55 protein-coding genes, 2 tRNA genes and 2 pseudogenes (2 of these 59 cut by a window edge) are annotated in these 54,123 nt (G+C 66.2%); 33 read left to right on the forward strand and 26 right to left on the reverse strand.

Features of this window, described 5'->3' with window-relative positions; all coding sequences use genetic code 11:
* From J2X65_RS08325 to J2X65_RS08370, 10 genes are all read left to right on the forward strand, one after another.
* Positions 1-90: the 3' portion of a hypothetical protein gene (locus tag J2X65_RS08325; protein ID WP_310200192.1), read on the forward strand. It extends 60 nt beyond the left edge of the window; the window shows 90 of its 150 coding nt (coding positions 61-150); its start codon lies beyond the left edge, outside the window; the stop codon is at positions 88-90.
* Positions 87-749: a hypothetical protein gene (locus tag J2X65_RS08330; protein ID WP_310200194.1), complete on the forward strand. Its 663-nt coding sequence runs from the start codon at positions 87-89 to the stop codon at positions 747-749. Before J2X65_RS08325 ends, J2X65_RS08330 begins: the two co-directional genes overlap by 4 nt.
* Positions 746-1,027 carry a DUF2312 domain-containing protein gene (locus tag J2X65_RS08335; RefSeq protein ID WP_310200196.1) on the forward strand — a complete coding sequence of 94 codons (282 nt, stop codon included), beginning with the start codon at positions 746-748 and terminating at the stop codon, positions 1,025-1,027. Before J2X65_RS08330 ends, J2X65_RS08335 begins: the two co-directional genes overlap by 4 nt.
* A 97-nt stretch (positions 1,028-1,124) precedes the next feature.
* Positions 1,125-1,457, forward strand: coding sequence for a hypothetical protein (locus tag J2X65_RS08340; protein WP_310200198.1), 333 nt, complete (start codon positions 1,125-1,127; stop codon positions 1,455-1,457).
* Positions 1,441-2,574: a DNA polymerase III subunit beta gene (dnaN, locus tag J2X65_RS08345; protein WP_310200200.1), complete on the forward strand. Its 1,134-nt coding sequence runs from the start codon at positions 1,441-1,443 to the stop codon at positions 2,572-2,574. The genes J2X65_RS08340 and dnaN overlap by 17 nt, the downstream gene beginning before the upstream one ends.
* A gap of 2 nt (positions 2,575-2,576) precedes the next feature.
* Positions 2,577-3,359, forward strand: coding sequence for a hypothetical protein (locus tag J2X65_RS08350; protein ID WP_310200201.1), 783 nt, complete (start codon positions 2,577-2,579; stop codon positions 3,357-3,359).
* Positions 3,352-3,684: a hypothetical protein gene (locus tag J2X65_RS08355; RefSeq protein ID WP_310200203.1), complete on the forward strand. Its 333-nt coding sequence runs from the start codon at positions 3,352-3,354 to the stop codon at positions 3,682-3,684. The genes J2X65_RS08350 and J2X65_RS08355 overlap by 8 nt, the downstream gene beginning before the upstream one ends.
* A gap of 292 nt (positions 3,685-3,976) precedes the next feature.
* Positions 3,977-4,480: a single-stranded DNA-binding protein gene (gene ssb, locus J2X65_RS08360; protein ID WP_310200205.1), complete on the forward strand. Its 504-nt coding sequence runs from the start codon at positions 3,977-3,979 to the stop codon at positions 4,478-4,480.
* Positions 4,481-4,489: 9 nt separating this feature from the next.
* On the forward strand, positions 4,490-4,756 hold the full coding sequence (locus J2X65_RS08365; protein WP_310200207.1) for a hypothetical protein: 267 nt from the start codon (positions 4,490-4,492) through the stop codon (positions 4,754-4,756).
* Positions 4,738-5,892 (forward strand): tyrosine-type recombinase/integrase, encoded by a 1,155-nt coding sequence (locus J2X65_RS08370; RefSeq protein ID WP_310200208.1) that lies wholly within the window; start codon positions 4,738-4,740, stop codon positions 5,890-5,892. The genes J2X65_RS08365 and J2X65_RS08370 overlap by 19 nt, the downstream gene beginning before the upstream one ends.
* Before the next feature lie 35 nt (positions 5,893-5,927).
* Here J2X65_RS08370 and J2X65_RS08375 read toward each other — a convergent pair.
* Positions 5,928-6,004: transfer RNA gene (locus J2X65_RS08375), tRNA-Arg, on the reverse strand.
* Positions 6,005-6,234: 230 nt separating this feature from the next.
* Between J2X65_RS08375 and J2X65_RS08380 the strand changes: the two genes are divergently transcribed.
* Complete coding sequence (locus J2X65_RS08380) at positions 6,235-6,564, forward strand: hypothetical protein (RefSeq protein WP_310200210.1); 330 nt, start codon at positions 6,235-6,237, stop codon at positions 6,562-6,564.
* Positions 6,565-6,876: 312 nt separating this feature from the next.
* Here the strand turns inward: J2X65_RS08380 and J2X65_RS08385 are convergent, their stop codons facing one another.
* Positions 6,877-7,428 (reverse strand): gamma-glutamylcyclotransferase, encoded by a 552-nt coding sequence (locus J2X65_RS08385; protein WP_310200212.1) that lies wholly within the window; start codon positions 7,426-7,428, stop codon positions 6,877-6,879.
* 370 nt (positions 7,429-7,798) lie between these two features.
* Between J2X65_RS08385 and J2X65_RS08390 the strand changes: the two genes are divergently transcribed.
* Complete coding sequence (locus tag J2X65_RS08390) at positions 7,799-8,860, forward strand: DUF2125 domain-containing protein (RefSeq protein ID WP_310200214.1); 1,062 nt, start codon at positions 7,799-7,801, stop codon at positions 8,858-8,860.
* A gap of 292 nt (positions 8,861-9,152) precedes the next feature.
* Here the strand turns inward: J2X65_RS08390 and edd are convergent, their stop codons facing one another.
* From edd to zwf, 3 genes are read right to left on the reverse strand one after another with little or no spacing between them, the layout of a single operon-like run.
* On the reverse strand, positions 9,153-10,997 hold the full coding sequence (gene edd / locus J2X65_RS08395) for a phosphogluconate dehydratase (RefSeq protein WP_310200216.1): 1,845 nt from the start codon (positions 10,995-10,997) through the stop codon (positions 9,153-9,155).
* 53 nt (positions 10,998-11,050) lie between these two features.
* Entirely contained in the window at positions 11,051-11,734 is a 684-nt protein-coding gene (gene pgl / locus J2X65_RS08400) for a 6-phosphogluconolactonase (protein ID WP_310200218.1), read from the reverse strand.
* Between the two features lie 14 nt (positions 11,735-11,748).
* A complete protein-coding gene (gene zwf, locus J2X65_RS08405) occupies positions 11,749-13,224 on the reverse strand; it encodes a glucose-6-phosphate dehydrogenase (RefSeq protein ID WP_310200220.1) in 1,476 nt (491 codons plus the stop codon).
* Between the two features lie 718 nt (positions 13,225-13,942).
* On the opposite strand from zwf, the gene J2X65_RS08410 reads away from it, so the two are divergent.
* The 6 genes from J2X65_RS08410 to J2X65_RS08435 all read left to right on the forward strand — a co-directional run bounded on the left by J2X65_RS08410 (position 13,943) and on the right by J2X65_RS08435 (position 20,059).
* Entirely contained in the window at positions 13,943-14,956 is a 1,014-nt protein-coding gene (locus J2X65_RS08410) for a tripartite tricarboxylate transporter substrate-binding protein (RefSeq protein WP_310200221.1), read from the forward strand.
* 285 nt (positions 14,957-15,241) lie between these two features.
* Complete coding sequence (locus tag J2X65_RS08415; RefSeq protein ID WP_310200222.1) at positions 15,242-15,742, forward strand: tripartite tricarboxylate transporter TctB family protein; 501 nt, start codon at positions 15,242-15,244, stop codon at positions 15,740-15,742.
* Between the two features lie 53 nt (positions 15,743-15,795).
* Positions 15,796-17,304: a tripartite tricarboxylate transporter permease gene (locus J2X65_RS08420; protein WP_310200224.1), complete on the forward strand. Its 1,509-nt coding sequence runs from the start codon at positions 15,796-15,798 to the stop codon at positions 17,302-17,304.
* 295 nt (positions 17,305-17,599) lie between these two features.
* Positions 17,600-18,322, forward strand: coding sequence for a GntR family transcriptional regulator (locus J2X65_RS08425; protein WP_310200226.1), 723 nt, complete (start codon positions 17,600-17,602; stop codon positions 18,320-18,322).
* Positions 18,323-18,630: 308 nt separating this feature from the next.
* The gene (locus tag J2X65_RS08430; RefSeq protein ID WP_310200228.1) at positions 18,631-19,092 is read left to right on the forward strand and encodes a TerB family tellurite resistance protein; all 462 of its coding nucleotides are present in this window, start codon (positions 18,631-18,633) and stop codon (positions 19,090-19,092) included.
* A 139-nt stretch (positions 19,093-19,231) separates the two neighbouring features.
* Positions 19,232-20,059 (forward strand): glutamine amidotransferase, encoded by an 828-nt coding sequence (locus tag J2X65_RS08435; protein WP_310200230.1) that lies wholly within the window; start codon positions 19,232-19,234, stop codon positions 20,057-20,059.
* On the opposite strand, the gene J2X65_RS08440 is transcribed toward J2X65_RS08435, so the two are convergent.
* From J2X65_RS08440 to J2X65_RS08470, 7 genes are all read right to left on the reverse strand, one after another.
* Positions 20,028-20,585: a hypothetical protein gene (locus tag J2X65_RS08440; protein WP_310200232.1), complete on the reverse strand. Its 558-nt coding sequence runs from the start codon at positions 20,583-20,585 to the stop codon at positions 20,028-20,030. The two genes, J2X65_RS08435 and J2X65_RS08440, sit on opposite strands and share 32 nt — an antisense overlap.
* Before the next feature lie 131 nt (positions 20,586-20,716).
* Positions 20,717-21,229: a MarR family transcriptional regulator gene (locus J2X65_RS08445; RefSeq protein ID WP_310200234.1), complete on the reverse strand. Its 513-nt coding sequence runs from the start codon at positions 21,227-21,229 to the stop codon at positions 20,717-20,719.
* 985 nt (positions 21,230-22,214) lie between these two features.
* Positions 22,215-23,102, reverse strand: coding sequence for an ABC transporter permease (locus J2X65_RS08450; RefSeq protein ID WP_310200237.1), 888 nt, complete (start codon positions 23,100-23,102; stop codon positions 22,215-22,217).
* A gap of 13 nt (positions 23,103-23,115) precedes the next feature.
* Positions 23,116-24,132 (reverse strand): ABC transporter permease, encoded by a 1,017-nt coding sequence (locus J2X65_RS08455; RefSeq protein WP_310200239.1) that lies wholly within the window; start codon positions 24,130-24,132, stop codon positions 23,116-23,118.
* A gap of 12 nt (positions 24,133-24,144) precedes the next feature.
* Entirely contained in the window at positions 24,145-25,233 is a 1,089-nt protein-coding gene (locus J2X65_RS08460) for an ABC transporter ATP-binding protein (RefSeq protein WP_310200241.1), read from the reverse strand.
* Positions 25,234-25,399: 166 nt separating this feature from the next.
* Positions 25,400-26,575: an extracellular solute-binding protein gene (locus J2X65_RS08465; RefSeq protein ID WP_310200243.1), complete on the reverse strand. Its 1,176-nt coding sequence runs from the start codon at positions 26,573-26,575 to the stop codon at positions 25,400-25,402.
* A gap of 262 nt (positions 26,576-26,837) precedes the next feature.
* A complete protein-coding gene (locus J2X65_RS08470; RefSeq protein WP_310200245.1) occupies positions 26,838-27,866 on the reverse strand; it encodes a serine hydrolase in 1,029 nt (342 codons plus the stop codon).
* A gap of 171 nt (positions 27,867-28,037) precedes the next feature.
* Here J2X65_RS08470 and J2X65_RS08475 point away from each other — a divergent pair, with 171 nt between their 5' ends.
* On the forward strand, positions 28,038-28,748 hold the full coding sequence (locus tag J2X65_RS08475; protein ID WP_310200246.1) for a hypothetical protein: 711 nt from the start codon (positions 28,038-28,040) through the stop codon (positions 28,746-28,748).
* Between the two features lie 23 nt (positions 28,749-28,771).
* Here J2X65_RS08475 and proB read toward each other — a convergent pair whose 3' ends face one another.
* The 5 genes from proB to rplU all read right to left on the reverse strand — a co-directional run bounded on the left by proB (position 28,772) and on the right by rplU (position 32,578).
* Positions 28,772-29,941 carry a glutamate 5-kinase gene (gene proB, locus J2X65_RS08480; RefSeq protein ID WP_310200248.1) on the reverse strand — a complete coding sequence of 390 codons (1,170 nt, stop codon included), beginning with the start codon at positions 29,939-29,941 and terminating at the stop codon, positions 28,772-28,774.
* Between the two features lie 104 nt (positions 29,942-30,045).
* Complete coding sequence (gene obgE, locus J2X65_RS08485) at positions 30,046-31,080, reverse strand: GTPase ObgE (protein WP_310200249.1); 1,035 nt, start codon at positions 31,078-31,080, stop codon at positions 30,046-30,048.
* A gap of 104 nt (positions 31,081-31,184) precedes the next feature.
* Complete coding sequence (locus J2X65_RS08490) at positions 31,185-31,832, reverse strand: GNAT family N-acetyltransferase (protein ID WP_310200251.1); 648 nt, start codon at positions 31,830-31,832, stop codon at positions 31,185-31,187.
* A 139-nt stretch (positions 31,833-31,971) separates the two neighbouring features.
* Entirely contained in the window at positions 31,972-32,241 is a 270-nt protein-coding gene (gene rpmA, locus J2X65_RS08495; RefSeq protein ID WP_310200253.1) for a 50S ribosomal protein L27, read from the reverse strand.
* A 28-nt stretch (positions 32,242-32,269) separates the two neighbouring features.
* Positions 32,270-32,578, reverse strand: a complete 309-nt coding sequence (gene rplU, locus J2X65_RS08500; protein WP_310200255.1) for a 50S ribosomal protein L21 — start codon at positions 32,576-32,578, stop codon at positions 32,270-32,272.
* Positions 32,579-32,900: 322 nt separating this feature from the next.
* Between rplU and J2X65_RS08505 the strand changes: the two genes are divergently transcribed.
* Positions 32,901-33,227 (forward strand): hypothetical protein, encoded by a 327-nt coding sequence (locus J2X65_RS08505; RefSeq protein ID WP_310200256.1) that lies wholly within the window; start codon positions 32,901-32,903, stop codon positions 33,225-33,227.
* Positions 33,228-33,341: 114 nt separating this feature from the next.
* Positions 33,342-33,431 (forward strand) — tRNA-Ser (locus tag J2X65_RS08510).
* Here the strand turns inward: J2X65_RS08510 and J2X65_RS08515 are convergent.
* Positions 33,402-35,033, reverse strand: a pseudogene (locus J2X65_RS08515) (recombinase family protein); the annotation flags it as partial. The gene J2X65_RS08510 and the pseudogene J2X65_RS08515 sit on opposite strands and share 30 nt — an antisense overlap.
* Before the next feature lie 641 nt (positions 35,034-35,674).
* On the opposite strand from J2X65_RS08515, the gene J2X65_RS08520 reads away from it, so the two are divergent.
* From J2X65_RS08520 to J2X65_RS08530, 3 genes are all read left to right on the forward strand, one after another.
* Positions 35,675-36,880: a Shedu immune nuclease family protein gene (locus J2X65_RS08520; RefSeq protein WP_310200257.1), complete on the forward strand. Its 1,206-nt coding sequence runs from the start codon at positions 35,675-35,677 to the stop codon at positions 36,878-36,880.
* Positions 36,881-37,029: 149 nt separating this feature from the next.
* The gene (locus J2X65_RS08525; protein WP_310200259.1) at positions 37,030-40,107 is read left to right on the forward strand and encodes a DEAD/DEAH box helicase family protein; all 3,078 of its coding nucleotides are present in this window, start codon (positions 37,030-37,032) and stop codon (positions 40,105-40,107) included.
* Between the two features lie 376 nt (positions 40,108-40,483).
* Complete coding sequence (locus tag J2X65_RS08530; RefSeq protein WP_310200261.1) at positions 40,484-41,743, forward strand: hypothetical protein; 1,260 nt, start codon at positions 40,484-40,486, stop codon at positions 41,741-41,743.
* On the opposite strand, the pseudogene J2X65_RS08535 reads toward J2X65_RS08530, so the two are convergent.
* Both J2X65_RS08535 and nikR read right to left on the reverse strand, forming a co-directional pair.
* Positions 41,740-41,943 (reverse strand): annotated as a pseudogene (locus J2X65_RS08535) (DUF3363 domain-containing protein); the annotation flags it as partial. The gene J2X65_RS08530 and the pseudogene J2X65_RS08535 sit on opposite strands and share 4 nt — an antisense overlap.
* Before the next feature lie 74 nt (positions 41,944-42,017).
* Positions 42,018-42,491: a nickel-responsive transcriptional regulator NikR gene (gene nikR, locus J2X65_RS08540; RefSeq protein ID WP_310200263.1), complete on the reverse strand. Its 474-nt coding sequence runs from the start codon at positions 42,489-42,491 to the stop codon at positions 42,018-42,020.
* A 181-nt stretch (positions 42,492-42,672) separates the two neighbouring features.
* Between nikR and J2X65_RS08545 the strand changes: the two genes are divergently transcribed.
* Genes J2X65_RS08545 through J2X65_RS08565 form a run of 5 tightly spaced genes read left to right on the forward strand, consistent with a single transcriptional unit; the run spans position 42,673 to position 46,008 of the window.
* A complete protein-coding gene (locus tag J2X65_RS08545; protein ID WP_310200724.1) occupies positions 42,673-43,407 on the forward strand; it encodes a DUF4198 domain-containing protein in 735 nt (244 codons plus the stop codon).
* A 9-nt stretch (positions 43,408-43,416) separates the two neighbouring features.
* Entirely contained in the window at positions 43,417-44,031 is a 615-nt protein-coding gene (gene cbiM, locus J2X65_RS08550; protein WP_213352832.1) for a cobalt transporter CbiM, read from the forward strand.
* The gene (locus J2X65_RS08555; RefSeq protein WP_310200267.1) at positions 44,028-44,588 is read left to right on the forward strand and encodes a cobalamin biosynthesis protein CbiL; all 561 of its coding nucleotides are present in this window, start codon (positions 44,028-44,030) and stop codon (positions 44,586-44,588) included. The genes cbiM and J2X65_RS08555 overlap by 4 nt, the downstream gene beginning before the upstream one ends.
* Positions 44,585-45,298 carry a cobalt ECF transporter T component CbiQ gene (cbiQ, locus tag J2X65_RS08560; protein WP_310200725.1) on the forward strand — a complete coding sequence of 238 codons (714 nt, stop codon included), beginning with the start codon at positions 44,585-44,587 and terminating at the stop codon, positions 45,296-45,298. Before J2X65_RS08555 ends, cbiQ begins: the two co-directional genes overlap by 4 nt.
* Positions 45,295-46,008, forward strand: coding sequence for an ABC transporter ATP-binding protein (locus J2X65_RS08565; RefSeq protein WP_310200269.1), 714 nt, complete (start codon positions 45,295-45,297; stop codon positions 46,006-46,008). Before cbiQ ends, J2X65_RS08565 begins: the two co-directional genes overlap by 4 nt.
* Before the next feature lie 110 nt (positions 46,009-46,118).
* Here the strand turns inward: J2X65_RS08565 and J2X65_RS08570 are convergent, their stop codons facing one another.
* The 6 genes from J2X65_RS08570 to J2X65_RS08595 form a co-directional block, all read right to left on the reverse strand.
* Positions 46,119-48,200: a TRAP transporter permease gene (locus tag J2X65_RS08570; RefSeq protein ID WP_310200270.1), complete on the reverse strand. Its 2,082-nt coding sequence runs from the start codon at positions 48,198-48,200 to the stop codon at positions 46,119-46,121.
* A gap of 19 nt (positions 48,201-48,219) precedes the next feature.
* On the reverse strand, positions 48,220-49,200 hold the full coding sequence (locus tag J2X65_RS08575) for a TAXI family TRAP transporter solute-binding subunit (protein WP_310200271.1): 981 nt from the start codon (positions 49,198-49,200) through the stop codon (positions 48,220-48,222).
* Positions 49,201-49,417: 217 nt separating this feature from the next.
* Positions 49,418-49,888, reverse strand: a complete 471-nt coding sequence (locus J2X65_RS08580) for a DoxX family protein (RefSeq protein ID WP_310200273.1) — start codon at positions 49,886-49,888, stop codon at positions 49,418-49,420.
* Positions 49,885-50,637 (reverse strand): DNA-binding domain-containing protein, encoded by a 753-nt coding sequence (locus J2X65_RS08585; RefSeq protein ID WP_310200274.1) that lies wholly within the window; start codon positions 50,635-50,637, stop codon positions 49,885-49,887. Before J2X65_RS08585 ends, J2X65_RS08580 begins: the two co-directional genes overlap by 4 nt.
* A gap of 2 nt (positions 50,638-50,639) precedes the next feature.
* Positions 50,640-51,494: a DUF692 family multinuclear iron-containing protein gene (locus tag J2X65_RS08590; protein WP_404977684.1), complete on the reverse strand. Its 855-nt coding sequence runs from the start codon at positions 51,492-51,494 to the stop codon at positions 50,640-50,642.
* A 62-nt stretch (positions 51,495-51,556) separates the two neighbouring features.
* Positions 51,557-51,841: a DUF2282 domain-containing protein gene (locus J2X65_RS08595; protein ID WP_310200276.1), complete on the reverse strand. Its 285-nt coding sequence runs from the start codon at positions 51,839-51,841 to the stop codon at positions 51,557-51,559.
* 194 nt (positions 51,842-52,035) lie between these two features.
* On the opposite strand from J2X65_RS08595, the gene J2X65_RS08600 reads away from it, so the two are divergent.
* The 4 genes from J2X65_RS08600 to J2X65_RS08615 form a co-directional block, all read left to right on the forward strand.
* Positions 52,036-52,584, forward strand: coding sequence for a sigma-70 family RNA polymerase sigma factor (locus J2X65_RS08600; RefSeq protein WP_310200277.1), 549 nt, complete (start codon positions 52,036-52,038; stop codon positions 52,582-52,584).
* 13 nt (positions 52,585-52,597) lie between these two features.
* Positions 52,598-53,233, forward strand: coding sequence for a DUF1109 domain-containing protein (locus J2X65_RS08605; RefSeq protein WP_310200278.1), 636 nt, complete (start codon positions 52,598-52,600; stop codon positions 53,231-53,233).
* A 148-nt stretch (positions 53,234-53,381) separates the two neighbouring features.
* Positions 53,382-53,882, forward strand: a complete 501-nt coding sequence (locus J2X65_RS08610; protein WP_310200726.1) for a DUF892 family protein — start codon at positions 53,382-53,384, stop codon at positions 53,880-53,882.
* A gap of 100 nt (positions 53,883-53,982) precedes the next feature.
* Positions 53,983-54,123, forward strand: partial view of a hypothetical protein gene (locus tag J2X65_RS08615; RefSeq protein WP_310200279.1) — the 5' portion only. 123 nt of this gene lie beyond the right edge of the window; 141 of the gene's 264 nt are visible here — the first part of the coding sequence; the start codon lies at positions 53,983-53,985; the stop codon falls past the right edge of the window.

Below are 54,123 nucleotides of genomic sequence, written 5' to 3' on the forward strand. Positions count from 1 at the left end.
CTCGGTCTCTTCGCTCTCGGCTCCGGCGCCGCCGTGGCCATCCTCCTGCTGCGCTTCGTCGCGTGGCTGATCATGGGAGGGACGCTTTGAACGCCCCTCTCGTCTGGCTGCAATCGCTCAACGGCCGCGCCATCGACATGGTCGAGCCCCGCGCCGATCAGGTCGACTTCGCGGAAATCGCCGACACTCTGTCGACGCTCAACCGCTATTCCGGCGCCGCCGAAAAGCCGGTGTCGGTGGCACTGCATACGCTCGTCGCGCTCGACTGCGCCATCGCCTTCGGTGCCAACCCCCGCTGGCGCGCCCTCGTCCTCCTGCATGACCTGCATGAGCAGCGCCTCGGCGATGAGACGACGCCCTGTTTCCAGGCGATGCTGGCCATCGCCCTGCAGGTGTTCGGCCTGAAGGCCGAGGATCATGTGCGGCAGGTCCGCGCCGAACTGCGACACCGGCATGACATCGCCATCCACGTTGCGGCCGGCATCGCCATGCCAACGGCGGAAGAGCGCCTGTTCATCCGCTTCTGCGACATCGCCGCGCTCAAGACCGAGCGCCGCGATTTTCTCGCCACACCCCCGATGCCGTGGGGCGAGGAGATCGAACACGCGCCGGCCCTGCCCCGCCCCATCAGGTGGCGGAAGCCGCCGGACGCCGCGGCCGACCTGAAACAGGCCTTCATCGACTACCTGCCCGGTGCCCGCGCCCAGAGCGACCGCGCCCCGGCCAACACCGCACGGGTGCCAGCATGAGCGACATTCCCAACGATCAGCCCTTGTCCGACGCCGCCGCCGGCTTCGCCAAGGAACAGCTGAAATCCTTCATCGAGCGCATCGAGAAGCTTGAGGAGGAGAAGGCGACCATCACCGAGGACATCAAGGATGTCTTCGCCGAGGCCAAGGGCACCGGCTTCGACGTCAAGGCGCTGCGCGAGATCCTGCGCATTCGCAAGCAGGATGCCGACCAGCACGCCGAGCACGAGGCGATCGTCGACCTCTATCTCCAGGCGCTGGGCATGGTCGGCGCCTGATCCGTTCCTCCCCCGGCGCCTTGGCATGGGCGCCGGCACTGCCGGGCGTGGATCGCAAGCCCGCCCGGCTTTTTCTTCAACCGCAAAGGCGGGCGCCATGGATCTGAGTTACGAGGAATACGTCGCCCACAGCCTCGTTGTGCGGCTGCGTCACGACAAGCCGGTGAGCGACGCCGATTTCATCGAAGCAATCGAGGAAATCGGTTGGCGCCGCGATGATGACCATTACACCGATCCGCTCATCGTCCAGTTGATCGATGAAGCGCGCCAGCTGTTCTGCGAGGGTCGGCGCGCCGATGCGCTCATTCGTCTCGAACGGGCCGCCTACCCCAAGTGGCGATCAATGCACCGCTGCCGTGAAGACTACGAGGCAGCGTGGCCCATGCAATTTCTCTTCAATCTGGACGCCGCCCATGAAAATCACCTTTGAGCGGGCATCGCTGCTCACCGCGCTGTCCCGCGCGGTGCGGGCCGTGCAGCGCAGGAACACCATCCCGATCCTCGCCAATGTGGTGCTGCGCGCCGAAGACGGCCGCGTGACCATCCTCGCCTCGGATCTCGATATCTGGATCACCTCCAGGGTGGCCGGCGCCGTGATCGAGGAGCCCGGCGTCATCACCCTGCCGGCGCGGACCATGGAGGAGATCGTCAAGAAACTGCCGGAAGGCGCACAGATCAAGTTCGAATATGAGCCGGGCAAGCCGAACGCCAGCCTGCGCGCCGGCCGCTCCCGCTTCTCCCTCGGCACCATGCCGGTGAGCGACTATCCCACCGTGCAAGCCTCGGAATGGCGCAGCAGCTTCAGCCTGCCGGTCAAGCCGCTCAAATCCGCCATCGACCGCATCGGCTTCGCCATATCGACGGAAGAGACGCGGTACTACCTCAACGGCATCTATCTCCACATTCACCGCGAGACGGCCGATGCCGCGCCGCAGCTGCGGATGGTGGCCACCGACGGCCACAAGCTCGCCCTCGATGCCCTCCCGGCTCCGGCCGGTATCGACGACCGGCTGGGCATCATCGTCCCGCGCAAGGCGGTGACCGAACTGAGCAGCCTGGTCGAGGAAGCCGGCGAGAGCATCAAGCTCTCCCTCTCCGATTCCAAGATCATGGCCGAGACCGATCAGACCACGCTGGTCAGCAAGCTGATCGATGGCACCTATCCCGACTATCAGCGGGCCATCCCGCGTGATGGCGGCATACGCTGCAAGGTCTCCGGCGCCGAGCTCCTGGCCGCGACGCAGCGCGTCGGCGTGGTCTCCGGCGAGAAAGGCCACCTGATGCGCTTCGACTTCACGGCCGAGGCGATCACCCTGTCGGCGCGCAACAGCGAGGCCGGCGAGGCGCGCGACGAAATCGACGCCACCCTTGAGGGCGGCCAGATCACCATCGGCTTCAACTGGCGATACCTCGTCGACCTGCTCGACCGCCTCGGCGCGACGGCCGGCGAGGTCGACATCGAGTTCCGCGACCCCGGCACCGCCGGCGTCTTCCGCATCCCGGCCGAGCCGAACCTGCTCGCCGTCATCATGCCGATGAGGGTTTGATCATGACCGAACCGATCACCGAAGCTGATTACAGGGAGGCGAAGGATATCGGATCTGCCGCCTCTGATGCCATCGCTAGGACCATTACGGACAAACTCAGCCTTGTCGAGCACCCCGGCGCGAAACTGGTGATCCTCACATTCGCGGCCGCCACGGTGGTCGGGCTGCTGGGCGGACATCTCAATAAGGCCAAGCCCGAACGTGCGCTTGCGGACGCACTGGACATGCTGAGCCATATTTTCACCGACGGCTCGGCATCGCCCGCTGAGCTCGAAAAAGCGCCGCTCACCTTTACCTATCGCAACTGGCGCGGAGAGACGGATACGCGACGTGCCCTGCCACTTGGCATCCGGTTCGGATCGACCGAATGGCACCCCGAGCCGGAATGGCTCCTGCGCGCATTCGATATAGATAGGCAAGCGGAACGCGAGTTCGCCCTGGCCGGCATAGGGACGCAACCGCACGCCCTCGCTAAAGCCCTCGAGACCATCGCGTCATGCCAGTGGCACTGGCCCGAGGATGACACCTCCGAGGATTACTGCTGCGGCAGCCCTCAAGAGGTAGTCGACGCCGTCTATGGCTGGTCCGGGAAAGCCGGCGAAGTGGTGGCCGTCGCGCGGGGCGGCATCGTCGAGGTCACCCACTGTGCCAGCCTGCCGCCGGCGCCCGACGCTGACAGCGATGATGATTTCTGGGTCGAAGAAGCCACCCGCGAGGCGGCACAGCAGAAGATCGACGAAGAGCTTCGGCGCCGCGCCGCGCTGACCGGAGGCTTTGATGTCTGAGCCGATCAACAGCACCATCTCGCCTTGGATGCCTGAGCAGGACCGGATCCGCCTCGCCGTACTCGGCAAGCTGGCGGAAGAGTGCAACGAGCTCGCAGGGCGCGCCGCGCGCTCCATCATCCAGGGCCTCGACGAGCGCGACCCGTCAACCGGGCGGACCAATCGCGAAGAGATCGCGCGAGAGATCGCCGATGTGATGGCCTGCATCCGCATCGTGGAAAGCCGCCTCGACCTGATTGCCGACATCGATCGGATCGGCAGCAAGTTCACCGGCTTTCGCCGCTGGCACCGGATGATCGAGGATCCGGCTAAGGAGGGTGAGTGATGGCGCGCCTCACATTCACTAGTGCGTACAGGCGCATCTATCCGGAAAGCTGCGATCGATCCGCCCAGCAACTGCACGCTGCGCAGCTAACCGCCGGCTTGGCGCGACTGCCGGTAAATTTCATGGCGGGCCTCTGTGATGGATGCAAGGGCACCGGGTCGCCTACATGGCAGGCCTCCCCCTATGAGCCGTGCCCGATCTGCAATGCCTCCGGCTTGCTCCAAGGCGACATCGAAGCGCCGCCCAGTGTGCTCAACCAAGTGCTCGTAGCCGCATATAGGGAGGCCTGATCATGGCCGGAAGCGTCAACAAGGTCACCCTCGTCGGCAATCTCGGCCGAGACCCGGAAATCCGCACATTCCAGAACGGCAGCCGCGTCGCGAACCTTCGCATCGCCACCTCCGAGACCTGGCGGGAGAAGGACACCGGCGAACGCCGCGAGCGCACCCAGTGGCACACAGTCGTGATCTTCAACGAGAACCTGCTGAAGGTCGCCGAGCAGTATCTGCGCAAGGGCTCCAAGGTCTACATCGAGGGTCAGTTGGAAACCCGCAAGGCGACCGGCACCGACAATATCGAGCGCTGGTTCACCGAGGTGGTGCTGCGCCAATTCCGGGGCGAGGTCACGCTGCTCGACAAGATCGACACCGGTTCACGCGGCACGCCGGACGATTACAACCGGTCGGAACCCGCCCGCCAGACCGGCGAGGGGCGCGGTTTCGGCTCGGCCGCCGCCGGCGCACAACGCGGCTCGTTCGGCGGCGGCGGCGACATCGACGACGAGATCCCGTTCTGAGGCAGACCTATGCAGCGCGAGCCCCGCTATAACCCCCTGCCGGACTCTCTGCCGCCCCGCGGTGTGCATCGCGAGGCGGCGGCTGCCTATATCGGCGTCTCCCCGCGCAAGTTCGACGAGCTTGTCGCCGATGGCCGCATGCCGCCCCCCAAGCGGATCGACGCTCGAAATGTATGGGACCGCCGCCGGCTTGACGAATTCTTCGATAAGTTGCCCGATCTGAGCGCCGGCAAGACGTCGGCGGATGCAGACGACGAGTGGAACTTCAGGGCGTGATGCTCGACCGCCTCAAATATGTCTATGAGGACACCGACCGGCACGGCAATGCCCGCTACTATTTCTGGCGCGGCAAGGGCAGTCGCAAGGTGCGCATCCGCGCGGTGTTCGGCACGCCGGCCTTCCGCAAGACCTATGACGACCTGCTCGCCGACAGCGCGCCGCCGGAGAAAGGCGCCATTCCCGGCCGGGCGATTCCCGGCACCTATAAATGGCTGTGCCAGCGCTATTTCGGCGAATGCGCGGAATTCAAGCTCTTGAGCGCCGACACCCGCAAAGAGCGCCGGAGGATCCTCGAGCGCACCTTCGACGAGCCGATCACCCCGGAATCGACCCGCACCTTTGGCGAGGCTCCGCTTGATCGCTTCAATGCCAGGGCGGTGCGAGCACTCCGCGACCGCAAGATGGACACGCCGGAGGCGGCGAACGCGCGCATCAAGGCGCTGCGCCATGTCTTCAAATGGGCCATGGCCGAGGAAGTGCCCGGCGTCACCGGCAACCCGGCCCGCGACGTGACGTTCTTCAAGGGTTCCGACGAAGGCCACCACACGTGGACGCTCGACGAGGTCGCCGCCTTTGAGGCCCGGCACCCTGTCGGCACCAAGGCCCGACTGGCATTCTCCCTGCTGCTTTACACCGGCGTGCGCCGCTCCGATGTCGTCAAGCTCGGCCGGCAGATGATCCGCAATGGATGGCTGTATTTCACCGAGACCAAGGGCCGCGCGCGCCGTGTAAAGCAGCGCGAAATCCCGCTGCTGCCCGAACTGCGGGCGGTGCTGGACGTCTCGCCGTCCGGTAACCTCACTTTCCTCATTACCGAGTATGGCGCGCCGTTTTCGGAGGCCGGTTTCGGCAACTGGTTTCGGGATCGCTGCGACGAGGCAGGGCTGAAGCATTGCAGCGCCCACGGTCTGCGCAAGGCGGGCGCGACGATCGCCGCGACCGCCGGCGCGACCGAGCACCAGCTGATGGCGATTTTCGGTTGGGAGAGCCCGAAACAGGCCGCCGTCTACACCCGCAAAGCCAACCGTCGGCGCCTCGCAGGCGACGCCATGCACCTCATGGTGCCGACCAAAACCGGAACAGATCTTTCCCACTTTTCCCCTTCCGAGCCGGAAGGTGAGAAAGAAATCTGAAATAACGCAGCAAAATCAACAACTTGCTGCGGAGGTGGCCTCCCGGAAGGGAATCGAACCCCTGACCCCAGGTTTAGGAAACCTGTGCTCTATCCTGCTGAGCTACCGGGAGGCAGCCGGCGCGGGCGTGGTGCGCCCTGCGCAAGCGTATGGTCCGAACCGCCCGAGGTTGCAAGGGGCCGGCGCCAACTTGGCCGCCCGGACCACTTTCCCTCCCCGCGCCGACTCCCTGCGCGTTGCCGGTGCCGATTCACGCACGCGTGACGGGAACCTTCAGCATTCATGCGGATTCACTTGAGGAACCGCATTGACGCCAACCGCAAATGTTCTAACTTTGTTCTCATGATGATCACGCTTCCCACCCTTAGCGGCGATTCGCTGCGCGACGACGGTCCGCTCACCGTCGCCGACGGCGTGCTCGCCCGACGCTTTCGGCTCTGGCGCGGCCCGGACGGGCGGCGGCAGGTGTTCTCCGTCTACAGCCTGGCGGATGCACCGGATTATCCCGATGCCATCGCGCTCGCCGTGCGCCGCGTCGGCGGCCGCTGCGTGGCGCTGTGGAGCGGCCCGGCCGGCACCAAGGCGCGCGTCGCCGCGCTGGCCGCCGGCGCGCAGGAGATTCACCTGCGCATCGTACCGGAAACCGAAAGCGGGCCGCTGGCGCCGGAGTGAGCCCCTCGCGGCGTTATCGCCGGCGTTGCGGTCGTGCGAGGAGTGGGTGTTCACGTCGGGGCTTGGGTCGCGACGCCGGGTGGGCCGGACCGTCCGCCGCGCCATGGCGGCGCGAAACCGGACGGCGAAGGATTTAGCTCCGGCAGCACGCCGCGTTTCCGTTCGCCGCCGCCGCGTTTCACCCTCTCGCCGCTGCCGCGATTCGCCCGTTTGCCGCTGCCGCGACTCGCCCGTTTGCCGCTGTCGCGATTCGCCCGTTTGCCGCTGCCGCGACCTGGCGTTCGATAGTGCGGCGTGGCAGGCCAGCCGCCGCTACAGCCGGGCGGCGATCCATTCCAGCTCGTCATCGACGATAGCGAGATCGGCGAGGTGCCGGGCGGTGGCGCGGACATAATCGACATTCGGCCCGCCGACGCCGTGGCCCTGCCGCACCAGATGCAGCCGCTGCTCCCTCCCCATCGCCCCGGCATATTGCGCATGGCCGCGATCCACCAGGAACGCCAGCGCTGGCACGCTGCGCTGGCTGCCGTCGCGCAGCCAGACCCGGCGGGTGGCCTCGCGATAGATCTTGGTCACCTGCTCGCGCTCGCGCAGATAGGCGATCGTCGCCTCCGCCCGCGCGGCGGCGACGCGAAAGGCAAGGCCGACGCAGCTGCCGCCGCGGTCCAGCCCCAGCACCAGGCCGGGCCTCTCCGCCGTGCCCCGCCAATGCACCGACAGAACGCAGAGCGAGCGGTGCGCGCCGATCAGCCGGGCCGGCACCGCCTCCTCATGCGCGAAGCCGGGATTCCACATCAGCGAGCCATAGCCGAACACCCAGAGATCGGTCGCCGCATCGTGGGGGGTGGACAGAGTCGAGGTCATGAACCGATCCGAACGCCGGGCGCCGCGCAGGCGCCGATTCGCCGATGCTGGCATTGGCGGCGGCGCGGAGGAAGGCCCCTGCGCGACTTGCGCCGGCGGTGGTGGGCGGTTTCCACGGTGCCGGCCAATATCGAGCCGATGCCGCGGGTGCCGCGGCCCGGCCTCCGCCCGCCCTTCCGGCCGCGGCGGAGCGAGGCGGGGCGGGGCGAGGCGGGGCGGTGAATGGTCGCCGTCTTCCCGGCCCCGGCCTTAACGTGGCGGACGGAACGCGATATGCCGTTCCGGGCGCGGCCGGCCCGGCGCCGACGCCCGCCGCCGCATCCGTGTCGCATTGGCGGGCCAATGGAAGGACCGCCTTGGAGATGACCCGATGACCGACCCCGACCGTGCCGCCGCCTCCACCGCAGCCGTCCCCGCCTCCGGCCGCCGCTCCTCGCTCTGGGTGGTGCTGCCGCTGGCGCTGTTCGTGCTCGCCGGCCTCGGCTGGACCGCCGCCTGGTTCTATGCCGCCGGCCGCGCCGAAAAGGAGATCGACGGCTGGATCGCCAACGAGGCGGCGGCCGGGCGGCAGTGGAGCTGCGCCGACCGGCGGCTGACCGGCTTTCCCTTCCGCTTCGAGCTGATCTGCGCCCAGCCCAGCGTCACCTTCACCGGCGCCGCCCCGTGGCAGTGGTCGGCCGGGCGCGTCCACGCCGTCGCGCAGGTGTGGAACCCGCAGCACATCATCGCCGAGTTCCAGGGCCCTTCGGTTCTGAAGGAACCGGCCAGCGGGCGCAGCATCGAGGCCAATTGGTCGCTGCTGCAGGTGAGCGCCGTCGGCTCGGGCGGCGTGGTCGACCGCGTCTCGACCTCGGCCAATGACTATGTGCTGAGCGAGGGGGGACGGAGGCTGTTCTTCGCCCGCCATGCCGAACTGCATGCCCGCCACCATCCCGGTGCCGACGGCAACACCCTCGACATTGCCATGGGGGTGAAGGCGGCCGGCAGCGGCGCGCTGAACGGCGGAAGCCAGGCAACGGCGGATGGCGAGCTGCAGGCCACTATCACGCAGGTGCCGCCGTTCCAGGCGATGCCGGTGGCGGAGCGGCTGCAGCTCTGGCAGCAGGCGGGCGGCACGGTGAACATCGCCGTGGGCAAGCTGGCCGCCGGCGGCGGGATGATGAACGCCACCGGCGACATCAGCCTCGACGCCCAGCGGCGCCCGAACGGCGCGCTGACCGTCGCCGTCGCCAATCCGCAGGGATTGCTGGGCGCGCTCGGCGGCTCCGGCCTGCTGCCGGAGCAGGCCAACGCGCTGCTGCCGCTGCTGATGGCCGCCGGCCAGCCGACCACCATCGACGGCACCAAGGCCAGCGGCTTTCCCTTCGTGTTCCGCGACGGACGGGTGGCGCTGGGCTTCATCCCGCTCGGCAAGGTCGGGCCGCTTTACTGAGCGGACCACGCCGCGCGAGGATGGCGGGCGCGAGGCTGGCCCCTCCCCGCACCGAACGGCCATGCCGGTTTCGACCTTGCCTGAGGTCGACATCGCACGCGTCCGATGTCGACGGCGAGGGATGGGATGAGGGACCTTCGCCTCTTCCCAAAACGCCATCGGCCCCTCACCAACCCGCTGCGCGGGCCACCTCGCCCCAACCGGGGAGGGAAACAGGGACAGGTTCCAGAGGCTCTCCCCAGCCCGGAACGGCGTTGCGCGCCGCCGGTCCGGGGAGAGCGGGAGACGGGTCCTACGCCACCGCGAAGATGGTGGCGCCGGTATCGGCGGTGCCCACCGCCGCCCGGAACGAGCCGAACAGCTCGCGGCCCACGCCCCAGTGGCTCGCCTCCAGATCGGCGGCCGCCGGGGTGCGCACCGCCCATTCCGCCGGGTCGACCTTGACGGTCAGCGTGCCGGCGACGGCATCGACGCGGACGATGTCGCCCTCGCGGATCAGCGCGATAGCGCCGCCATCGGCGGCTTCCGGCGTGACATGGATGGCGGCCGGCACCTTGCCGGAGGCGCCGGACAGCCGGCCATCGGTGACCAGGGCCACCTTCTGGCCGCGGTCCTGCAACACCCCCAGCGGCGGCATCAGCTTGTGCAGCTCCGGCATGCCGTTGGCCTTGGGGCCCTGGTAGCGCACCACCGCGACGAAATCGCCGGTGAGCGTGCCGGCCTTGAAGGCGCGCTGCAACTCCTCCTGTGAGTGGAACACCTTGGCCGGGGCCTCGATGACATGGCGCTCGCTGGCGATGGCCGAGGTCTTGATGACGGCACGGCCGATATCCCCCGCCAGCAGCTTCAGGCCGCCGGTCGCGTGGAACGGCCGCGCGACCGGACGCACCACGTTTTCGTCGGCGCTGGTCGCCGGGCCGTCCTGCCAGACGAGTTCGCCCTCGGAGGACAGCCTCGGCTCGCTTGTATAGGCGTCGAGGCCGGCGCCCCACACCGTCTCGACGTCGCGGTGCAGCAGCCCCTCGCCGATCAGCTCGCGGATGATGAAGGCCATGCCGCCGGCGGCATGGAAATGGTTCACATCCGCCTTGCCGTTCGGATAGACGCGGCAGAGCAGCGGGGTGATGTCGGCGAGGTCGGAGAAATCGTCCCAGCTGAGCTTGATGCCCGCCGCCGCCGCCATCGCCACCACATGCATGGTGTGGTTGGTCGAGCCGCCGGTGGCATGCAGGCCGACAATGCCGTTGACGAACACCCGCTCATCCAGCATCCGCCCGACCGGGCGATAATCATTGCCCAGCGCGGTCACTTCCATCGCCCGCTCGGCAGCAGCGGTGGTGAGCGCGTCGCGCAGCGGCGTGTTGGGGTTGACGAAGGAGGCGCCGGGCAGATGCAGCCCCATGATCTCCATCATCATCTGGTTGGTGTTGGCGGTGCCGTAGAAGGTGCAGGTGCCCGGCCCGTGATAGGACTGGCTCTCGGCTTCGAGCAGCGCGTCGCGGCCGACTTTTCCTTCGGCGAAGAGCTGGCGGATCTTGGCCTTCTCGTCATTGGGCAGGCCGGAGGTCATCGGCCCGGCGGGAACGAACACCGCCGGCAGGTGGCCGAACGAAAGCGCGCCGATGACGAGGCCCGGCACGATCTTGTCGCAAATGCCGAGATATACCGCGGCATCGAAGGTCTGGTGCGACAGCGCGACGGCGGTGGAGAGCGCGATGACGTCGCGCGAGAACAGCGACAATTCCATACCGGCCTCGCCCTGGGTGACGCCGTCGCACATCGCCGGCACGCCGCCGGCGACCTGGGCGACGCCGCCCGCCGCCCGCGCCGCGGCGCGGATGAGAGCCGGGTAGTGCTCATAGGGCTGGTGGGCCGAGAGCATGTCGTTATAGGCGGTGACGATGGCGAGATTGGCACCGGAGCCCTCGCGCAGCATCGCCTTGTCGCCCGGCCCGCAGGCGGCGAAGCCGTGCGCCTGGTTGGCGCAGCCGAGCTTGGCGCGGCTCGGCGCCTTCTCGGCGGCCGCGGCGATGCGGTCGAGATAGCGCGAACGGGTGTCGTGCGAGCGGCGGACGATGCGTTCGGTGATCTCGCCGAGGCGGGCCTTCACGCTGGACGTCTGGGGCGATTCGGCCATGCGGATCTCCTCGGTATCAGTGGGTTCGACAAAGGCGATCTAGGCGCCAACGATCAGGGGCACCAGAAGATATCGGGCGGACGCGGCGCGCGCAGCACCGCCCGCACCGGCATCTCCTCCACCGGGCCGTCGGCCAGCGCCGCCTGCAGCACCGGCCGCTTGCCCTCGCCCTCGATATGGAGCGCCAGGGCATCCGCCGCCAGCAGCACCGGCAAGGTGAGCGTGATGCGCGGCTCGCCGGCGCCGGGCGCGCGCATCGGCATCAGGCCCAGCGTGGCTTCCGGATCCAGCGCCTCGGCGAGGCGGTCGCCGCCGGGGAAGAACGAGGCGGTGTGCCCATCCTCGCCCATGCCGAGCACCGCGCATGCCAGCGGCCAATAAAGGTCCTCCAGCGCCTCGTTGATGGCGAACAGCCCGTCCTCGGGCGTCGCGGCGTCGTTGGCCAGCGCCACGAAGCGCGCCGCCGCCGCCGGCCCCTTCAGCAGATGCTCGCGCACCAGCCGGGCATTGGAACGGTCGGAGGTCTCCCGCACCCAGCGCTCGTCGACGAGGGTGATGCCGATCTTCGGCCAGGGAAGGTCGCGCGCCGACAGCGCCTCGAAGAAGCGCGTCGGCGTGCGCCCGCCGGAGACGGCGAGGCTGGCCCCGCCATCGCGGGCGACGCGGGCGAGAAGCTTCGACGCGACGAAATCGGCCAGCGCCGCCGCCAGCGCCGCGCCGTCGGCAAAGACATGCATGGAAAGCACCGGCCTCACGCCCCGTCCTCCAGCCAAGTGCGCCCGTCGCGCTCGATCAGCGCGATGGCGGCGGACGGCCCCCAGGTGCCGGCAGTATAGGGCCGCGGCGGCTCCTTGGCGTTGCGCCAGGCATTCAGGATCGGATCGACCCATTCCCACGCTGCCTGCACCTCGTCGCGGCGCATGAACAGCGTCTGGTTGCCGCGCACCACGTCGAGGATCAGGCGCTCATAGGCATCCGGGTTGCGCACCTTGAACGCCTTGGCGAAGCTCATGTCGAGCGGGACATGGGTGAGGCGGATGCCGCCGGGGCCGGGATCCTTGATCATCAGCCACAGCTTCACGCCCTCGTCCGGCTGCAGGCGGATCACCAGCCGGTTGGGCGAGATCGGCCCGACATTGACGTCGAATACCGAATGCGGCACCGGCTTGAACTCGACCACGATCTCCGAGACCCGCGAGGCGAGGCGCTTGCCGGTGCGCAGATAGAACGGCACCCCGGCCCAGCGCCAGTTGCCGACCTCGGCCTTCAGCGCCACGAAGGTCTCGGTCTGGCTGCGCGAGGAGCCGAGTTCCTCGAGATAGCCCGGCACCGCGCCGCCGGCCGAGGCGCCGGCACGATACTGGCCGCGCACGGTGAGCTGGCCGGCATTCTGGTCGTCGATCGGCTTCAGCGCCCGCAGCACCTTCAGCTTCTCGTCGCGCACCGCATCGGCGTCGAGCGAGGACGGCGGCTCCATGGCGACCAGGCAGAGCAGCTGCAGAATGTGGTTCTGCACCATGTCGCGCATGGCGCCGGCGGTGTCGTAATAGCCGGCGCGCTCCTCGACGCCGAGCGCCTCCGCCACCGTGATCTGCACGTGATCGATATGGGCGCTGTTCCACAAGGGCTCGAACAGCGCGTTGGCGAAGCGCAGCGCCATCAGGTTCTGCACCGTCTCCTTGCCGAGATAATGATCGATGCGGTAGACGCGGTCTTCCGGGAAGATGCGGCCGACCTCCTCGTTCAGCGCCAAAGCCGAGGCGAGGTTCTTGCCGATGGGCTTCTCGATCACCACCCGCGCCTCGTCGGCGAGGCCGTATTTGCCCAGCTTCTCGCAGATCGGCCCGAACAGCTCCGGCGCGGTGGCGAGATAATAGACCTTGATGCGCTCGCCCGCCGCCTTCATCCGGTCGGCAAGATCGCTCCAGCCTTCCTCGCGCCCGGCATCGGCGGAAATATAGGACAGCCGGTCGAGGAAGCGCTCGACATATTCCGGCACCAGCTCGGCGGCGGGAATGTGATCGTCGAGCGCCTGCCGGGCGAAACTGCGGAACTCCTCTTCGCTGAACGAACGGCGCGACACGCCGACGATCGCCGCATCATCCGGCAGCTGACCGTCAATATCGCGATGGAACAGGGCGGGCAGCAGCTTGCGGCGCGACAGGTCGCCGGTGGCGCCGAACACCACGATCACGAAAGGCGCCACGGGAATAACGCGACTGGTCATGAAATGAACTCTCCTTCAACCTTCGCCCGGGTGCTGCGCCGCGCCGCCGGATCCGTACACCACACGTAGCAAAAACGATTCCGCGCGGCGACGCCATCGCCCCGTGGCGCCACCCTGCCACGCGCCGAACGCAAGGCGGTGACACCCGCCGACGCACCAGGCCGCGGAGGGCGGCGGAAAAAAGATGCTGCAACGCAACACGAAGGGCGGAATTGCGCCGGCAATCCGGCGGAAGCAAGGCCACCACCGCCCCGACGGATATTTCCCTCCCCGGCGACCCAGCCGCCACCGGCCTTGACGAGAGTACGAAGATACTCCCCGGCGCGCCGGTGGGCGAACGAATGAAAGACGTGCCTGCGCAATGGGTTACTTAATAAGATATGCCGGGATGCAATATAAATTATTACGTATACCAAAGATGGCATGCCAGATGCCGTAATATTGAATATGTAACGCCCGCTTACCTTGCGTCGCACCATACAACTTTAGAATTATCTCTTGGCATTACAGTCATCTTGGTACAACTTATTCCAGACAAGCCGCCCCCAGAAACCGAACAAAAGCAACCGGCTGTCGCTGTGCCTCGCTTCATCGGTTTCGACTGCCCGCCAAGGTCGTCGACACCCCTGGAACGGCGCGGCTCCAAGTAAAAATTACCAAGCAAGAACGCCGGAAAACAAAACGGCAAGAGACCAAACCCCGTGGGAAGGAACGCCAAATGAAGAACTTCCATGCTCTCGGCCTCGGGACGCTCACCGCGCTCGGCCTGGCCGCGATGTCGATACTGCCGGCGGCGGCGGAGTGGAAGCCGACCAAGCCCGTCGAATTCATCGTCCCGGCCGGCACCGGCGGCGGCGCCGACCAGATGGCGCGCACGCTGCAGGGCATCATCGCCAAGCACGAGCTGATGCCGACCCAGCTGATCGTCATCAACAAGTCCGGCGGCGCCGGCGGCGAAGGTTTCCTCGACGTCAAGAACTCGAAGGCCAACCCGCACAAGATCGTCATCACCCTGTCCAACCTGTTCACCACCCCGCTGGCGACCGGCATTCCCTTCAACTGGAAGGACATGACCCCGGTGGCGATGCTGGCGCTGGACGAATTCGTGCTGTGGGTGAATGCGCAGGAGCCCTACAAGACCGCGCAGGAATATGAAGCGGCCATCAAGGCGGCGCCGGACGGCACCTTCAAGATGGGCGGCACCGGCTCCAAGCAGGAAGACCAGATCATCACCGTCGCCATCGAGAAGGCGCTCGGCAAGAAGCTGACCTACATCCCCTACAAGGGCGGCGGCGAAGTGGCGGTGCAGCTGGTCGGCGGCCACGTCAACTCGACCGTGAACAACCCGATCGAAGCCGTCTCGCAATGGCGCGGCGACAAGGTGCGCCCGCTCTGCGTGTTCGACCAGAAGACCTTGCCCTACACCGACAAGATCCTCGGCGACCAGTCCTGGTCCTCGGTCCCGACCTGCAAATCGGCGGGTCTTGACGTCGAATATCTGATGCTGCGCGGCATCTTCATGCCCCCGGGCGTGACCGACGAGCAGGTCGCCTATTTCGTCGATCTGTTCAAGAAGGTCCGCGAGACCCCGGAATGGAAGCAGCTGATGAAGGACGGCGCCTTCAACCAGACCTTCATGGCCGGCGCCGAGTTCAAGGACTGGCTGACCAAGGCCGAGGCCACCCATAAGGGCCTGATGCAGGAAGCCGGCTTCATCGCCGCCGCCAACTGACGCACTCCCGTCCCGGCCTGCGCCTCGGCGCGCGGGCCGGCTGACGGCGGGCGCCCGCCTTATCGACGGGAACCCCCTGCGCGCGGCCGGACCCGCATCCGGAGCGGCGGGGGTTCCAGAACCGATCGCCAGCACCCCGCCCGGCAGGCGCCGCCAGCCGGTGCCGCGCGCGGGATCGTCGGCGGCGCACAGAACATCGCGTCAATCGAGAATGCGCCGATCCGGCACCCGGCGGGAGACATCCCGCCGGACGGTCGGATCGTGATCAGGATCGCGGAGCAAAACATGAGCGAAACATCCCACGGCGCCGGCACGGGACCCACGCAGCGCAATGCCGAGATCGGCGTCGGCCTGCTGACCCTGCTGTTCGGCATCATCGTCGTCTATGGCAGTTACATTGTAGGCTTCGGATGGGGACCGGACGGCCCGCAAGCCGGCTTCTTTCCCTTCTATGTCGGCCTGATCATCTGCGGCTGCAGCCTGATCAACATCGTGCAGGGCACCCGCGAGGAACCCACGGCGCTGTTCACCGAATGGGGGCAGCTCGGCCAGGTGCTCAAGGTGCTGGTGCCCACCACCGTCTATGTGGCGCTGGTACCCTTCCTCGGCATCTACGTGCCCTCGGTGATCCTGATCGCCGTCTTCATGAAGTGGCTGGGCAGCTATGGCTGGCCGCTGACGATCGCCGTCGCCCTTGGCGTCCCGGCCTTCTTCTACGCCACGCTGGAACGCTGGTTCCTCATTCCCCTTCCCAAGGGGCCCATCGAAGCCATGCTCGGGCTTTGACCTCCGAAAAAAGCACGTGAGGCCGGCCGGGTCCGGCTCGAGGGAAAGCGCTCATGTTCGAGAATTTCGTCAGTCTTTGGCACGGATTCGGCATCGCCGCCGATCCGTTCAACATCCTGCTGATGGCGGTGGGCATTCTGCTCGGCGTCATCATCGGCGTGCTGCCGGGCCTCGGCGGCGCCAACGGCGTTGCCATCCTGCTGCCGCTCACCTTCTCGATGTCGCCGACATCGGCGATCATCCTGTTGACCTGCATCTACTGGGGCGCCCTGTTCGGCGGCGCCATCACCTCGGTGCTGTTCAACATTCCCGGCGAACCCTGGTCGGTGGCCACCACCTTCGACGGCCACCCGATGGCGCGCTCGGGACGCGCCGGCGAGGCGCTCACCGCCGCCTTCACCTCCTCCTTCGTCGGTGCCTTCGTCGCCATCATCATGATCACCATGATCGCGCCGCTGGTCGCGCAGTTCGCCCTGCGCTTCGGGCCGGCCGAGAAGTTCGCGGTGTATTTCCTCGCCTTCGCCTCCTTCGTCGGCATGAGCAAGGAACCGCCGGCCAAGACCGTGGTGTCGATGATGATCGGCTTCGCGCTCGCCGCCGTCGGCCTCGACATGGTCACCGGCCAGCTGCGCCTCACCTTCGGCTCCGAGGAACTGCTGAACGGCTTCGACTTCCTCATCGCGGTCATCGGCCTGTTCGGCATCGGCGAAATCCTGCTGACCATGGAAGAAGGCCTGGAGTTCCGCGGCAAGGCGGCGAAGATCGACGCCAAGGTGGTGTGGCACACCTGGAAGACCCTGCCCAAATACTGGGCCACCTCGCTGCGCTCCTGCGTCATCGGCTGCTGGATGGGCATCACCCCCGCCGGCGCCACCCCGGCCTCCTTCATGGCCTATGGCGTCGCCAAGCGGGTGTCGAAGACCGGCAAGAACTTCGGCAATGGCGAGATCGAGGGCGTCATCGCCCCCGAGACCGCCGCGCACGCCGCCGGTACCTCGGCCATGCTGCCGATGCTGGCGCTGGGCGTGCCCGGTTCGCCGACCGCCGCGGTGCTGCTCGGCGGCCTGCTGATCTGGGGTCTCCAGCCCGGCCCGATGCTGTTCGTCGAGCAGTCCGAATTCGTGTGGGGCCTCATCGCCTCCATGTATCTCGGCAACATCGTCGGCCTGATCCTCGTGCTGACCACGGTGCCGCTGTTCGCCTCGATCCTGCGCATCCCCTTCTCGATCATCGCTCCGGTGATCCTGGTGATCTGCGCGATCGGCGCCTACACGGTGAACAACAACGTGTTCGACGTGGTGATGATGCTGGTGTTCGGCGTGATCGGCTATGTGCTGAAGAAGACCAACTACCCGCTCGCCCCGCTGGTGCTGGCCATCGTGCTCGGCGACAGCGCCGAGGAGGCCTTCCGGCAGTCGCTGCTGGGATCGGGGGGCTCGCTCAGCGTGTTCTGGTCCACCCCGCTGGTGGCGACGATCATGGGTATCGGCCTTCTCGCCGGCGTGTGGCCACTGATCTCCAACCTGATCAACCGTGCGCGCGGCATCGTGCAGCCGGCCTGACCCAGGCTCTCGCAACGCCCGCCGCACCATCCGCGCGGCGGGCTTCGATCCGGCCGGCACCGGGCATCCACCCGGGCCGGCATTCCGGTGACGGATACCCCAACCGGAACCGCCTACATCCGGACCTACCGCCCAAGCCGTGACACGCCGACAAGGCGGCCGGCGCGGCATGTCGGAGCAAGCCAAGCATCGGGGACTGGGAGGCAACGCCAATGACCACCACCAACAATGCCGGGATATCCCGCTCGCGCGGCGCCGCCGTGCCGGCCTTCCGGCTGCGGACGCGAGCCGGACAATGAGCATCGAAACCAGCATCCAGCGCGTCGGCATCGGCGCCGCCAAGCTCGCCGTCGCCCCGCTCGAGGACACCTCGACCTTCAAGAACCGCGCCTATGCCGCGCTGAAGGACGTCATCGTCTCGCTCAACATCTACGACCAGCCGCACGAGGTCCGGCTCGACGAGCGCCAGCTGGCCCAGAGCCTCGGCGTCAGCCGCACCCCGGTGCGCGAGGCGATGGCGCAGCTGGAGCGCGAAGGCTTCGTCCATTCGGTGCCGCGCCGCGGCATTTATGTGGTGCGCAAGACCAAGCGCGAGGTCATCGAGATGATCCAGGTCTGGGCGGCACTGGAGAGCCTTGCCGCCCGGCTGATCACCCAGCACGCCAGCGACGAGGAGATCGCCACCCTGCGGGCCATGTTCGCCACCTTCGAGGACGGTGCCCCCCACGCCAAGCTGGACGAGTATTCCGAGGTGAACATCCAGTTCCACCAGGCGATCATCGCCATGGGCGGCAACGGCATCCTCATCAATCTCGCCGAGAACCTGTTCACCCACATGCGGATGATCCGCCGCAAGACCATTGCCGAGGAAGATCGCGCCGATCGCTCGATCCAGGATCACCTCGCCATCATCCAGTCGCTGGAGGCGCGCGATACCGACACTGCCGAGGTGCTGGTGCGCAACCATGCGCTCGGCCTTGCCGATCACGTGTCGCGCTATGCGACCTATCTCGCCTAGCGGCCTCCGGCACGCCGCGTCGGCGCCGCCGTGACCCGCGGGAGCTGCCGCTCCGGTGGCCGCAACGTCCGAACGCTTCGCCCGGCGGGTTCCTCGACCTCGCCGGGCTTTTTTCTTTTCCCACGCCGCCGGTGTGGCCCGCCTGCACGAACGCAGCAGGATCGATCCGCCGCAGCTCCGGGATCATTGCGCCGCCGCGGCAATTCCGATACGCAAAATTGCGGAGTTGGCCACCAGCCCCGCCGCACCCACATCCCTTGGTCCGACCGGGGTCCCTTGAAGCCCTGCCGCTGGAGCTTTGCGCCGGCATGTTGCGCAGTTTGACCGATTTCATCGCCGAGATCGCCGGCGGCGCCCGCGAGCCGGAATTCGCCGAGAACGATTATCGCCTCGCCGCCGCCGCGCTGCTGGTGCATGTGGTGACCATCGACGGCATCATCGGCGATGTCGAAATGGACAAGCTGAAGCGCATCCTCGGCTTCCGCTTCAGCCTGAAGGAGGAGGAGGCCGAGCACCTGCTCGAGGCCGCCATCGCCCGCGATGCCGAGGCGGTGGATCTCTATGCCTTCACCAGCGTGCTGAACCGGGCGATGGACGAGGAAGGCCGCAAGCGCGTCATCGAGATGATGTTCGAGGTCGCCTATGCCGATGGCGGCCTCACCGAGTTCGAGGACAATCTCGTCTGGCGGGCCGCCGAGCTGCTGAACATCTCCTCGCGCGACCGGGTGGAGATCCGCAAGCGCATCCGCGAGACCTTCGACGGGGCGTGATGCCGGGCGCGGCGCCCACAAACCACGGCGATTGGCTGGGTTTGTGGACCGACGCCTTGAAACCGCTCGAAAATCATGTCGTGATGGCTGACATATTCCGCAGCGCAGCGTTGCGGATTCGCGACGACGACGAACGAGAATGGGTCAACAGCCAAGCTCCGACATCCTGATCGTCCTGCACCAGGAACATTCCTCGCCCGGCCGCGTCGGTCGCTTGCTGGTCGAGCGCGGACACCGGCTGGATGTACGCCGCCCCTGTCTCGGCGACCCGCTGCCCGCCACCCTTGCCGGGCATGCCGGCGCCGTGATCTTCGGCGGGCCGCAAAGCGCCAATGACTGCCACGATTATGTGCGCGCCGAGATCGACTGGATCGGCGTGGCGCTGAAGGAGGCCAAACCCTATCTCGGCATCTGCCTGGGGGCGCAGATGCTGGCGCGCCATCTCGGTGCCCGGGTGGCCCCGCATCCCGAGGGGCTGGTGGAGATCGGCTATTATCCGCTGCGGCCCACCGCCGTCGGCCGCGCGCTGCTCGGCGAGGCGCAGGGGGAACCGGCCGGCAGGGAAACGGCTGGGAGGGAAACATCTGGCAGGGGGATGGGTGCCGCCGCCGACGACTGGCCGAACCATGTCTATCACTGGCACCGGGAAGGCTTCGAGCTCGCCCGCGGCGCCGAACTGCTCGCCTCCGGCGATGCCTTCCCCAACCAGGCCTTCCGCTATGGCCCGGCCGCCTATGGGCTGCAATTCCACCCGGAAGTCACGCATCACATGATGTGCCGCTGGACCGTGCACGGCAGCGAGCGGCTGTCGCTGCCCGGCGCGCGTCCGCGCAGCGCCCATTTCAGCGATCGGCTGCAGCATGACGGGCGGGTGCGGCTGTGGCTGGAAAGCTTTCTCGACCGCTGGCTCGGCGGCCCGGCCGACGCCGACGCCTTCACCGCGCCGCTGCGAGCGGCAGCACAGTGATGTCGAGCGTGCGCAGCTTGGCGTAGAGCGCCCGGTCGCGCGCATAGGGCCACCAGTCGAACAGCAGGATCTCGACCGGCCGCCACAGCCCGACCCAGCCGGCGATGATGGCGCCTTCGCTCAGCATCTCACCGACCAGCATGTCGGAAAGCGCCGAGCTGTTGATCAGCGCCGCGACGCCGATGCAGAAGGCGAGGAACACCATGCCGACGGCAAGCGTGCGCAGCCCCTGGCGCCGGGTCTCGCGCAGCTTGCGCTCGGCATAGTCGCGGTTGCCGTCGCAATAGCGCGCCAGCGCCTCGGCGATGCGCGGGGCCAGCGCGTCATTGTCCGGCGTCGGCGCCACATGCAGCCGCGCCCGCACCGGCCGATGGCGCCAGCCTCGTTCGGCGGTCAGCAGATCGATCAGCCGGTCGATACCGGATTCGTCGATATCCTCGCCCGCGAACGGATCAATATCCGGCGTGGCGAAGAAATTGCGCAGATCGCGCAGGCGAATGTCGATCTCGATCGGCGCGGCGTCCATCGTCTGGCTACTCGCTCGGCTGTCCTGGCGCCGGTCATAGCAGCGGAGGGTAGCGGAGTCTTCCAAGCCGCCCTCTGCGAACGGGCGCGCCTGAGCGGACCGCGCCTCGCCGTGTCTTCAGCCACGAGCGTCTAGTCAAGCCCTGCCGCCCTCAGGGTCCGGCGCAGCCGGGTCATGTCCTCGCGCAGGCGCTGCGCCGCCGGGCGGTCGAGCCCGGTGGCGGCGGCAATGGCGACCGGCACCGCGGCGGCCTTGGCCTCCAGCGCCTGCCCCTCGCCGGTGAGGAATACATGCACCTGCCGGCCATCCTCGATACTGCGGCGGCGGGACACCAGACCGATCGCTTCCAGCCGCTTGATCAACGGTGTCAACGTGCTCGATTCAAGATCGAGATGCCCGGCAAGCTCGCCGACGGTCTGCCCGTCAGCACGCCACAGGCTCCACATGACCAGATATTGCGGATAGGTGAGACCGAGCGCGTCGAGTAGCCGCTGATAGGCGCGGTTGAACGCGTGATTGGCGGAATAGACCGTAAAGCAGAGGAAGTCGTCGAGACCGGCATCGCCGGCGCGCGACGTGGCGTCGATGCGCTCGGCGGGTGTCAGGACGGGCCGGTCAGCCGTCTCATCTGCATGCCCTTTCATGGCAATGATCCTCGCTGGCGAAATGTCGCCGCCCCTTAAAATAATCGCACACGACTTAATCGCAAGAGATTGGCGTAAGATGAGAGGCGTCGCAGATGGTGCAATCGTCAGCTGTGTTTCGGCTTTCCCCGCTTCGACCACCGTCCCATCGGAGGGCTGTATCCGAGGCATTGCCAACAGGCGCACGCAGCGCCTTCGGCGGCGCGAAACCTGCATTCAATTAACAGAATTACCGCGCAACAGGTCGACATCAAATCAACCGAGCTGGGACGAGCTGTCGCGTGCGTCCGCCATCCAGGAGACCAAGAACAGCAGCGAGGTTTCGGAACCGCTCAAGGCCGTCACCCTATCCGGCAACCGGTTGTTTGACGGATACATCTTCAGGCCGAGCGCGACGTCTTCAAGTCCGGATCAACGCTGACGTTCAGCAAGAAGGCGCAGCCTCGCGCAACAATCCTTTCCTTGCCGCCAGGGAGAGCGTCTCGGAAGACCCAGCCAATGCCGGCGCCATCACCTATGAACGAGCCATCAGCCTGCCGAATCCCGGCCATGCCCGGCCAGGTGCCGGCCGGCCGGGCCGGCACGCATCGACAAGCCGGCCGACAGGGCCTTCCGCGCGAACAGGGCATAGCGGGCGGGCATAGCGGCGCCGCTGACGATCACCTTCCTGCAAATGCCGCAGCGGCCCGATCATCGATCTTCGCGGCGCAATGGCGGAGGGCCGGAAGGGCGGTCCCGGCGGTCCCGGCGGCTCCGGCGGTGCCGATGCACGGCCGCGGTGCGTCGGGAGCGGATCCCAAGGTGCGCCGGGCCCGATCGCACCCGGGGGGCAGCCGGAACGAAAGGCGCCTCCGGCATCGACGGCGATATCTTCCTCACCGCCATCTCCACCGAACAGTTCGGCAAACTCTACAAGCCCGATTGAGCGGTACCGGCCGTGGCCGGCCCCCCTCCTGCCGCGGATGGGCAAGGTGCCACCGCTACCTTAGGCGGCGGCGGGCTCGGCGGTGCCGGCGAGTTCATTCTCCTCGGCCACCTGCGCCGCGCGCAGGCGCCGGCCCGCCGCGGCATCCGCCCGCCGTTTCCACACTTCATAGGCGATGGCGCCGACGATGGTCACCGCAACGATGATCACCGCCAGCGCGCTGATCGCCGGGGTGGAGCCCTGCCGCACCCGGCCGGCGAGCACCGTGGTCAGCGTCTTGTCGGAGAGAATGGCGAAGGTGGTGGTGTTGTAGTTCTCGAACGAGGACAGGAAGGCCAGCACCGCCGCCGAGAACAGCGCCGGCTGCAGGAAGGGCAGCAATATGTGGCGAAACACCTGCGGATAGGTGGCGCCGAGATCGAGCGCCGCCTCCTGCTGCGCCTGATCGAAGCGCTGGAGGCGGGCGAGGATGATCAGCATGCAATAGGCGGAGATGAAGCTCGACTGGCCGATCACCGTGAGGACGATGCCGTCATAGAGGAACTTCGTGCCGGTCAGCGTGGTGAATTCGCGCCAGAACACCACGGTGGAAATGCCGATGATGATACCCGGCGTCAGCACCGGCGACACCACGACGAGATAATAGGCCGAGCGCACCCGCGCCTGGATCTGCGTCATGACGATGGCGCCGGCCAGCCCGATCGGCACCGAGATGCACACCACCAGCACGCCGATCCACAGGCTGGTACGCAGCCCGTACATCATGTCCTCATCGGCAAAAAGCTGGGAGAACCAGTCGAGGGTGAAGCCCTCGATCGGCCAGACCTGCGGGTATTGCGGGGTGTTGAAGGCGGAGACGCCCATCACCGCCAGGGGACCCAGCAGGTAGACGAAGAACACCGCGATATAGACGGCGAACAGGATGCGCTGGAGCGGCCCGGATGTCATCGCACCATCTCCATCATCGGGTGATCTCGCCCAGGCTCAGGCGGAACATCTTCAGCACCACCAGCACGAACACCACGCAGGTAATCAGCAGGATGAAGGCATAGGCCGCGCCCTGCGGCCAGTTGAACGCCTGGTAGAAGCGGTCATAGACGATGGGGGTGAACCACAGCGTGCGCGGCCCGGCGAGCACCAGCGGCGCGGCGAGCGCACCGGCGCACAGCATGAACACCAGCGTGCAGCCCGAGGCGATGCCCGGCTTGGCATGCGGCATCACCACGAAGAGATGGATGTGCCACCAGGGCGCGCCGAGGTCCCGCGCCGCCTCGATCTGGTTCTTGTCGAGGCTCTCGATGGCGCTGTAGAGCGGGAACACCATCATCAGCAGATAGGCGTAGCTGAGGCCCATATAGAGGCCGATATCGGCGCCGAGGAAATCGATCGGCTCGGCGATGAGGCCGGAGCCGAGCAGCAGCTTGTTGACGATGCCGCCGGAGGACAGCAGCACCCGGAAGGCGAAGGCGCGCAGGATCTCGTTCACCCAATAGGGGATGATGAGCAGCAGCAGCAGGATGCGCAGCCGCGCCGCCCCCGCCGACTGCGCCATGTGGAAGGCGATCGGGTAGCACAGGGCGAGGTTGAACAGGGTGATGGCGATGCTCACGCCGATGGTGAGCGCGAAGGCCTTGAGGTGGATCCAGTTCCAGCTCGAGGTCGAGGTGGTCGAGCCGAATAGGAAGTAGCGGTAGTTCTCCAGTGTGAACACGTCCTTCGGCCCGCCCATCTGCGCCGGCGACAGCTTCGGGCGGAACGACATGTCCACCATCGAGAACTGCGGAAGCACGATGACGAAGAACACCCAGAAGCCGACCGCCAGCACCAGATAGAGCCCGACCGCGAGGCCGTTGCGCTGGAAAAAGCCGAGACCGGTCGTCAGCCCCATGCGCCGCTCATAGGCGGAGAGCGCGAAGAAGAACAGGGCCGCCGCCAGCGGCAGCCCGAAGACGAGAGTGAGGCCGCCGGTGGCTCCCATGCCGCCCTCCGCTCAATGGCTCGCCGGACGGGCGAGCAGCAGCCCATCCTGCGGCCGGAAGCCGATGCGCAGCGTCTCCCCGCTGCTCGGCAGCATGCCGCCGCCGATGGTGGCGGTGATCTTCTGCCCGGTGCGCACCCGCAGCGTCACATGCGTCACGCTGCCCTCATAGGCGACGTCGAGCGCCTCGCCCTCGAATCCCACCTGCGCGCCGGCGCCGTTGCCGGCGCCGTTGCCGTCCAGGGCCAGCGCCTCCGGACGAATGAACAGCAGGGCCTCCTCGCCGGTCTTCAGCCCGACCGGGTTGCGGCCGGAGAGCAGGCCGAGCGGGGTATCCAGCGTCGCCAGCCCGTTCTCGACCGCCGTGATGCGCCCGCGGATCTGGTTGTTCTGGCCGACGAAGGCGGCAACGAACGGCGTGCGCGGCTCGGCATAGACGGCCCGGCCATCCCCGACCTGCTCGATCACCCCGGCATTCATCACCGCGATGCGGTCCGACATGGTCAGCGCCTCGCCCTGGTCGTGGGTGATGTAGATGAAAGTGATGCCGACCCGCTTCTGGATGGCGCGCAATTCGGCGCGCATGTGCTGGCGCAACTTGAGATCGAGCGCCGAGAGCGGCTCGTCGAGCAGCAGCACCTTCGGCTCCACCGCCAGCGCCCGGGCGATGGCGACGCGCTGCTTCTGCCCGCCCGACAGCTCCGACACCTTCTTGTGGCCGTGCTCGGAGAGCGCCACCTGGATCAGCAGGTTCTTCACCTTCTCGTCGCGCTCGTGGCGCGGCACGCCGCGCACCCTGAGGCCGTAGCCGATATTCTCGGCCACCGTCATCATCGGGAACAGCGCAAGGTTCTGGAAGATCAGGGCGGTCGGCCGCTTGTTCGGCCCGATGCCCTTCATGTCGGCCCCGCCGATGCGCACCTGCCCGCGCGTCGGCTCGATGAAGCCGGAAATGGTGCGCAGCAGCGTGGTCTTGCCGCAGCCGGACGGGCCGAGAAAGGAGAAGAACTCCCCGGCTTCGATGGTGAGGTTGGCGTCACGGACGGCGACGAAATCCCCGAACGTCACATTGACGCCGTCGAGCTCCACGGCTGCGGCCATAGGGTCTCCGGTCTGTTCTCGACGGACCGCCACACGGCGGAGCAGGTCGACGGGCGGAGCGCGGGCGGCGAAGCGCCGGCTCGCGCGGGAACCGGAGCCGAGGGATCGGCCCGGGTGAATAACGGACCGGAGCCGGCTTGCCGGCTCCGGCAGCGTGCCGGCGCGATCAGGCCGCCTTGAACTTCTCGGCGTATTGGGTGCGCAGCTCGGCGTACCACGACGGCTCCGGCGGACGGCTCCACAGCTTGGAGAGCGCGTCGCCCGGATAGGCCTCGGAGAAGTTCTTCTTGGCGACCTCGGAGAGGAAGGCGTCGGCGCCCTTGACCACCGGATTGTAGCCCGAACCGTCAGCCACCTGCGCCGAGACTTCCGGCGAGTGGATGTAGTTCAGCCACTCATAGGCCTGGTCGATATTCTTGGCGCCCTTGGTGAGCGCCCAGCCGTCGACCCAGGTGATGGCGCCTTCCTGCGGCGCCATATAGGTGACCGGCTTGCCCTGCTTCTTCAGCGACAGCGGCGGGCCGTCCCAGGTCTGGCCGATGACGCAGCCATTTTCCATGAAGCCGGACTTGGTGTTGTCCGAGGAATCCCAGAACTGCTTGACCTGCGCCTTGTTCTCGATCGCATAGGCAAGGATGACGTCGTAGATCTTCTTCATCGTCTCCTCGTCCTTGAACGCATCCAGCATGCGGTTGGACGGGAGCTTGCCGGTGTGGTCCATCCACAGGCCGATGCCGAGCAGCAGCGAGTGCGGGCGGCCCTGCATCTTGCCCTTGAACTCCGGCGCCCACAGCGTGCCGTAGCTCAGCTTGTCATAGGTGAGGCCGGGCGCGAGATCGGTGCGCCAGGAGATCGCCTCCGAGCCCCAGCAATGCGGCACGTGATAGAGCTTGCCGTCCCAGGTCCACACGCTGGTGGAGGCTTCCAGCATCGAGGGCAGCAGGTTGTCGAGATGCAGCTTGTTGGTGTCGAACGGCGCGAGGACGTCGAGCTCCTTGAACTGCGGAGCGCGGTCGCGGGTGGGCTCGCACAGGTCGAAGCCCTCGCCGGCGGTGGCCTGCAGCTTGTTGATCTGCTCCTCGTTCTGCGAGAACGGGGTGGTCTTCACCTTGATGCCGGTCTTCTTCTCGAAGTTCGGGATCACCGGGTTGGGCAGTTCGTCGTCCCAGTTCAGGAGGGAGAGCTCGCCGGAGGAGGAGAAGGCGTCCTTCACCAGCCACGGGCCGGAGGCGGCGACAGCGCCGGCGCCGAGCGCACCCTTGAGCAGGGTGCGCCGCGTGAAGCCCCGCGCGGCGAGAAGGGTCAGGTTCGTCGAGTTGCGAAGGTCAGTCTGCTTCGTCACGTCCTCGTCCTCGCTCTGGCGCCGCCTTGTGGCGGACTGGATGCGACGGGGTGAGCAGGAAGCGTGCCACGAAGGGAGCCGGCGCCGAATCGCCGCCGCCCGCCGGCACAAGCCGGGGCGACGGGCGGAGAATCAAGCCCGCCTGACGTCGATTTCAGCAGATTTGCGCCGGTGCATGCACGCGAATTAAGCGCGCATTGAACAGCGGCGAAATAATTTCGGTTTCGACCCCAGCCCAACCGCAAGCGGATTGAACGTGGATTCAACCCGTACCGGCGGCCTCGATCAGCGCCGCCGCCAGGCGATGCAGGTCGTCGCGATGGCCGGAGCGGCCGGCGGGCGCGTCGGTGGCCGAGGTCATGGCGAGGGTGAGGCCGCGCGCGGGGGCGATATAGAGCATCTGTCCGCCATAGCCCCAGGCATAGGCGACATCAGCCCCGCCCAGCCGGCGGCGGAACCAGCCATAGCCATAGCCGTCGCCGGTGAAGCGCGACTGGGTGCGCACGCGCCAGCTCTCGTCGATCCACGCCTGCGAGACGATGCGGGCGCCATCTGCCGTGGTGCCGCCGCGCCGGTAGATTTCGCCGAAGGCGAGCAGCGAGGACGGCCGCATCGCCATCTGGTTGCCGCCGAAATAGATGCCCTGCGGGTCGCGGTCCCACGAGGTGATGGCGAAGCCCTCCACCGGGCCGAGCCACTCGCGCGCCAGCGCCAGCGTCGGGCGGCCGGCCTTGCGCGTCAGTATGGCGGAGATGAGATGCGTCGAGCCGGTGGAATAGAGCATGGAGCCACCGGGGTCTTCCTCGAACGGCTCGGCAAGGGCGGCCCGCACCCAGTTGCGCGAGGCGATCCAGCGCCCGTAATTCGGCCCGGAGGTACGTGCCAGCCCGGCCTGCATGGAGAGCAAATTGCCGATGGTGACCTTGGCAAGGCGCGGATCGGGATCATCCGGCAGATCGCGCGCCAGCAGCGGCGCGATAGGCTGGTCGGGGCTTTCCAGCACCCCCTTGTCGATGGCGATGCCGACAAGGGCAGACATCACCGATTTCGAGGCGGACTTGATGTTGGCGGGGGCGTCGAGGCCGACGCCATTATAGGCGCGGGCGGCAACGAGCTGGTTGTTATGCGCGACATGGACGGTGCGCAGCGGCGCGAGCGCGGCGGCGGAGTCGAGGACGGGGGTGAAGGGGGATGATGTGGGGGGCACCGGCGCGGAGGCAGGTTGCGCCGGGGCGGGGCGTGGGGTGAGCAGCAGGGCCGGGGCGGCGAGCAGGAGGGTGCGGCGGTTCATGCCAGGGAGGATAGGGGGATCGGAAGCGTGGTGGGGTCACGATGGGGAGAGGTCATAACTCCACCAATCGGCGCTAATTCCATCTACTAATTCCGGAGCATCTGGTAAACTGACATTTAGAATCCCCACCATTGCATGTTCAAATAACTTGGATTCTAGGACGTTATGACAATGGATAAGCCCGCACCATCCAGATATCTAGTAGATGAAAATCTGATTGAGGCTGAACACGAAAAGATGATTTCCTCTGACGTTCATGCGATGGAGATCATAAAATTTATAAATTTGTCTCTCGATTTTATCGATAAATCTATAATATATGACAATAACTCTAGTAAAAATCACGTTGATTTGCTTCGATTAAGCGTTAGAATTTTCAACAGCTCAGCTGCCACTCTGCGGTTAATACGATGTGGATATTGGCAAGCTTCATTTACCCTCATCAGGGATGTTATCGAGACGAGCTCCCTCTTGCTTCTCTTGAGCGAAGATTCAGAGTCATTAAATGAATGGGTCTCTCTGGAAGAAAAAGAAAGAAAACAAAAGTATGGAGCGGTAAAGGTGCGTATGCGATTGGAACAGCTCGGAAACAAAAGTGCCAAACGGATTCGAGACGCCTACAACGCGCTGTCTTTATACGCGGCTCACCCTACTCCTGAGGGATTTCATGTAAACACAATCAACGGAATAACACAAAGAGGCCCCTTCGTCGACCAGATAAAACTAAATGCATCTATAGAGGAAATCGCCATTCGCCTTCTAGATGCGGTTTACATTGTGGACACACTTATCGAAAGTAATGATCATGAATACATGGAATACAGGAAAAAATACATCAAGTATGCTAAAAAATGGGAGGATAGATATCCATCAAACGGATAAAATTTGATCTAGTAATATCTTACTCACCCCCCGCCTAGCACCAAATCATCCCGGTGCACCATCGCCGACCGCCCCTCGAACCCCGTGATCCCGACGATCTCGTCCGACGAGCGCCCGCGAATCCGCTCGGCATGGTCGTGGTCATAGGCCACCAGCCCGCGGCCAATCTCGGCGCCGTCGGGGCCGCGCAGGATCACCGCGTCGCCGCGGGTGAACTCGCCCTCGACCTTCTTCACCCCCGCCGGCAGCAGCGACGAGCCGCGCCTGAGCGCCGCCACCGCGCCGGCGTCGAGATGCAGCACGCCGCGCGGCTCCAGCGAGCCGGCGATCCAGCGCTTGCGCGACGCCACCGGGTTGGCCGGGGCGAGGAACCAGGTGCAGCGGGCCCCCTGCTCGATGGCGCGGATCGGGTTCTTCACCTTGCCCGAGCCGATCACCATGTGGGCGCCCGCCGTGGTGGCGATCTTGCCGGCCTCGATCTTGGTCTTCATGCCGCCGCGCGACAATTCGGTGCCGGCGCCACCGGCCACCGCTTCGATCTCGGCGCTGATGCGCGGCACCACCGGGATCAGTCGCGCCTCCGGGTCGTCATTGGGCGGCGCGGTGTAGAGGCCATCGATGTCGGAGAGCAGGATCAGCAGGTCGGCGCTCGCCATGCCGGCGACGCGGGCGGCGAGCCGGTCATTGTCGCCATAGCGGATCTCCGAGGTGGCGACGGTGTCGTTCTCGTTGATCACCGGCACTGCCTTCAGCTCCAGGAGCTTGCTGATGGTGGAGCGGGCATTGAGATAGCGGCGGCGCTCCTCGGTGTCGCCCAGCGTGAGCAGGATCTGCCCGGCGGTGACGCCCTCATGCGCCAGCGCCTCCGACCAGGAGCGGGAAAGCGCGATCTGGCCGATGGCCGCCGCCGCCTGGCTCTCCTCCAGCTTCAGGGGGCGCTTGGGCATTTTCAGCAGGTTGCGGCCGAGAGCGATGGCGCCGGAGGACACCACCAGCACCTCCTTGCCGTCGCGATGCAGCGCCGCGACATCTTCCGCCAGCGCGGCCAGCCAGGCATGGCGCAGCTGGCCGCGGGCGGAATCCACCAGCAGCGCCGAGCCGACCTTCACCACGATGCGGCGGAAGGAAGCGATCTGCGGCACCGCCGTCAGGCTGGCGGCGGAAGCGGAGGCGGCGGTCGAATCAGTGGACATGATGGCTCTCGAAGGCAGGCGGCGGAGAGGACGGCGGGCTTATAGGCCAAAGGCCGCCCGCCGTCTCGACCGCAGGCAGCTTCAGGGCCGCGAAGCAGCGAGCGTCACGGTCGCCATGTTTCCTGCACCTCGCGCGCCTCGTCCTCGCGGCGGCTGCCGTCGATGACGAAGGCCAGCGCGCGCAGCGCCTGCGTGACCCCCTCGCCCGACTGGGCGGAGAGCACCAGCGGCTTCTTGCGCGCAGCGCGCTGCAGGCGGGCCACCTGCTGCTTCAGCTGCTCGGGATCGAGCGCGTCGGCCTTGGACAGCGCCACGATCTCCGGCTTGTCCTCCAGCCCGGCGCCATAGGCCTCGAGCTCGTGGCGCACCGTCTTGTAGGTCTTGCCGGCATGTTCGGAGGTGCCGTCGACGAGATGCAGCAGCACCCGGCAGCGCTCGATATGGGCGAGGAAGCGGTCGCCGATGCCCACGCCCTCATGCGCCCCCTCGATCAGGCCGGGAATGTCGGCGAGCACGAATTCGCGCCCGTCCACCCGCACCACGCCCAGGCCGGGATGCAGGGTAGTGAAGGGATAGTCGGCGATCTTCGGCTTGGCGGCGGTGGTGGCGGCGAGGAAGGTCGACTTGCCGGCATTGGGCAGGCCGACCAGGCCGGCATCGGCGATCAGCTTCAGCCGCAGCCAGATCCAGCGCTCCTCGCCCTCCTGGCCGGGATTGGCCCGGCGCGGCGCCTGGTTGGTCGAGGTCTGGAAATGCGCGTTGCCGAAACCGCCATTGCCGCCCTTGAGCAGCCGCACCTTCTGGCCGACCTCGGTGAGATCGGCGATCACGGTCTCGCCCTCCTCGTCTAGCACCTCGGTGCCGGCCGGGACCTTCAGCACCACATCGTCGCCCTTGCCGCCGGCGCGGTTCTTGCCCATGCCGTAGCCGCCCTTCTTGGCCTTGAAGTGCTGCTGGAAACGGTAGTCGATCAGCGTGTTGAGCCCGTCGACGCATTCGATCCACACGTCGCCGCCGCGCCCGCCATCGCCGCCGTCCGGGCCGCCGAATTCGATGAACTTCTCCCGCCGGAACGACAGGCAGCCCGCGCCGCCATCGCCGGAGCGGACATAGATCTTGGCCTGGTCGAGAAATTTCATGACGTTTCAGCTCGGCGGATCGGTTCGGAAAAACTCTCCCCGCGCCGGGCAGCCGGCGCGGGGAGAGATGTGATGATAACAAATCGCGGGCACGATGCCGCGCTTCAATGCTTTATTTGCAGGTGCCGCGTCGGCGACGCCGTGGCGCCCCAGGAGCGCAGCGACGCCCAGAGCCGCTTTTCGAGACGGAACCGATCGACGGGAACCGAGGCTCCGATCGCGCGCACCCGCGTGAGCCCGACACCCGTCCATTGGAAGCCGCACTTCTCCAGCACCCGCCTCGACGACGGATTGACCACCCGCGCCGCCGCGTTCAGCGCCGGCAGGTTGCGGTCCTCGAAGGCATGGTCGATCAGCGCCCGCACCGCCTCGGTGGCATAGCCGAAGCCCCAATAGGGCTCGCCCAGCCAGTAGCCGATCTCCGGCGCCACCTCGTCGCGCGGAGCGAAGCCGCACATGCCGACGGGAATCGCCGGGCCGAGCGGGCTGAAGCCGTCATTTTTCATGAACACCGCGAAGGTCGCGCAATCCGGCCCGACCGGCAGATTGGCGATGAACGCCGCGGCGTCCGCCATTCCATAGGGATGCGGAATGTTGGACGTCATCTCGGCGATCCGCCTGTTGTCGGCGAGCTCGGCGATCCAGGCCATGTCCTCGATTCGCGGGGCGCGCAGGAACAGGCGTCCGGTCTCGAGGACGGGGGTACTGCTCTCGGCAATGGCCGACCCTAAGGTCGCTTCGACGATGGTCATGGCAGGCTCCTGGTGCGTGGAACGACGAAGGGGAGGCGGTCTTCTCGCCTCCCCTTCGGGCACCCGGAGCATTGTCGGTGGCTCCAGAAATCCTACCGGTCGGGCGAGACCGGTGGGATTTCAAGAAACCTCACCGGCTTTATTCGGCGGCCTCGGCGGCCGGAATCACGGATACGTAGGTTCGGGAATTGGCTTTATTGCGGAATTCGACGCGGCCATCGGTGAGGGCGAAAAGGGTGTGATCCTTGCCCATGCCGACATTGGTGCCGGGATGCCACTTGGTGCCGCGCTGGCGCAGAATGATGTTGCCGGAAATGACGGCTTCGCCACCGAACTTCTTCACGCCGAGACGACGACCGGCCGAATCACGACCGTTGCGCGACGAACCGCCTGCCTTTTTGTGAGCCATGGTGCTCTCCTCTTCTCTCGCTGCGGTCTCAGGCGCCGATGATGGACGTGATGCGGACCACGGTGAAGTCCTGCCGGTGGCCGATCTTGCGGCGCGAATTCTGCCGGCGGCGCTTCTTGAAGGCAATGACCTTGTCGCCACGGGTGTGGCGGACCACCTCGCCGGTGACGGACGCGCCATCGACCAGCGGAGCGCCGACCTTCGGGGCGTCGCCGCCGAGCATCAGCACCGGGAAGGTGACGGTGGCGCCGGCTTCGGCTTCGATCTTGCCGAGGGTGATGACCTCGTCGGCGGCAACGCGATACTGCTTGCCACCCGTCTTGATGACCGCGAACATGTTATGTCCTTTCGTTCGAGCCCGGCCTCCGCGCATCGCGCGTGACCGGCTTCTTTCGGTCGGCTACGGATAAGGCGCGAACCCATTCCGCGCCAAGGCAGCGCCTATAGGGGCTCGGCCGCGCGGAGTCAAGGTTTTCCGGCCCGGTCAGACCGCCACGAAGCGTGCCGGCGCCTCATGCTTGCCCTCATGCTTGCCCTCATGCTTGCCCTCATGCTTGCCCTCATGCCTGCCCTCGTCACTGAACCTTCGCCGCGCTGCGGCGTTATCCGGCCGAACGAAGCGCCGGCGAAGGTCGGCCTTTTCAACCAGCGAGGATGAGATGAACAGGAATCGGATCACCGGTGCGGCCCGCGATCTGGCCGATGAAGTCGGCGGGCGGCTGCGCAGCGTCGCCGGCGGCGCCCGCCGCCAGTCCGCCGCCCAGTTCGACGATCTCTACGACGACGCGGTCGCGATCGGCGAGCGCACGCGCGGGCACGCGGCTGATCTCGCCGACGAGGCCCTCACTCTCGGCCGGCAGGCCTATGGCCGCGGCATGCAGGAACTGACCCACCACGCCGGCCGGCATCCGGTGGCGCTGATCCTCGCCGCCGGCATCGCCGGGGCGGCGCTTGCCTGGCTGTGCAGCTCGGCCTCGCGCCGCTAGGTCCGTCTCATCCACCGATCCGACAATGGAGATCGGCCAGGCTCTTGTGCCCGGCCGACTCCTCGGTTATTGAGCCTGCGCTCCACGACGCGGTGCCCACCGCGTCCCGTGCGCGGAGAGGTGCCGGAGTGGTCGATCGGGACGGTCTCGAAAACCGTTGTGCGTGCAAGCGTACCGTGGGTTCGAATCCCACCCTCTCCGCCATTTCGGTCCCAAACTGGGCACGCCTAGAGTCGCCGTTTTCCCTCCTGAGACGGCAGCCAGCGTTCGGAGCAAGTCTCCCTTCGATCCGATGATGCGGACTTCCTTGGCTCCGACCTCGACGCGCTGAGCCAAGGCGCGCAAATGATCGCGCCGGTAGCCGCCGCCTTCGAGGCGCATGCGCTTGCGGGCGATTTCGGCGAAGCGTGTCACCATGGCGGGCGTGACGACGTCCTCGCCGGAGGTGGCTAGCGACGTTTGTGCGCGGGCCGCATCGGCCTGCGCTTGGTCTCGGATCGCCTTCAGTCCGTCGATGCGCTCCTTCAGCGCCGGATCGGCGATGTCGGCGACGCCTGATTCGATGGCGTCGTAAAGCCGGCGAAGCCGCTGATCGGCTTCTGTCCCGCGCTTGTTTAGTTCGGCAATGTGTTCGCGGCGGCGTTCTAGCCGCTCCTGGCGGTGATTGAGCATGGAAGCCAGGATTTCCTGCAGCCGCTCGGGCTGAAGGAGGCGCTGCTCGATATGGCTCGCCACCAGCGTGTCCAGCGTCTCCATCGGAATGGCGCGGCCGGCACAGCCGGTCTCGCCCTGCCGTGCCTTGATCGAGCAGGCATAGTAGCGGTAGCGCCCGCTCTTGCCGGTGCGGATGGTCATGGCCCCGCCGCACTGGGCGCAATAGCAGATGCCAGTAAGCAGCGTCGGGCCGCTCACGACGCGCGGCGGGACGATCTTTGGATTGCGCGCCTGAAGCTGCTCCTGCACGGCGTTGAAGACCTGGGCGTCGATGAGCGGCGGCACGGCGACCACCACTACCTCGCTCTCGGGCTTCTTCTGCTTGCTCTTGGAGCGGCTGTTGAACTGGTGCTCGCCGATATAGGTGCGGCGGGTCAGGACCCGGTGAAGCTGCCCAATGCCCCAGCGCCCTCCCTCGCGGGTGTAGATCCGGTTATGGTTAAGATGGCTGACGATGGCCTTCACGCCCATCGGGCCGGAGCGGCCGTCGCCATTCAGGGCCAAATCGAAGATCAGTCGCACCGTGTCGGCGTGAAGCGGGTCGATCTCCAGCTTCTTCTTCACCTTGGCGCCGCGCTGCTCGGCCTCGACCACGCGATAGCCGATCGGCGGGCGAGCACCGTTCCAGAAGCCCTGCCGGGCATTCTCCTTCTGGGCCCGCAGGACGTGCTTGGCGTTCTCTTTGGACTGGTACTCGTCGAAAAGCGCCATGATCTGCCGCATCATGACGTGCATCGGGTCGTCGCCCATCTCCTGGGTGATCGACATCAGCCGCACGCCGTTGCGGGCGAGCTTCCTCACATAGAATTCCAACTCGAAGTGATCGCGGAAGAAGCGCGAGAAGCTGTGCACCACGACCACATCGAACGGCGCCGGCTTCAGCGTCCCCGCCTCGATCATCCGCTGGAATTCGGGCCGTCGGTCATTGGTGGCCGAGGCTCCCGGCTCGACATAGGTCTCGACCAGCTGATAGCCGCGCGCCTGGCAATAGGCCTCGCCCTGCCGGCGCTGGTCGGGGATCGAGACATCGTGCTCGGCTTGCCGGGCTGTGGAGACGCGCAGATACAAAGCGGCACGCAGCGGAGCGGTCATGGCAGAGCCTTTCGTGTCAGGCGGTCATTCCCCTTGGATCAGCTCGTCCAGAATATCCCCGAACCATGCCTCGAAGACAGCAATCTCCGCCTCTGTCACCGGAATGTATTCCGGCCAGTCGTCGGTGACGGTCATCGGGGCGGGAGTGGGGGACGGACGCGCCCTGCGGCGGGGCGGCGGCGTGTCCGCATAGGTGTGTAGGTCGTCGGGCAAGCGGCCCGGCACAAATCGATATGCGGGGTATCGGGTGGGTGAATGTGAGCGTCTGGTCATTCCCAAGACTGACGCGACCGCGACCGATGCCCTACAGCCGATGTATGACCGGAAATACGCAAAACTTCCTTGACCCGAAGCGGCTACCTCGGCACGCCCGTGCGGACGGCGGCTTTGCGCCCCCAAGTTGGCCGTTTGCAGTTCCAAACTCGCTTCCCAAAACTAGACATTCGCGGCATGGCTCTTGGCAGCAGCTGAGAAGCAATAAGCGGTCTTTCGCTGCGCCCCGCTCCAGTGGGCTGCCTTGCCTGTGCGCGAGGTGCAAAACGCGTTCCGCGCCGCGAGGACAGTGGTCCGAACGCCAGCGTTTGCTGTTCAACCTGTCGGGCTGTACCGTGGCTATATTGGGGTCGGGATGGGGAAACCTGATGAGCGGAGCTGACGAGTCCACTTTTGTTGGCGGATGTAAGGTGGAACATCTCTACCCGCGAGACTTCAAGAACGGTGCCGGCCGATTCTTCAACTACGTCGTCGAGGAAGACGGCAGCACAACCGTCGAGTACTCCCCGCCTTTTCCATCAAGGAACCGCATCAAGCTCACTCTAACCTTTATCTACGGATCAAACGAGATCACGGCGGTAACGCTTAAGCGCTTCAAGCACTACAAGCACGAGGGCTGGGTCGAGGACCGTTTCCTGTCGGACGAGCCATTCCAGCTCACTCACTTCTCGTTCGAGAAGCTGGCGTCACTCCTGCAACTGATGAAGGACCTCGATCTGGCGAGCCTGAACCAGCCCAGGATTCCCGTTGTGGAGGGAGGCATCTCCGGCATCGACCCGGAGTTTGCGAAGAAAATTAAAGCGCTGCTCATTCAGCCCGACGGCCAGAGGATCGTGGATGAGCTCGTCAGGAGCGGGCTCATCACTTCGCACGATATCGTCAACATCGGTTACCGTAAGGCGCAGCTGGAGAAGTTTCGGCTCATGCTCAATGACGCCGGAGAGGTTAAGGCCTACGCTGAGAGGGAGGGCGTGAGGACGGACCAACCTGAAAAGGCTTGGCAGCACTTCCTCGGACACAACGAGTGGATATTCGGCTTCGGCCTCGACTATCGGTTCCTCGGCATTCTCCAGGAAGAGACAGTAGTGGGATCATCGGACCTCGCGGGGCGGGACGCACCTGTCGTGGACTTCCTTCTTGGCGCAACCCACTTCACAGTGCTGGTCGAGGTTAAGCAGCCGGGCACGCCGCTGTTCGGCGGAAGCCGGGCACGCTCTGGGGCGTGGCGTCTGTCCACGGATCTGATGGAGTCGGTCTCGCAGATCCTCCAGCAGAAAGCCGACTGGCTGGTCAAGGCGGCGACCCACGCCGCGGGGAACTATGACCGCGACGGAGCGCTGATCCGCCATCGCACCGCTGACCCCAAGTGCATTCTCGTTATCGGGAGCGACAACGCCTTCTCCGGAAGCGATATGGAGCGGGAGGCCAAATTCCGGACCTTCGAGCTCTTCAGAAGGGATTCCCGGAACATAGACATCTTCACCTATAGTGAGCTCTTCGAGAGGGCTGCCTTCGTCGTCGGCCGCTCGGCACGGCAGGCGGATACGTATCGGGCCAGCACGGTGAAGGACTGACCGGAAAGGGTTACGCGTACGCGCGCTTTTCCGGAAGGGGCGAGCGGCGAGGGTACGGGCGTGACGCGGGTGCAGCTAGCGATGCAACGGCAGCTATAGCTGGTCACCGAAACAGAACCAGCCGATCCGCTACTGGGGGAGCGCGCGATTTGCTTGATGGCGAACTATCCAGGAACGCGCTTTCGCTGTGGCCGCATCAGCATGCGGCACTCGACGCGGTCGAAGCTTACTTCGCGTCGGCGAGCGCCCGCGCATGCCTCGTCAATATGCCGACAGGCACCGGCAAAACCGGCGTGATGGCGACGATAGCTCGCCAACGCGCTCGGGTCCGGCCGGTGCTAGTCGTCTGCCCCTCGGCGGCCTTGGTCGAGCAGCTCATCGCCCAGTTCGAGTACCGCTTCTGGGATAAGATCGGCGCCAACCCGGCCTGGAAGCCGGACCGGGTTTGGAATGTTCTGCCGAGTGATATCGAGAGCCTCGCGCAGCGCCTCGACGGTCATGGTGGCGAGCGGATCATCGTGGTCGGTACCGTGCAGGCCATCCAGCAGATCGACGCGGACGGCAAGATCGATCAGCTCCATGGCCGCATCGGCACGATACTGTTCGACGAGGGGCATCGCGAGCCTGCACCTAGCTGGGCGCGCGTCGTCCGTGGTTTTGCTGTACCTACTGTGCTGTTCAGTGCCACGCCGTTTCGGGGCGATCTCAAGATCTTCGATGTCGATGACGGCCATATCCATTTTCTCGGCTTTGCCGACGCGGTCAATCAGGGTCTCATCCGTGGGGTCGAAATCGACGAACAGCCATTGCCCCTGTCGCCGGACGACTATGCCCCGGCGCTAATCGCCAGGGTCGACGCGCTTGTGGCCGAAGGGCGTTTCACGGCTGCCAACAAGGTGATTGTGCGCTGCGACAGCGAGGAGTCAGTCACCGAAATGCACCAAGCACTGACCGCGGGGCTTGCTGGTCGCGCCGACGGGGTCCTCGCAATCCATCACAATTTCCGCGAGCGGCCCGATGAAGGCATTTTCGACGCGGTGCCGAGGGACCTGTCGGCGCGGGCCGAACGCTTTCTCGTCCACCAGTTCATGCTAATCGAAGGAATCGACGATCCCCGTTGCACGATGCTCGCGCTCTACGAGCCGTTCACGAATACGCGCATGCTGGTCCAGCAGATTGGCAGGCTGATCCGCCATCCGGGGGCGATCGGCGAAGCCGCGCCGGCCGCCTATGTCCTCGCGCCCAAGGGTCGTAACATCGCCAACGAATGGAGCAGCTTCCTCGCCTTTGACGCAGCCTCGAAGGCGAATGGCAACAAGCCGTTCGTACGCAACGACGCGACGATCCTGGAAAACCTGATCGCAGCCCTGCCGACCCTCGACTATGTTATGGGGCGCTTCCGCGAACGACCCGATCTCGACGATCCCGCTCTCCATGACGACCTGCGCTTCCCGAGCGCGGCGGTCGCCTTCACGATCGAGCCAGATCTCGATCTGGACGAGCTCCAAATGGCAATCAAGGCCGAACTCACTCGCGAGGATCGCCACGAAGCGCTCACCGGTCAAACCGCCGACGGCACATGCCGCTATCATATCACGCTTCGGCTGACTCCATCACCGTTCCTGTCGGGCAGCCTGTTTCAGGCGCCGAGCCTCGAGGCGACGATCTATGCGAAAAAGAACAAACGTCTCTTCTTCTTCGACAGCGCCGGTCTCTGGATCAACGAACTCGATGGCATCGGTCCTCGCGTCAACGCCAAGACCTTGCGCGCCCTTCTACCCGATGGGCACGACAACATCATTTCTTTCATGAGCGTCAAAAACACCGATCTTGGGCCGCTGGCGCTGCGATCGCGCAGTCTGTCGGCACGCTCGCTCGATCGGTCGGGCGTGTTCATGGGCGAGCACCTCAACGTCGTGACACGAGCGACCGGCTATATTCACCCCAAGGCGGCCGAGGATGGGATCCGCCGGGCGGTTGGCTTTTCGCGATCGCGCGTGCGCGACGGAAAGGGCAATGAGCTGACCGCGCAGCAATATGCAGATTGGTGCGGCACGGTCGATGCGCAGCTCGACGCCGCCGCCCGGACAGCATCGCTCTTCACCCGCTTCGCCGCTCCCGACATGGTGCCGGCGGACACGACGCCACTCAACATCCTCATCGACATGGTCGAGATGGGCGATCAGTTTGTCGCGAAGGGGCAGACTGCGGCGGTCAGGATCGAGGATCTATGTGTCGCAGTCGAGGAGGATGCCGACCCCAAGGCACCCGCGCGGTTCCGCTTCCTCCTGCATGTCGATGGAGAGGAGCATCCGGTCTGGATCGACTGGAACGCCAAGAAAGGTAAATATTGGCTCGTCTCGCCCGGCCTAAGCCGGATCAAGACGAAGGACAATCCGAAGGTCTCTCTAACCCGTCGCTTGAATCAACTGCAGCCATTCCGGATTATCACCCAAGATCTCACACACACATATGTCAGCGGCGATTTTTACCGGCTCGACCTCGACCTCGCCGATCCAAAGGGTGCTGCGAATCTTGTGCTTGATTTGATCACCGCGATCCCCGGTCTCGGCGCGGTGGCGTCGGAAAAGGGTGCGCTGGTCGAAGGGCATGTCGATAATTGGTCCGACGGCTCGTTGTTTGAGTTTCTCGACAAGGCGCTCAGGCCCGACCGTGGCCCGGCGCTGTTCGGGCGGAGTTTTCCTGATCTGGTGTGCGACGATCTTCAGGACGAGGTTGGCGACTTCCTCGGCCTAGATGAGACATCGGCTAGTCCGGCGGCGGTGGCCGTTGCAGGCAAATGGAAAAGCGGCAATCCCGGCGTGTCGGCGTCAGCCTTTTACGACGTCTGCGCGCAAGGTCTCAAAAATCTCGCCTATATGAAAAGCGATGGGGTCGTCCTGCCGGGCAGCCAAACCCGGTTCGACGGCCATTGGCGACTGTCAACGCGCAATCCGCCCATTACCCAGACGGTCGATCGCAAGCGACACGGCCGCGGATCGAAGGCTTTCCGCAATGCCTTCCAACGTCTACGTGCGGCTCCGACGACCAACCGGGCCATCTGGCTGGTCTGTTCGGGCGGCATGCTGTCGCTTGCCAAGCTCAAGGTCGAGTTCGCTAAACCCCAGCCCGAGCCGCACGTCCTCCAATTCTATCACCTGGTGCTCTCGACATATTCAGCCTGCCAGTCTGTAGGGGTTCAACTCCGGATCTTCTGCGCTGAATAGCGCTCGACCCCTCGCCCAATTCGACGCGCTTGTCGTCAGACCATAAGTGCGCGATTACCACCAAAGGATGTGGACTCTAGGCAGCCGGGAATCGCTCATATTGGTTGGCAACCGTCACGGCATGTCCGCCGAGGAAAGGGCAGCCGACTTTTCCATCCGAAGCCTGCAAGGGCTCCTGCCGGGTCTGCCGCGGCTGGGTCAAGGCCGTAGCCGCGTGAGCGGTGGCGCGAAGCGCCAGCCTTGACGCGGCTGCGACGGACCGGCCTACTGGTTCGGCGCGGAAGCCCTTTTCTTGTGAACGGCGTTGGTCGGCCGCCGGAGTGTCATCGAACGGGGATAGATGCAGGCTCCCCGTTGACGTTGCTCGCATATCCCCATGATCGCCCATGTCACCCGCCGCGAGATGTATGATCTCGTTTGGGCCGAGCCGCTTGAGGCCGTCGCTGCCAAGCTTGGTTTATCGCATTGGCGGCTCAGGGATCTCTGCGTCCAGCATCGTGTGCCGCTGCCGACAGCGGCCTATTGGCGTGACCGAGCGGCCGGCAAGAAGCCTAGGCAGACAATCTTTGCCTCTTCGGTCGATCCTGCTGTCGAACTCATCAGCCTCGATCCGACGAGCCCATCAGATCCCGTCATCGAGGAGCGCCTCGAAAGCGCGCGCAAGGCAGCGATCGCACCGCGCCGGCTGATGAAGCCACGAGAGCCGAGCACACGGACGATCGAGTGGAGCCGGATCGACAAACCCCACACGGCCGTATCGCTGACCGCCCATACGCTGCGCCGCGCCAAGCCGGATCATGACGGCATCATCGCGATTAGCGGGGAAGGCCTGCTGTCTATGCGACTGGGAGCCGGTTCGGTCGAGAGGGCGATCTTCATTCTCGACAGCATCGCGCGCGGGATGGAGGCGCGGGAAATTTCCTGCACCCTCGCGGGCAAGCACGTCGAAGTGCGCCGGGGCGTCGACAAGGTGCCCTTCATCCTGGCGGAGACGATAAAGCGCCGAAAGCACGATCCGACGGTCGATGAGTTGAAGGCGGAGGAACGCTATCGGCGCTCGGCTCGCTACCGTGATTGGGATTTCACCTACGAACGCCAATATCCCGAGTTCGATTATATCCCGACCGGTGAGCTGACGATCTCCATTGAAGCCTGGAGCATGGACCTGCGCCGACGCAACTGGCGGGACAACAGCCGTGCGACCCTGGAGGCCCAACTCGACTCTATCATCGAGGAACTCCATGGCTGGATCGATTACCGGCGTGATGACCGCCTCAAAGATGAGCGCAACGCACGCCTCCGCCGCCGCGCGGAGGAAAACCGGACGCGTACAGAGGCGCGCACGAAGCGCGAGGAGGAACGCGACGAACTGCTCGACGAGATCGTCGAGATGGGCCGCAAGGCCGAACAACTGCGCTCCTGGATCGCGTGGGCGGCGAATATCGAGGATGCCGAGACGCGGCGCATGCTGAGTTGGGCGCGCCAGCGCCTTAGCGAACTGGAGCGTGCGCTCGATCCCGCCTCGTTTGGCGATTGGCTGCGCGAGCGCAAGCTGTTCCCAGAGACCGATCCCTTCGCGCCGCTGCCGGCCGATCCAGATCTGGAGATGCCGCCACCGCCGGGCAGCGAGGTCTAAAGCCCCAGCCCGCGCTTCCGTCCAAGGCTCCACTCGACGCCGCCGTCGCGGGAGACACCGGAGATGTGCCGGCCGATCTGCCTCTCCAGCACGGGCTGCCAAGGCACGAGCTGGAAGCCAAGACCGTCGTTGATCATGGCGAAGCGCCCGCTGGCGAGATTGATGGAGCCGGTGAGCCGGCCGGACACATACTCGCCGGGTTGGCTCGGGGCGTAGGCGCGTTCGTATCTCGCGCCGGCTCCCGCTGTCGCCTGCGTATGAAGGATGGCCCGGCTCAGAATCCGCTCAGAACCTTCAGATGGCTGTGCTCATGGGTCGAGCCTTGCGGATGCGCATGCGACGAGCGCTCCTCGGCCACCGGAACGAGGCTGAGGGCGCCGTGCAGGATGCCACGCTCGGCGAACAGCGCCTCGGCATAGGCCGAGACCTCGCCGACATGTCCGCGCATCAGCATCACGTCGATGGAGGTGGTGTGGTCGAGCGGGGCCGAAAGCACGGCGACCGTCTCGTCATGCCGGTCGAGGCGCCCCCGTGGGACACGGGCCGCGAGGTTGCGGACGGACTGGTCGATTACGCAGCTGACGACGCCGACGCAATGCGCGTCGGCTGGAGCCTCGCGGCGGGCGGACAGGCCACGGCGTACCAGATCGCGGATCGCCTCCGAACGATTGGCCGCACCGGTGCTCTCCATATAGGCGTCGAGCGCCGCGGCGAGATCGTCGTCGATGGCGATGGTGGTCCGATGCATGCGCGGCCGCTCCTATCCTCGCCGCAGGATAGGCCGACATCGGACGCCGTACAACGAAACCCGGGGCCGCTGGCTTGCCCGCCTTGGCGGCATGTGGGTATGATCTATTATACAGAATTTCATACAGAGAGGCGCCGTGAAGGATCTTCTTGCCATATTCGGCCGGTGCGCCGCGTGCCTGATGCTCGGTTCCGCGCCGGCGCTCGCCCATTTCCAGGAGATCATTCCTTCCGCCGACGTCGTTCCCGAAGGCGGCAAGGTGACGATCGACATGACGTTCACGCACCCCTTCGAGGGTGGTCCGGTGATGGAGATGAAGCGGCCGGTGCGGGTGGGCGTGCTCTCGGCCGGCCGGCAGACCGATCTTTCGGCCGCGCTTGCCGAGAAGCCCGCTGGCGGATCCGCCGGCTGGACCCTCACGCATGATGTAAACGAACCGGGCGCCGCGATCTTCTATGTCGAGCCGCAATCCTATTTCGAGCCCGCCGAAAACAAGCTGATCATTCACTACGCCAAGGTGCTCGTCGACGGATTCGCCTCCGGCGAAGGGTGGGACGAGCTGGTAGGGCTGCCGGTCGAGATCCGTCCGCTCACCCGGCCGACCGGGCTGTGGACCGGAAACCTCTTCTCCGGCGTCGTCCTGAAGCAGGGCAAGCCGGTGCCCTTCGCCGAGGTCGAAGTCGAGTTCGTCAATGACGGCACGGTGAAAGCCCCGAACGATGCCTTCATCACGCAGGTGATCAAGGCCGATGCGAACGGGACGTTTTCCTATGCCATGCCGCGTGGCGGCTGGTGGGGCTTCGCCGCGCTGGTCGAAGGCGATGAGCCGGGCAAGTCACCGGACGGCAAGGATGTCCCGATCGAGGAGGGCGGCCTCATCTGGGTGAAGGCGACCGACATGCCCACCGCGCGCTGAGCGACCCGCATGGCCCACATTCCCGACGGCATCCTGTCCGTGCCGGTACTGATCTCTGGCGCCGCCATCGCCGCCGCGGGAGTCGGGCTGGGTCTGCGCCGCCTGGACGATCGCCTCATTCCACGGGCCGGCCTCCTCGCCGCGGCGGTTTTCGTCGCCTCGCTGGTCTCCATTCCCGTGGGGCCGTCCAGCGTGCATGTGCTGATGAGCGGGCTGATGGGCATCATGCTCGGCGTCGCCGCCTTTCCGGCGGTGCTGGTCGTGCTGCTGCTGCAGGCGCTGTTGTTCGGCTTCGGCGGGTTGACGACCCTCGGCGTCAACACCGTCAACATCGCCCTGCCGGGGGTGCTGTCCGCCCTGCTGCTCGGACCGGCGCTACGCAAGGCCGGTCACGCCACGACCCGCGCAGCCCTGGCCGGCCTCGTCGGCGTGCTTTCCGTCGCCGGGACCGGCCTGCTCGTGGCGCTGTCGCTTGCCCTCTCCTCCTCGGATTACACGCCCGTCGCCACCGTGCTGGTCGCGACCTATGTGCCGCTGATGATCGGGGAGGGGTTCGTCACCGCGACGATCGTGGCGTTCCTCGCCCGCGTGCAACCGGACGCGTTGCGACCGGTGGCGCCATGAGGCGGCTGTCCGTCGCGCTGCTGATCGCACTCGCGGCCGTGTCGCCGGCGGCGGCACACAAGCTGAAGGTGTTCGCCACCGTCGAGGGCGCCTCCGTCCGCGGCTATGCCTTCTTCATCGGCGGCGGGCGGCCGGACGGCAGCCCATGGGTGGCGAAGAATCCCGCCGGCACCGTCCTCGCCTCCGGCCGGACGGATGCCGAAGGCCGCTTCGCCTTCGATCTTCCACCCGCCGTGGAGACGGATGTGACCGTCACGGTCGACACGCAGGAGGCGCACATTGCGTCCGCGACGCTGTCGGCGGAGCGTTTCACGACCGGGGCGGCCGCTGCGCCGCCTGCGGCAGCCGCGCCGGCCGGCACCCCGCTCGTCCCGGCGGGCGACGACGCCCGGCTGGCGGCGCTGGTCTCCGTCGCCGTGCAGAGAGAGATCGAGCCGCTGATGGAGCGCATGGAGGTCATGGATTCCCGCTTGCGCTACACGGATGCGATGTCCGGCGTGTTTCTGATCATCGGGCTCGCCGGCATCGGCCTCTGGGCGCGGCGGGGGCGTCGCTGACCGCGCCCGGCGATCCCCGGCTGCGCCTCGTGGCGGCGGTCGTCGCCGTCGCGGCCATTTCGCTGTTGCAGACACTGCCGGTCGCCGCCGCCGCCCTCGTCGTCGCGGCTCTCGTCGCGCTGCTCAATCGACCCGATCCGCGGCTTTGGCGCCGGTTGCTGCATGTCGAGGGCTTCCTGCTGCTCCTGTTCGCGACCCTGCCCTTTACCGTGGCGGGCCCGAGCATCGCCACCATCGGACCGCTGAGCGTGAGCGGCACCGGCCTCTGGCGCGCCGGACTCATCGCGCTCAAAGTATCGGCTTCGGTGCTGGTACTGCTGGTGCTTCTCGGCGACCTCGAGCCGGAACGGCTCGGTGCGGCGCTGCGTGCCCTGGGCGTGCCGGAGCGGCTCTGCCGCCTGTTCGTGACGACAGCCCGCTACGCCACCCTCCTTCGCGAAGAGGCGCGCCGCCTGGGCGAGGCGATGCGCGCGCGCGGCTTCCATCCCCGCTCCAACCGGCACACCTGGAACAGCTACGGCAATCTGCTCGGGATGATCCTCGTGCGGGCGCTCGAACGCGCCTCCCGTGTCGAGGAGGCCATGCTTTGCCGCGGCTATGCCGGGCATTATCCCTATTCGTCGCTTGCCTCGCCGCGACAACGCGACTGGGTCGCCTTCGCGCTGGTTTCGGGCGCGGCTCTCCTGGCTTTGGTGATCGACCGGTTATGAACACGCTCATCGATCTCATCGACCTCACCGTCACCCGCGCCGGAAAGACCGTGCTGACCGGCGTCGATCTCACGCTGTCGCATGGCGAGCGCCTCGCCCTGATCGGACCGAACGGCGCCGGCAAAACAACCCTGCTGCGCAGCATCATCGGGTTGGAGCCCATCGGTGCCGGCCGCATCCGCCTGTTCGGCGAGGCGTGCACGACCGAGCGCGACTTCCGCAAGATTCGTCCACGCATCGGCTTTCTGTTCCAGGACAGCGACGACCAGTTGTTCTGCCCGACCGTGCTCGAGGATGTCGCCTTCGGTCCGCTCAATCTCGGTTGCAGCGAGGAAGAGGCCCGCGGCCAGGCGATGTCCGCGCTCGAACGCCTCGGAATCGCCCCGCTCGCCGAACGGATCAATCATCGTCTTTCGGGAGGTGAGAAGCGCCTGGTCTGCCTGGCGGGGCTGCTCGCCATGAAGCCGGACGTGCTGATGCTCGACGAGCCCACCAATGGCGTCGATGCCGAGAACGGGCAGCGGCTGCGGCAAGCGCTCCACGAATATGAGGGCGCGCTGCTCCTCGTCTCGCATGACGACGCGTTCGTCGCGCAGCTGGCGACACGCGCAATGTTGGTGCGATATGGACGCCTGGTGGCGGCAGAAATCCATGAACACGCGTATGTGCATCGCCACCGCCACGTCCATCCCGAGCGAGACGAGCCATAACAAGGCGAACGGCCGGAGGCCCTGTCGGGCCGCGAGCGACCAACAAGAGAATGATCCGTTCGCGATACCATGACGGCTGCTGCCCGGAGCGGGCAGCCCCGACCTCTGCTTTAGGCCGGTTCGCGCGCGGTCAGCGGTTCGGAGCTTCTCCGCCACTGCACGAGCAGGACGGGCGCGATCATCACCAGCCCGAGGAGCGACGAATAGAGCTCGGGTGCGACCAGGAGCATCGCCGCGACCGCCAGCACCAGCCGCTCCCATGCTCTCAAGGTGGTCAGCATCCAGCCGGCGATGCTCGCACCGAGGCAGGTGATGCCGATCGCGCAGCCGGCAAAGGCAAGGAAGAAGTCCGGCCAGTTGAAGCCCTTGGTGACGAGGAGCAGCGAGGGCGAGAACACGAAGACGAACGGCACCAGCACCTTGCCCAATCCGAGCCGGAACGCGGTATTCCCCGTGCGGAACGGATCCGCATTCGCCATGCCTGCCGCCGCATAGGCGGCGAGCGCAACGGGCGGCGTGATGTCCGCCAGGACGCCGTAATAGAACACGAAGAAATGCGCGACGATCGGCTCGACGCCGAGCAGGCCGAGCGCCGGCGCGGCAATGGTCGCCATGATGATGTAATTGGCCGTCGTCGGGATGCCGCAGCCCATCAGGATGCAGACCGCGCCGGTCATGATCAGCGTGAACAGCAGCGTCAAACCCTGCGGCGAGGCGAGATAGGCGGGCAGCACGGTGGAGGCCCAGCTCGCCATGGCCGAGGCCGTCGACGTGACGATGAACGACACCTTGAAGCCAACGCCGGTGAGCGTGACCACGCCGACCACGATGCCGACGGTGGCCGCCGCCGCGCCGACCGCCAGCGCATATTTCGCGCCGTCGCGCAGCCCCTCGGCGATGTCGGTGAGGCTCATCCGGTTGCGCGGATTGAGCAGGCCCACCGCGATGCACAGCGTGATGCCCCAGAAGGCGGCGAGATAGGGCGTGTAGCCCATGAGCAGGATGGCGATCAGCACCACCAGCGGGATGGCGGTCGGCCAGTCGCGCTTCAGCGCCGCCTTCACGTCGGGCATCTCTTCGGGCTTGAGGCCGCGCAGGCCGTTGCGCTTGGCCTCGAAATGCACCTGGATGAACACGCCGAAAAAATGCATGAAGGCCGGCACGATCGCCGCGAGTATGATCGTGGTGTAGGGCAGGTTCAGGAATTCGATCATCAGGAACGCCGCCGCGCCCATGATCGGGGGAGTGATCTGCCCGCCGGTCGAGGCCGTCGCCTCCACCGCCGCTGCGAAATGGCGCTTGTAGCCGAGGCGGATCATCGCCGGGATGGTCAGCGAGCCGACGGTCACCGTGTTGGCGACCGAGGAGCCGGAAATCATCCCGAACAGCGCCGATCCGAAGATCGAGACCTTCGCCGGCCCGCCGGCATAGCGCCCGGCGATCCAGGCGGCGCAGTCGAGAAACAGCTGGCCGAGGCCGATGCGCGTGGCGAACACACCGAACAGCACGAAGTGGAAGACGTAGGTCGCGACAACGCCGAGCGCGACGCCATAGATGCCCTGCGTGGTGAGATAGAGGTGATCGACGAGCTGGGAGAAGCTGGCGCCGGGGTGCACCAATATCCCCGGCATGTACGGCCCCCAGATCGCGTAGCCCATGAACAGCAGCGCGATGATCGGCAGCGGCACGCCGAGCGAGCGGCGCGTCGCCTCCAAGAGCGCGAGAATGAGCAGACCGCCGAGTACGACGTCCAGCGTCGTGGGATTGCCGACCCGGAAGGCCAGATCGTCGAGCGGGATCAGCGGGATGTGCATCACCGCGACCACGGCGACGGTCGCCAGGATCCAGTCCGGCAGGCCGATGCCGAGCGGACGCAGCCAACTGGCGCGCGCCGGCTGCGTATAGCCGCGCCGCGTCACCGGGAAGACGAGAAAGACGAGGCCGAGCACGAAGGACAGATGGATGCCCCGGTGCATGGTCTCCTGCAGCAGGCCGAAGCCGGCCGTGTAGTAATGGAACAGCGACAGGACGACGAGCAGCCCGCCAACGAGATAGCCCGCTCCCGGCGCCAGCGGCCGGAAGCGGATTTCGGGATCGAACTTTTCTTCCAGCTCACGGACTTTCGCCTCGTCGAGTTCGTCGAGCCGAAAATCCCCGCCCGCCGGAGCGGCGCGCTCGTTCTTGTCCACCATTACTGCCCCGCGCCGAGGATCACTTGAGAACGCCGGCTTCCTTGTAGAATTTCTCGGCACCGGGATGCAGCGGAATGCCAAGGCCGTTGGTGGCGTTCTGCAGGGTGATCATCTTGCCCTTGGCATGGCCGGCATCGAGCGCGGCGCGGGAATCGGCGTTCCACAACGTCTTGACGATGTTGTAGATCAGCTCGTCCGGCTGCTTGGCGCTGGTGAGCCACTGGGCGTTGACCGAGATGGTATCGGTCGCACCGACGCCCTTATAGGCGTCGGCCGGCACCTTGTCCTTGGCGAAGAACTTGTACGCGCCGAGCAGCTTTTCGACCTCCGGCCCGGCGATCGGCACGAGTTCGATACCCGAGGAGGAGGCAAGTTCCGAGATCGCGCCGGTGGGATAGCCGCCGACGAAGAAGAAGGCGTCGAGCGCGCCGTCGCGCAGACGGTCGCCGGCCGGGCCGGGCTTGAGATATTCCGGCTTGATGTCCTTCTCGGTCAGCCCATAGGCGGCGAGCACGATGCGGGCATCGACCAGCGTACCGGAGCCGGGCTCGTCCAGCGCTACGCGCTTGCCCTTGAGATCCTTGACCGACTTGATGCCGGCAGATTTGGAGGCGACGAGATGAATGGTCTCGGGATAGAGCGTCGCGATGATGCGCAGATCCTCGACCTTCGGCTTGCCCTCGTAGAGACCGGTGCCGGTATAGGCCCAGCTCGCCACATCGGATTGGGAGAAGCCGGATTCGGCCGCTCCCGACTGGATGGCGTTGACGTTGGCGACCGATCCGTTCGAGGCGATGGCCGTGGCCACGAGGCCGGGCACGCCCTTGCCGCCATTGCCGGAGATCGCGTTGGCGATCAGGCCGCCCACCGGATAATAGGTGCCCGCCGTGCCGCCGGTGCCGATGCGGAAGAAGGTCGGCGTCTGGGCGACCGCAAGCCCGGTCATGAGCGCGACGCCCGCAAGAGCGGCCACCAGTTTCGATGTGCCGAAAGACTTCATGGTCTTCTCCTCACTGCCAAAGCGGGGGCAGCATGGGCGAAGCCTTCCGGGTTGTCGATGCGTAAGCGCCTGCGCTTTTGTCGAATAGGATGGGCCGGACGTGGCGGCGAGGACGTGGCGGCCAAGGAATGGGCGGCCAGGACGTGGCGGCCGAGGAATCGGCAGCGAAATCCCATCCCTTTCCTTCAGCGCGTGGCGCGTCGGCCGACCTGCGCCATTACGAACGCAAGTGCCGCGCGATCGCAGCATCGAGCGAGAAGGCGCCGGGACCCCGCACCATCAGCAGCAGGAAACATGTTGCCCACACGCCATGGGTCGGCCAGGCATCGGGATAGACGAAGATCTCGATCACGGCCGTCATCGTGAATAATGCAAGAGCCGAGAGCCGGGTGGCGAGCCCAACCACCAGCAGCGCCGGAAAGAAGTGTTCGGCGAAAGCGGCAAGGTGCGCCGCGATCCATGGATCGACGAAGGGCAGCCGGTACTCCTCCTGAAACAACAAGACCGCGCCCTCCGTGACCTTCCAGCCATCGACCTTGGTCTGGCCGGACTGCCAGAACACCGCGGCGGGGAAGATTCGGGCGCAGAGCAGCACGAGGGAGAGTGGAACGGCGTCGAGCCGCTTGCGCAGGTGCAGCAGGGTGGAGGACAGGCTCGCCGCCGAAGCGGGGAGATTGATGGCGGTCATGACATATCTCCAGCGGAGGTCTGGATGCGGGTCGCAAGCCTTTCGCCGATGAGGGTGGCGAGCGCGGCGGGCAGGTCGAATTCCGGCGTCTCTGCCGCCCTGGCCGCTACGGCGCCGAGCGGCTCGCCGGCATCGATAGCCTCAAGGAAGAGCGCGGTCCCGACGGTGATCGGACGAACAATGGCGTCGAGTTCGGGGCGATCGACCAGCACCGCCTGCGGCTGCCAGTCGTCGATGGCGGCGGCAGGCTGCCAACCGCTCGTCATGGCGAGAATGGTCCAGACGGGATGCGCCGACCGTATCACCGCGACCGCCGGGTGCATCTCGACGCACACCCTGTCTATGTCGGGTGGCGCCGCAGTGAACGCATCGGCGCCGATCCGCGGCAGGTCCGGCGCATGATAGGCGCGGCTGCGCGCGATCTCGATGCGGGCGATGTCGGCGAGGTAAGGCAGCTCCGCCGCCGGCGCGAAGCCGGCGATGAAGTCGGGCAGATCATCCCCGAACCTCATGAGCAAGGGCGAGGCCGGTGGCCGGGCCAGCGTGAACTCCCGCGCCATCGCCCGGAAATATTCCTCGCCGGTGAGCGCCAGCAGCGCGGGAAACCGCGCCTCCAGCGCCCGGATCAGGCCGACCGCGACATTGTTGCGATAGACCGAGAAGCGGCGCGCAACCGGGCCGGCAAGCCCGGGCGGCGCGCGGCGATCCGGCGCCGTCAGTGCCTGCGCGAAAGGGGTAAGGCCGTCCATGGTCAAGCCGCCGCGCTGCGGGAATGGCGTTGCAGTAGGGCGCAGGCGCGGGCGGCTTCGGCACGGAGTACCGGCCAGACGGGCACGTCATTGTCCCACTCGATCAGGCTGGGCAGCGGGCCGGTGCGGGCGATCACCTCGTCGAACAGCGTCCAGACCGGATCGGCCACCGGGCTGCCATGAGCGTCGATGAGCAGCGGCGCGCCGGTCTCGTCGGCGTCCTCGTCATGGCCGCCGAGATGGATTTCGCCGACCGCCTCGAAAGGAAAATCCGCGAGATAGGCGCGGGCATCGGTGCCGTGGTTCACCGCCGAGACGAAGACGTTGTTGATGTCGAGCAGGAGGCCGCAGCCGGTACGCGCCACCAGGGCGGCAAGGAAATCCAACTCGCCGATCGTGCTTTCCTCGAAGCGCACATAGGTCGAAGGGTTTTCCAGCAGCATGCGGCGGCCGAGCACATCCTGCACCTCGGCGACGTGGTCCGCGACCCGCGACAGGGTCGCCGGCGTATAGGGCAGCGGCAGAAGATCGTTGAAGAACGCCCCGCCATGGGAGGACCAGGCGAGATGTTCGGAAAAACTCTCGGGTCGGTAGCGCTCGATGAGCGCCTTCAGCCGCGCCAGATGTGCCCTGTCGAGCGCGGCCTCGCCGCCGATCGACAGCCCGACGCCATGGATGGAAAGCGCAGAACGCTCGCGCAGCGCGGCGAGCTGTGCATGCGGCCGGCCGCCGGCGCCCATATAGTTCTCGGCATGTATTTCGAGGAAGGCGATGGGGGCGGAGGGATCGGCAAGGATGGCGTCGAAATGCTCGGGTTTAAAGCCGACACCTGCGCCGATCGGCAGTTTCGTCGTCATGAGAGCCTCCTGCATAGGGTGCGGAGGGCGCCTAAAGCACCCTCCGGTTCGCGGGATCGTCGTCACATGGCCTTCAGATGACCCATGCCCTTCGGGGTCTTGATGGTCTCGCAGGTGCCCTTGGCGACATATTTCCAGGCCTTGGCGTCGTAGTTCACCTTCGAGGTGCCGGCGCAGGTGGTCCCGGCACCGGCGGCGCAGTCATTCTGACCGGCGAGCGACACGCCGTAGCACTTGTCCATGTTCGGCTGCGGGGCGGCCGGAGCGGCGGCGGCGCTGGCCACCATGCCGAGTGCGGCAGCGAGCGAGCCCGCGAGGGTGGCGGCGAATTTCGTCTTGGTGGTCATGGAGACATCCTCCGTGAGAGTGGCCTTGGCACCGAGGACCAGACCGCCGGTGCCTTCCTCTCTTTCGGACGCATTCGCCATTGCGTTACATTGGCGGGCGAAGAAATATGCCGCGGCAAAAATTTCCTCCGCTCCGCTGCGCGGGCTGTAACGATCGGCTGGTAGCCGGCGAACTTACCTTCGGGAACGTGTTGATGGATGATCGCGAGCGGCGCTGGATGCAGCTCATGCAGGCGGCGCTTGACGGCGATCGGTCGTCCTATGAGCGGCTGCTGCGCGAGATCGCGCCGACGCTACGTTCCGCAGTCGAGCGGCGGCTCAGGCAGATGGGCGCGCCGACGGGCGAGGGCGAGGATGTGGTGCAGGAAACCCTGCTGGCGGTGCATCTGAAGCGACATACCTGGCGGCCGGGCGATCCGCTCGGCCCGTGGTTGCGCACCATTGCGCGCAACAAGCTGATCGACCATCTGCGTCGGCGCGGGCGTCGGACCGAAGTGCCGGTGGAAGATTTCGCCGAGCTGCTGGCGGCGCCCGACGAACGCCCGGGCACCGAGGCGGAAGATGTGGAGCGTCATCTGGCGCTGCTGCCGGACAAGCAGCGCTCGGTGATACGGTCGATCGCGGTGGAGGGTGCCTCTGTCGGTGAGACCGCCGAGCGCATGAAGATGACACAGGGCGCCGTCAGGGTGACGCTGCACCGCGCCTTCGCCAGCCTCTCGGCGCGGCTGAAATCCGGCGAATGAAGGACAGGATGACGTGAAGACGGACGACCTCATACGCGGCCTTGCCTCCGATACCCGGCGCGAACGGAGCCTGGAGAGCGGCCTTGGTCTCGCGCTCGGCGTCGGGCTGGCCGGCGGAGCGGCGCTGTTCGTTCTGATCCTCGCGCCGCGTGCGGGCATGCCCTGGCTGCTGGCGGAACCGCGCGTGCTCCTGAAATTCGCGGTGACATTGTCGCTCGCCGCCGCATCGGTCTGGCTGGCGCTGCGTCTGGTGCGTCCGGGCGCCGATGCGCGGATTCTGGCTTGGTCGCTGCTCATCCCCGCGGGTGCGCTGGCCGGCGGGGTGGCTGCCGAACTCATGGTCACGCCGGCGCGGAGCTGGATGCCCGGCCTCATCGGCCACAACGCCGCCTATTGCCTCGTGCTGGTGACGCTGATGGCCGCACCCGTGCTGGCGGCGGCGCTTCTCGGCCTGAAACGCGGCGCGCCGGAACATCCCGCGCTGGCGGGGGCGGCCGCCGGGGCGCTGGCGGGCAGCCTCGGCGCGGCGCTCTATGCGTTGCACTGTGTCGATGATTCGCCGCTCTTCGTGCTCGCTTGGTACGGACTGGCCATCGGCTTCGTCACGGCGGCCGGCGCATTGATCGGCCGGCGCATGCTGTCATGGTAGCGGGAGGCGATCTCCCGATCTGTCGGATCGTCCCGGTCACGCGATCTGCGGCATGTCGGCGTGCGGTGCTAACCCCCGCGATTTAGCGAGCGTGGGAACGAACGGCTCGGCTCTCTGTTCTCCGGATGCGGACGTTACACAGGAGAGCATCATGGCCGAGAAAACCCTCGACAACCTATTTCACGACACCCTGAAAGACATCTACTACGCCGAGCGCAAGATTCTGAAGGCGCTGCCGAAGATGGCACGTGGCGCCCAGTCTCCTGAACTGAAAGCGGCGTTCGAGTTGCATCGCGATGAGACGGAAGGGCAGATCGAGCGGCTGCAGCAGGTGTTCGAACTCATTGGAAAGCGGCCCCAGGGCAAGACCTGCCCGGCCATCGACGGCATCCTCGAAGAAGGCGAAGAAATTCTCGAGGAATTCAAGGGCGAGCCGGCTCTGGATGCGGGCCTTGCCGCCGCCGCCCAGGCCGTGGAGCACTACGAGATCAGCCGGTACGGCACCCTGAAGCGCTGGGCACAGAACCTCGGGCTGAAGGACGCCGTGGCGCTGCTCGATGCGACGCTGCAGGAAGAGACGAAGACCGACAAGTCCTTGTCGGGCCTCGCCGACAAGGTTGCCAACGTCAAAGCGAAGAAGGCTGCCTGAGCGGGATCCGGCATCGCCCGAACACGCTTCGGCGCGGGGCGTCGCAGGTCACCAGCCGCGACGCCCCTCCCCTACCGACCAGCAAGCAGGGAGTACCTTGATGTCGAGCATCAATAACGACCTTCCTTCATCCGCTGATCCTTTGGTCGCGAAACATCAGCCCGATGCCTATCGCGGGGCCATAGACGGTGCCGTGAAAGCGGTGGAGGAGGCGGCTTCCTTTATCAAGGATCGGACCGAG

The organism is Ancylobacter sp. 3268 (assembly GCF_031456575.1).
GTDB lineage: Bacteria > Pseudomonadota > Alphaproteobacteria > Rhizobiales > Xanthobacteraceae > Ancylobacter.

What these genes read in the sequence shown, in the direction of transcription:
- J2X65_RS08335 (WP_310200196.1), top strand. Translation starts at nt 746, where the DNA reads ATGAGCGACATTCCCAACGATCAGCCCTTGTCCGACGCCGCCGCCGGC.
- J2X65_RS08340 (WP_310200198.1), top strand. Translation starts at nt 1,125, where the DNA reads ATGGATCTGAGTTACGAGGAATACGTCGCCCACAGCCTCGTTGTGCGG.
- dnaN (WP_310200200.1), top strand. Translation starts at nt 1,441, where the DNA reads ATGAAAATCACCTTTGAGCGGGCATCGCTGCTCACCGCGCTGTCCCGC.
- J2X65_RS08350 (WP_310200201.1), top strand. Translation starts at nt 2,577, where the DNA reads ATGACCGAACCGATCACCGAAGCTGATTACAGGGAGGCGAAGGATATC.
- J2X65_RS08355 (WP_310200203.1), top strand. Translation starts at nt 3,352, where the DNA reads ATGTCTGAGCCGATCAACAGCACCATCTCGCCTTGGATGCCTGAGCAG.
- ssb (WP_310200205.1), top strand. Translation starts at nt 3,977, where the DNA reads ATGGCCGGAAGCGTCAACAAGGTCACCCTCGTCGGCAATCTCGGCCGA.
- J2X65_RS08365 (WP_310200207.1), top strand. Translation starts at nt 4,490, where the DNA reads ATGCAGCGCGAGCCCCGCTATAACCCCCTGCCGGACTCTCTGCCGCCC.
- J2X65_RS08380 (WP_310200210.1), top strand. Translation starts at nt 6,235, where the DNA reads ATGATGATCACGCTTCCCACCCTTAGCGGCGATTCGCTGCGCGACGAC.
- J2X65_RS08385 (WP_310200212.1), bottom strand. Translation starts at nt 7,428, where the DNA reads ATGACCTCGACTCTGTCCACCCCCCACGATGCGGCGACCGATCTCTGG.
- J2X65_RS08390 (WP_310200214.1), top strand. Translation starts at nt 7,799, where the DNA reads ATGACCGACCCCGACCGTGCCGCCGCCTCCACCGCAGCCGTCCCCGCC.
- edd (WP_310200216.1), bottom strand. Translation starts at nt 10,997, where the DNA reads ATGGCCGAATCGCCCCAGACGTCCAGCGTGAAGGCCCGCCTCGGCGAG.
- pgl (WP_310200218.1), bottom strand. Translation starts at nt 11,734, where the DNA reads ATGCATGTCTTTGCCGACGGCGCGGCGCTGGCGGCGGCGCTGGCCGAT.
- zwf (WP_310200220.1), bottom strand. Translation starts at nt 13,224, where the DNA reads ATGACCAGTCGCGTTATTCCCGTGGCGCCTTTCGTGATCGTGGTGTTC.
- J2X65_RS08410 (WP_310200221.1), top strand. Translation starts at nt 13,943, where the DNA reads ATGAAGAACTTCCATGCTCTCGGCCTCGGGACGCTCACCGCGCTCGGC.
- J2X65_RS08415 (WP_310200222.1), top strand. Translation starts at nt 15,242, where the DNA reads ATGAGCGAAACATCCCACGGCGCCGGCACGGGACCCACGCAGCGCAAT.
- J2X65_RS08420 (WP_310200224.1), top strand. Translation starts at nt 15,796, where the DNA reads ATGTTCGAGAATTTCGTCAGTCTTTGGCACGGATTCGGCATCGCCGCC.
- J2X65_RS08425 (WP_310200226.1), top strand. Translation starts at nt 17,600, where the DNA reads ATGAGCATCGAAACCAGCATCCAGCGCGTCGGCATCGGCGCCGCCAAG.
- J2X65_RS08430 (WP_310200228.1), top strand. Translation starts at nt 18,631, where the DNA reads ATGTTGCGCAGTTTGACCGATTTCATCGCCGAGATCGCCGGCGGCGCC.
- J2X65_RS08435 (WP_310200230.1), top strand. Translation starts at nt 19,232, where the DNA reads ATGGGTCAACAGCCAAGCTCCGACATCCTGATCGTCCTGCACCAGGAA.
- J2X65_RS08440 (WP_310200232.1), bottom strand. Translation starts at nt 20,585, where the DNA reads ATGGACGCCGCGCCGATCGAGATCGACATTCGCCTGCGCGATCTGCGC.
- J2X65_RS08445 (WP_310200234.1), bottom strand. Translation starts at nt 21,229, where the DNA reads ATGAAAGGGCATGCAGATGAGACGGCTGACCGGCCCGTCCTGACACCC.
- J2X65_RS08450 (WP_310200237.1), bottom strand. Translation starts at nt 23,102, where the DNA reads ATGACATCCGGGCCGCTCCAGCGCATCCTGTTCGCCGTCTATATCGCG.
- J2X65_RS08455 (WP_310200239.1), bottom strand. Translation starts at nt 24,132, where the DNA reads ATGGGAGCCACCGGCGGCCTCACTCTCGTCTTCGGGCTGCCGCTGGCG.
- J2X65_RS08460 (WP_310200241.1), bottom strand. Translation starts at nt 25,233, where the DNA reads ATGGCCGCAGCCGTGGAGCTCGACGGCGTCAATGTGACGTTCGGGGAT.
- J2X65_RS08470 (WP_310200245.1), bottom strand. Translation starts at nt 27,866, where the DNA reads ATGAACCGCCGCACCCTCCTGCTCGCCGCCCCGGCCCTGCTGCTCACC.
- J2X65_RS08475 (WP_310200246.1), top strand. Translation starts at nt 28,038, where the DNA reads ATGGATAAGCCCGCACCATCCAGATATCTAGTAGATGAAAATCTGATT.
- proB (WP_310200248.1), bottom strand. Translation starts at nt 29,941, where the DNA reads ATGTCCACTGATTCGACCGCCGCCTCCGCTTCCGCCGCCAGCCTGACG.
- obgE (WP_310200249.1), bottom strand. Translation starts at nt 31,080, where the DNA reads ATGAAATTTCTCGACCAGGCCAAGATCTATGTCCGCTCCGGCGATGGC.
- J2X65_RS08490 (WP_310200251.1), bottom strand. Translation starts at nt 31,832, where the DNA reads ATGACCATCGTCGAAGCGACCTTAGGGTCGGCCATTGCCGAGAGCAGT.
- rpmA (WP_310200253.1), bottom strand. Translation starts at nt 32,241, where the DNA reads ATGGCTCACAAAAAGGCAGGCGGTTCGTCGCGCAACGGTCGTGATTCG.
- rplU (WP_310200255.1), bottom strand. Translation starts at nt 32,578, where the DNA reads ATGTTCGCGGTCATCAAGACGGGTGGCAAGCAGTATCGCGTTGCCGCC.
- J2X65_RS08505 (WP_310200256.1), top strand. Translation starts at nt 32,901, where the DNA reads ATGAACAGGAATCGGATCACCGGTGCGGCCCGCGATCTGGCCGATGAA.
- J2X65_RS08520 (WP_310200257.1), top strand. Translation starts at nt 35,675, where the DNA reads ATGAGCGGAGCTGACGAGTCCACTTTTGTTGGCGGATGTAAGGTGGAA.
- J2X65_RS08530 (WP_310200261.1), top strand. Translation starts at nt 40,484, where the DNA reads ATGATCGCCCATGTCACCCGCCGCGAGATGTATGATCTCGTTTGGGCC.
- nikR (WP_310200263.1), bottom strand. Translation starts at nt 42,491, where the DNA reads ATGCATCGGACCACCATCGCCATCGACGACGATCTCGCCGCGGCGCTC.
- J2X65_RS08545 (WP_310200724.1), top strand. Translation starts at nt 42,673, where the DNA reads ATGCTCGGTTCCGCGCCGGCGCTCGCCCATTTCCAGGAGATCATTCCT.
- cbiM (WP_213352832.1), top strand. Translation starts at nt 43,417, where the DNA reads ATGGCCCACATTCCCGACGGCATCCTGTCCGTGCCGGTACTGATCTCT.
- J2X65_RS08555 (WP_310200267.1), top strand. Translation starts at nt 44,028, where the DNA reads ATGAGGCGGCTGTCCGTCGCGCTGCTGATCGCACTCGCGGCCGTGTCG.
- J2X65_RS08565 (WP_310200269.1), top strand. Translation starts at nt 45,295, where the DNA reads ATGAACACGCTCATCGATCTCATCGACCTCACCGTCACCCGCGCCGGA.
- J2X65_RS08570 (WP_310200270.1), bottom strand. Translation starts at nt 48,200, where the DNA reads ATGGTGGACAAGAACGAGCGCGCCGCTCCGGCGGGCGGGGATTTTCGG.
- J2X65_RS08575 (WP_310200271.1), bottom strand. Translation starts at nt 49,200, where the DNA reads ATGAAGTCTTTCGGCACATCGAAACTGGTGGCCGCTCTTGCGGGCGTC.
- J2X65_RS08580 (WP_310200273.1), bottom strand. Translation starts at nt 49,888, where the DNA reads ATGACCGCCATCAATCTCCCCGCTTCGGCGGCGAGCCTGTCCTCCACC.
- J2X65_RS08585 (WP_310200274.1), bottom strand. Translation starts at nt 50,637, where the DNA reads ATGGACGGCCTTACCCCTTTCGCGCAGGCACTGACGGCGCCGGATCGC.
- J2X65_RS08590 (WP_404977684.1), bottom strand. Translation starts at nt 51,494, where the DNA reads ATGACGACGAAACTGCCGATCGGCGCAGGTGTCGGCTTTAAACCCGAG.
- J2X65_RS08595 (WP_310200276.1), bottom strand. Translation starts at nt 51,841, where the DNA reads ATGACCACCAAGACGAAATTCGCCGCCACCCTCGCGGGCTCGCTCGCT.
- J2X65_RS08600 (WP_310200277.1), top strand. Translation starts at nt 52,036, where the DNA reads ATGGATGATCGCGAGCGGCGCTGGATGCAGCTCATGCAGGCGGCGCTT.